Source organism: Paenibacillus glycanilyticus, from assembly GCF_051200795.1.
GTDB lineage: Bacteria > Bacillota > Bacilli > Paenibacillales > Paenibacillaceae > Pristimantibacillus > Pristimantibacillus glycanilyticus.
In genome coordinates, this window is record NZ_CP195155.1 from 6,338,014 (window position 1) to 6,395,684 (window position 57,671).

Below are 57,671 nucleotides of genomic sequence, written 5' to 3' on the forward strand. Positions count from 1 at the left end.
TGCTCGTGAATCCGCCCTTCGAACCGGTGGGCAGGGTCATTCCGGAACATCCGAAGCACGGGATGGATCGTCGAGCCTTGATCATGGTCCGGCCCAACCTGGTTTCTGATCTGGAGAAGCAGGGCGGACAGTTCCCCATGGCCGGCATACTCGAGCAGCTGGGATTTTGTTGCCGCATCCAGCTGTTCATCCGCGTCAAGGAACAGAATCCATTCCCCGCTGGCCCGCTCCACCCCTATGTTCCGCGCTTTGGCAAAATCATGCTCCCACCCGCTCCGGATTACCTGCGCTCCGTACCGCTCCGCTATCGCAATGGTCTCATCGGTCGAACCGGTATCGACGATAATGATCTCGTCAGCTATGCCAAGCACGCTGTCGAGACAGCCGGGCAAATGCTTCTCCTCGTTCTTAACGATCATGCATAAGGAAATCCGCTTCCGCTGTTCCGCCATTCACGCGCCTCCTTTGCCGTCCGTTCCAGCTGGTCTGCCAGCCCATCCACTCCACTCGGAGCAATGCTTCCTGCAGCTTCACCCGGTCCGGCTCTGACCAGCTGCCATCCCAATTGCGGGTCCCGCTGTACTCATCCGGCTGGAGAGCTTCAATAGCAAGCTGCAGGCATGCGGCAGCGGCTCCCAATCGCGCTCTTTGCGCGTAAACGCCGCTTTTGTCGCTTTCCACCGAACTATCGAACAAGGATAAGCCTTCGTTGTACAGCTTTTTCAAATACAGCAGTTCCCCCAGACGGAAGGCTTGCTCCCCGGTCAAACGGCCCTCCTTCTCGAAACGGTCCAGCATTTGTTCCGCGGCGGCATCCACGTAACCGTGGTCATAGAGGAGGGTTTCGAAGTATGGCTTCAGTCCGTAAAAGCCGCCTGCCAGCCGGTGCGCAAGACGCAGCATTCCCCGGCTCACCGCCGTATCCAGCCAGCGGACAGCCGCAGCGAGCTCCTGCTCCTTCGCGATTTTGTTCCGCGGCCCTTGCCCCGCAGGAAGCCAGCCGTTCAGCTGCTCCGCCTCGCGGGCAACGCTTCCTCCTCCAAGCACAGCCGCCAGCTCCTCCCGGCTGATCTGCACCCCGTCATTCCAGCGGCATAAAGCCCAGTCCATGCCTAACTGAAGGGTCTCATTGGAAGGCTCTTCTTCTGCGTACGGATGAACCGCCTGAAGCCAAGCCCGAATTTGCGAGGCCGCCTCCGCATATTGACCGGTCCCGATCAGACAGTCAGCAAACCCCCGTATATCGGACAAAGTAAGCTTTATTGCTATCGGGCCGTCAACCGCTGACGCGGATTTCGACTGGAGCGCTTCCCTCCATAGAGGCAACGCCATACTGTTGGCGCCGATACGGCTTAAGACGCGAGCCATCAGCTTATTCGGTTCTGCACCTTCATTACCGGTAAAACCGCTTAACTTCTGACGGATCTCCTGGTCGGACACGCCAAGCTGCTGAAGGTAATCCGCCCAGGCTGACAAAGCCTCTTCCCATCCCGGCTTGGCGCCAAGCAAGGCTTCGTATGCCAGCAGGGCTGCATCAGCCTCCCCTGTCCGCTGCAATACGGATGCCAGGCGAAGCTGTGCCAGGTAGCTGCCCGCTCCATTTTCGGAAATATAGGAATGAGGTTTTGCGCCTGCTTCGAGAGCAGTCTCATAAGCCTCCTTTGCCTCCAACAGCATTCCTGATGCCGACAAGCTGTTGCCCTGCAGCATATACAGGTCCGGGTAATCGGGATACCGGAGCGTCTCCCCCCGAAGCAGCTCGGCAGCCTCCCCATTCCGGGATAGAGCAAGTAGCGCGGTTGCGTAATCTCTAACCAGCGTCGGCCGGTAGGGAGCGGTCAGAGGCGTGTAGACAAGCGCTTTGTCGAAGGCCGCCGCCGCTTCTTCGGCATTTCCAAGCTGGCATAACGTAACCCCGTAATTGTATAGGCAAAAAGGGTCATTCGGCCGCTTGGTCAGCTGCCTGGAAATGACCCGTAAATTCCGTTCCGCTTTGGATTTGCGCCGCAGCACATCTGGCATGTACCCGATATGGGCAATGTGCGGAGTCCCGGCGCATAGCGGACCGTCCACATCCATCATGATGCTGCCGCCCTCCGTCTCCCGGACACGGACGAGCTGCTCGTGAATTTCTCCATAATAGGAGTAGCCACGGTCCGCACGGAACAGACGCACGGCTTCGCTCGTCATGCTGCGTCCCGTATTGGAGGCATCGAGCAGATGCTCCATTCGCAGCCGGTATGCGGACGAATCGGCTTTTCGCAGCCCCTGCCTCAGCGACTGCAAATCCCCCCTCAGTCGTTCATCCGCATCCAGAACCAGAACCCATATGGTGCGCGCGTGCTCCAATGCCAGATTGCGGGCGGAGGAGAAGTTATCCTCCCACTCCGCCTTAATCACTCTTGCTCCATACCGCAGGGCAATGTCCACCGTTCCGTCCGTCGAACCCGTGTCGACAACGATGAGCTCATCGGCTATGCCGCGAATGCTGTCCAGGCATTCCGGAAGCATATCCTCTTCATTGCGTACGATGATGTGAACACCGAGCAGCATTTTTAACCCTCCTAAAAAGAATTAACGCGGTTTTTGCGGTAATTCTTACTTCGTAAGCATACGCCAAGAATTAGCGCGGTTTTTGCGGTAATTCTTACTCGTAAGCCTGCGCTTACGTGCCTTGGCCATTGAAATATACGTCGACGGTGGTTGGGCTTCCGGTCGTTGTCGAACGGTAGGCCAGTCTCGTATATTTCAGGAAACGCTGCGGAACCAGCACGTCAACCGAGCCTACCGCGATTCCCGTTACGCTCTCCACGTCGGTATACCAGTTCGTTCCGTTGGCGCTGATCTCAACACGTGCAGTCGCTGCATTCGTTCCCGGGCCTTTGTTGTAGACAAAGTAAGAATAAGTGCCGAATACGCTGGTCGTAATGGCCGGCACAGCCGTATATGCATCTGCTGTTAGGTTATTCAGGTTCGCTACTTCTTGGAAGCTCTTTTGAGAAATTGAAGTGACGCTGCTTAAAGTTCCCGCCGTAATCGTTGCTCCCAGCAACGCAGTCACGGTACCGGCTGTAATCGTCGTGCCAAGTACGGCATTTAACGTGCCTCCGGTTATCGTTGCTGCAGACACCGCCACTGTACCTGCGGTAATTGTTGTTCCAAGTACCGCCGTCAACGTTCCGGCCGTGATCGTTGCTCCTAGCAACGCATCCAGCGTGCCCGCTGTGATTGTCGCGCCAGACACTGCAACCGTACCGGCTGTAATCGTGGTGCCGAGCACGGCGTTTAACGTGCCTCCGGTTATCGTTGCTGCAGACACCGCCACTGTACCTGCCGTGATGGTTGTTCCAAGTACCGCCGTCAACGTTCCGGCCGTGATCGTTGCTCCTAGCAACGCATCCAGCGTTCCCGCTGTAATCGTAGCGCCGGACACTGCAACCGTACCGCCCGACAGCGCAACGGTTCCTCCGGAAATCGCAACAGTACCGGCTGTAATCGTCGTGCCGAGCACGGCGTTTAATGTACCTCCAGTTATCGTTGCTGCAGACACTGCCACTGTACCTGCGGTGATTGTTGTTCCAAGTACCGCCGTCAACGTTCCGGCCGTGATCGTTGCTCCTAGCAACGCATCTATCGTGCCCGCTGTGATTGTTGCGCCAGACACCGCCACCGTGCCACCCGACAGTGCAACGGTTCCTCCGGAAATCGCAACAGTACCGGCTGTAATCGTCGTGCCGAGCACGGCGTTTAATGTGCCTCCGGTTATCGTTGCTCCAGACACTGCCACTGTACCTGCGGTGATTGTTGTTCCAAGTACCGCCGTCAACGTTCCGGCCGTGATCGTTGCTCCTAGCAACGCATCCAGCGTTCCCGCTGTAATCGTCGCACCGGACACTGCAACCGTACCGCCCGACAGCGCAACGGTTCCTCCGGAGACTGCTACTGTACCCGCCGTGATCGTGGTGCCGAGCACGGCTGTAATCGTTCCGGCTGTAATGGTCGCGCCTAACACGGCATCCAACGTTCCTGCCGTAATCGTCGCGCCTAACACGGCATCCAGTGTTCCCGCCGTAATGGTTGCCCCCAGCAACGCATCCAATGTGCCCGCCGTAATTGTCGCACCGGACACTGCCACCGTTCCTCCGGCTATTTCGAACGTGCCGCCCGATACCGCGACTGTACCGCCTGAGATCGCTACCGTACCCGCCGTGATCGTGGTGCCAAGCACGGCGTTAATGGTTCCGCCTGTGATCGTCGCGCCAAGTAACGCGTTCAATGTTCCTGCAGTAATCGTCGCGCCTAGCACGGCATCCAGCGTGCCGCTCGTTACGGTTGCACCGGATACCGCCACCGTTCCACCAGCTATTTCAAAGGTGCCGCCCGATACCGCGACTGTACCGCCTGAAATCGCTACCGTACCGGCCGTAATCGTGGTGCCAAGCACGGCGTTGATGGTTCCTGCGGTAATGGTGGCGCCAAGCACGGCATCTATCGTCCCGCCCGTAACCGTTGCGCCGGATACGGCTACTGTTCCGCCAGACACGGCGACTGTGCCGCCCGATACCGCGACTGTACCTCCTGAGATCGCCACCGTACCGGCCGTAATCGTGGTGCCAAGTACGGCGCTGATCGTGCCGCCCGTAATTGTAGCGTCGACCGTTCCTCCGGACACGGCCACCGTTCCGGTCACCCCAACCGTGCCGCCGGAGATAGCCACTGTCCCTGCCGTAATCGTTACACCCAGAATACTGCTGATCGTACCGTCAAGCATTACGGTAACCAGATTACCGCTTGTGTCCACTGCCAGCGGCCGCGCCGTATCCGTACTGTCTTTTCCAAAGATTAAAGTGCGTAAATTATCCGGATTCGGATTAAATGTCGAAAAATTGGGCATTCCTTCCCATCACCTATTTTCTCTTAGAAAATGAAATTCATGAACCGGAGTCATCCGGGCCCGCTGCGCCTGATAATACACCTGGATTAAAGTTGGAGCCCCTGGCTGCTGCGACCTTATCGAGAGTCTTGTAAAATGCATAAATCTCGACGGAGTCATAATAGCCATGCCACCCGGCTCAACAACACTCTCGTAGTCGCTTGCGAAATCCACTCCGTTCGGGCCAACCTCCAGGCGTACAACGGCTGCATTTTTCCCCCGATTCAGTACTGCGTAAGAAAATACCAAGTCCAAAGCCGTGTCTTGTTTGGGCATTGGGACGAATTCATCCGAGGTCGCAGCTTCTTCATACTCAATGGATCGGAAACTTTGACAACAGCTGCCGTCTTTGCCCTTGCGGCAAACACGTCTCCGGGGAATATGACGTTTTCTGGGCTTTAAAGGCTTTTTGCGGCAACGGCGTGGTCTTCTATGTTTGCATCCTGCTGCTTTTCCCATTTCTCCTCTTCTCCTCGATGTCCATGCTTCCATTACTTTATGTGTAAATGAATTTGTCCGCGGCGGCGATTGACGCCTGTAGATTCACCTAACTTCCGTCTCATCGGTAAATCCCCATACGAATCCGGCTTTTCCACCATATAATGTGGCAAGCATTTCGATACAAGAGGTGGGGACAATTGACGAATTATTCCGTATTCAACAGCGAGAACAATCCGCTTTATATTTTGCTGAATAACCGCTACAGCAGTCCTGCCATCGTGGCTCCTCCTGAAGAAGACGCTGCTGCGAACGGCCGCTTTTTTATGGTTACTTCGGCTAGCACGGCCGTAGGGGCGGGCTCCAACTTATTGATTCAGATATCCAATCCAAACGGCAGCGGAAGGTCGCTGTATGTTTCAAAAATTAGCGGTGGGGTGAGTGCGGCGGCAACGGTGAACCTTTATTCGGGAGGTACGGTCACGGGCGGTACAACGCCAACTCCGTTTAACATGCAGCTTGGGAATGCGACAACAAGCGTGGCTACCTCACGGGTAGCAACCGGCAGCGTATCGGGCACGCCAACGCTGTTCTATACCACTCTGCTGGCGGCGGGGATGTTTGAGGTTGCTTTTGCAGGAGGACTTATTGTAGCGCCTAACCGTTCAGTCACCATTTCCGTTGGTACCGGTGCCATTACGGCGGCGGCCAATATTTCGTGGTGGGAGTTTTAATGCCGAATAACCCGATATTCGATGGCTCCAATGGGCCCTTGTACGGAGCGGCAGCCAACTCCTACACGCAGCCCGGATCCGAAATTCCGGCTCAGTCCGGCACTTCCGTGCAAGCCGGCGGGGCCTTCACCATTAACGCTTCTAACAGCTTGTCCTTAGGGGTATTAGGAGGTAGCGTCAATAGCTCGGTCCGCATCGCCAATCCTTCGGGCAGCGGCAAAACCGTATACCTTGGACAGATCATCGGATATACCAACATTTCGTTAAGCCTGCTCTCGAGCTTTTCCGCGCAAGTGACGATCTACAGCGGCGGAACCATCGCTTCTCCAACGACCGTAACGCCGGTCAATCTTAACTTGGGAAGCGGGACGGCCAGCGTTGCTTCCGTTACCACCTCCATTAACGCCGTAACGGGCGGGACGGCTTTTATTCTTTATCCGCTGCAGCCGGGGCCGTTCTCCTTTTCCGTTGGCGGAGGCGTCGCCGTACCGCCGGGACAGACTTTAACCATTAACGTGGTAGGCACTTTGACCGTACTTGGCCTGTTGGGGGTCGGCGTGGAGGTCATCTGGTGGGAGGTTTGAGCTGCACAGCAAAAAAAGCCCATGCGGCCTTATCGCGGGCAGCATGAGCTTTTCATTAACACCGTATGGGATTACAGCAGTTTTTGAATATCTTCGACCATATTCAGCGGCTCGTCCGTCGATTCGAACCGTTTGATTACATTGCCCTGGCGGTCAATGAGAAACTTCGTGAAGTTCCATTTCACATCGTTTCCTTCCAGGTAATGAGGCAGCTTCTCCGACAGGAAAGCATGAAGCATTTTGCCGCTTGGCTCCGAGGTGTCAAAGCCGTGGAAAGGAGCTTGCTCCGTCAAATATTTGAACAAAGGATGAGCCGATTCCTCGCGGACATCCGTTTTCGCAAACAGCGGGAAGGATACGCCATAGTTGATCTGGCAAAATTCCTGCACATCCGAATTCGATCCCGGCTCCTGTTCGCCGAACTGATTGCTCGGGAAGCCCAGAATTTCTAGTCCTTGATCCTTATATTGCTCGTATACCTTCTGCAGATCGGAATACTGAGGCGTAAAGCCGCATTTGCTTGCTGTATTTACGATGACCAGCACCTTGCCCTTGTAATCCTCGAGGCTAACTTGCTGCCCTCTAATTGTATCCGCTTCAAATGAATAAACGCTCATGATGAATCCTCCTCTGAATAAAAATGATTTGATCAAAATTAAATTGTATACAATTTATATCACATTCCGATACCCTGTGTCAAACATTGTGCTGACCATTACGGATACAAATTTAAGAGGAAGTTTACCTCTTGCAGCTACCGCTCCACATCAACGCACCAGGCACAAAGCCAATAAGTCGTCTTGATTGCGGTCAAAAAAAGAGCGTGCACGCGGCACGCCCCACTCCTTACATTTCTGCCTTTTGCAATCGCATATAATCGCCAACCATGGCGAAACGCCACGGGAGAATCATCCCAAACGCGAGCAGGTAGAACAAAGCGCCGGTCTGCGGGATCGACATATATTGCTCGACTACGCTGTGCAGCGCCAGCCGGATGGCCAGCAAGGTCAGCATGATAAAAATAAACGCCTTGGAACGGCGAACGAATATATCGGATTCGACTCTCTCGAGACGTGTCGTGACGATAAGCGGGAACGAGAAGATTAAGAGCCCCGTGCCGAAAGCCGATAACCCCCACAGCCAGTGGATATGGGTAACCGGAAAAGCAAACATGATAAAGCCCGTCGACATGCCAAGCGGCGGTGCGATGATTTTACGCAGGTTCGTCGGCTGTTTGCCCGCCCGCATGCGAAGAATGATAAGCGTCAGACCGGCACATACCGAAAAAACGATGGACGCCACTTGAATGAGATGTGTATTTGCAGATAGCATCGTTATCTATCCTCATTTCAAAATAGGTTAGCTAGATCCATCGTACTGCAAAATTTTCAACAGTGCAAACGTTCCGCGCCCGCAAGTTATTGCTTGCCGGACGATCCAATCAGTACGATCCGCGGATAAACGGATGGACCTGTTCGTTATAGAATGCCGCCAGACGCTCGCGCTCTTCCGCCGTAAACGAAGGCACGTCCAGAGCCGCAAGATTGTCTTCCACCTGACGGACGTTCCGGAAGCCCGGGATCACGCAGGTGACGGCTTCATGATCAAGCAGCCAGCGCAGCGAAGCGCGCGTCATATTGCCGCGGCCCTCCTCAATCCAGCGCAGCTGGTCGGCCAGCTCGACGCCTTTGGCAAAGCCTAGTCCGGCGAATGTCTCCCCCACGTTAAACGCTTCGCCGTTCTCGTTAAAGCGGCGGTGGTCATCCGCTTCGAAAGTGGACGAAGCCGTGAACTTACCGGTCAGCAGACCGCTCGCAAGCGGCAGGCGAACCAAGATTCCCACTCCGCGCCGACGCGCTTCATTGAGCAGCTCAAGCGGCTTCTGGCGGAAAATATTATAAATAACCTGAAGCGCGCGCACATTCGGCTGCTCCAGGCAGAAGAGACCTTCCTCCACCGATTCCACGCTTACGCCGTAATGACGGATTTTGCCTTCCTGCTGCAGCTTGTCCAGCACCTCGAACACGCTTCCATCCTTCAAGATCGACATTGGCGGGCAATGGATCTGGTACAGGTCAATCCGCTCGCGCGCGAGACGCTTCAGACTGGCTTCGCAATAAGCGCGTACCGAAGCCTCCGAGTAAGTCGCAGGATCATGAATATCTCCAGCGCGGCAAAATTTCGTCGCAATGTAAATCTGATCTTCGCGGCCTTTGGTCGCCTGCGCGAGCAGCTGCTCGCTGTGGCCGTCGCCGTACACGTCGGCCGTATCAAAAAAGTTGACGCCTTTATCGATGGCAGCCTCAAGCGCCAAGAGCGATTCCTTATCGTTGACGTTGCCCCAGGCACCGCCAATCGCCCATGTTCCGAAGCTGATCTCGCTAACTTTCAATTCCGATGAACCTAACCCGCGATATTGCATCCTCTCACCTCACTATGTAATCGGTTACGAGGATAGTGTAACAAAAATAACGGCCGAAGCTCAATCGTCAATCGATCGGCTTCGGCCGCTTAACTTTTCTATGATTAACGCTGGTGCTGCATATATGCGCTGATATCTACGTCAAGCCCTTTCGAAAGGCGGATACCGAATTCCACGTTAGCGCGGAAGAAGTTGCATACGGCACGCAGCTGGATATTTTCGCTTGTTTGCTTCAGGTCGTTTACCAGATTGCTGACCAGATGATCCCGCTGCTCCGGCGGCAGCGACAAGTAACGCTCCCCTGCCTGCGTGAAATCGTCGGTCTTGTCGATCTTCTGACGTCCGGCATAGCCATGCAACGGGGTGCTGCTGTCCTTGTACTCTTGAGCTTCCCGCGGGCTGTCGGAAGAGCTGCTTGGCTCATAGTTAACGGTTGAAGGATCGGCTTTCATCGTCATCGCGCCATCACGCTGATGGTTGCGAACCGGCGCGTAAGGGCAGTTGACCGGAATATGAAGATAGTTGGCGCCAAGACGGTAGCGCTGCGCATCCGGGTACGAGAACAGACGGCCTTGGAGAAGCTTGTCTTCCGAAGGCTCAATGCCCGGGACTACGGCGCTAGGCGAAAAAGCGGACTGCTCGACTTCGGCAAAATAATTGTCCGGATTGCGGTTCAGCTGCATAGTGCCGACAAGCAGCAGCGGGTACATATCCTCCGGCCAAATCTTCGTTGGATCAAGCGGATCGAACGAGTAACGGTCCAGATGCTCGACCGGCATCAGCTGCACATGCAAATCCCATTCGGGGTAGCGGCCTAGTTCAATGGAATCGTACAAATCCCGTGTCGCATGGTTGAAATCCTTGCCTTGCATCTCGCCGGCTTCGGCAGCCGTGAAGTTGCGGACTCCCTGCTTCGACTTCCAATGGTATTTCACATACGTTATTTTGCCATCCTCATTAATCCACTTGAACGCGTGAACGCCAAAGCCATCCATTTCGCGGTAGGAAGCTGGGGTACCATCATCGGAGAATAACCAAGTGAGCATATGGGTCGATTCCGGCGACAGCGTCATGAAATCCCAATAGCGCTCCGGCTCTTGAATATTCGTGCGCGGAGACGGCTTAAGCGAATGCACCATGTCCGGGAATTTAATCGCATCGCGGATGAAGAAGACCGGCAGGTGGTTGCCGACGATATCCAGGTTGCCTTCCTCCGTATAGAACTTTACCGCAAAACCGCGAGGATCGCGTGCCGTCTCCGGCGAACCCGTTCCGTGGATAACGGTGGAGAACCGGACAAATACATCCGTTTCTTTTCCCGCTTCCCGCAGGAAAGCTGCTTTCGTATAGGCACTCATGCTGTTTCCGGTCCGGAATACGCCATGTGCGCCAGCTCCGCGAGCATGCACGACGCGCTCCGGAATACGCTCGCGGTCAAAATGGGCAATCTTCTCGATCAGATGGTAATCCTCCAAAAGTGCCGGGCCGCGTTGTCCCGCTGTCCTGGAGTTTTGGTTATCGCCAACTGGCGTGCCTTGATTAGTCGTTAAACGGTTGATCATATCGGTACCTCCGGATTATTTATACTTAGACTTGATCTAAATCTTATAATCCTATTGTACGTTTACGGATCAACGCTGTCATGAACGTTGGATGAAAACCTAATGAAGAACAGATGAAGAAGGTCCCTGCACTCCCTCTTAATTGCCCCGCTCTTCTACCAGCCGATAGCCGACTCCGCGAACGGTCGCGATATAATGAGGCGCTACCGCGCTGTCCTTCAGCTTGCGGCGGAGCGTCTTGATATGCACATCCACGACATTGCTGCCCCCGAAATACTGGCTTCCCCATACCGCGTCAAACATCGCTTCGCGCGTGAGCACCGCTCCGCCCGAGGTTAGAAACATAAGGAGAAGATCGTATTCCGTCTTGGTCAGCTCAATCCGCTCGCCGCCGCGGAACACCTTCATTTTCTTCAGGTCAACGGTCAGGTCCTTGAACCGGTAGCTGGACAGGTCGGGAGCCTTCCACTCGCCGAGCATCCGGTTAATCTGGTTAAGGGCTTCCTGCGGATTCGAGGGCCATACAAGCAGCTCGGCGTGTTTCGGAATAGCCGCTGCCATAACCCGGGCATCCTCGTGAACCAGATACAGAAGGGATGCGCCGTTGATGGGAGAAGTCTGCGTCATCGCCGCATGAAGGGCATCTACGGCATTGGGAATAAGCGGGTGCGGTGTGGCATCGTAAATAATCAGCTCCGGCTGCAGGCTGCTGACGAAAGCCTTGTTCAAATCGTGGAGCGAGAACAGATCGAAGCATTCCGCCGTAAGTAGATGCAGAAGGCTGCTCATCCGTTCGGGAAAAGGACTAACCGTCATAATCCGCTTGGTCAGGGAACAGGCCTTCCCCGCTATCGACTCGCCGGATGGCGGCCCCTCCATACGGTTATCCTCTACTTGCTGGCGCATAATTCGCATACCCCCTCTAATACAACGTGTGCGTCCTGAACTTTAAAATTGGTTTCCGCGGCGATTTTCTTCAGCCATTCCTCGGGCAGCTCGGTCAACACTTCCTCTACGCGCCCGCACTCTTTGCACATAATATGATGGTGATCGTCCATTCTGGCATCATAGCGGCTGACGGCCTCGCCTAGCTTAAGCTCGCGAATAAGTCCGGCGTCGGTCAAATAACGGAGCGAATTGTATACCGTCCCGTAGGCAAAGCTGACGCCCTTGTCGCGTAGTCTTTCAATAATATCCGCCGCTGTCGGGTGATCATGAGACTCCTGAATCGCCTCGAGAATCGTTTTGCGCTGTACGGTTAAATTTAGCTTGGTCATCATCATTCATTCCTTTAATACAAGTTAATTTAGACTAAGTATAAATCTAAGAGTTAGGAAGATCAACCGGAACTCACTGCCTATATGCGCTATTCTCCCTCCTTAGAAGGAGTAGCCAAACTTTACGAAAAATAATTATCAGAATATTTACAAAATTAAAATAATAGTTTATGATAGACCTACACCACACGAGAGGGGATAGACCATTGAAGTAAGTTAGCGATGCATGTCCTCACTATTTCCGGAAAGGAGATCGCAAGGTAAACCGGACATGCGGGAACTCAAATTCGTCTCTTGTCACTTAGGTCCGATTAATACTTATTCGTTAGCAAGATTAAGGCAACGCAAGTTGTAGAATGGAGCGTTACGGAATTGAATAATTGCGATTCAGAAAGGTAAAGGGATTCCGGTTATCATTGATAAGCGGAATCCCTTTTTGCGTGCGCATTTTATAGAATAGGCGATAACAGCCGGGCAATGGACTCTTTGAACTTGTTCATAAGAGGCCGCTTCAAATAATCCTCGAAGGTTAATTCATGACAATCCTGCAGGTCAAGGTCGAATAATCTCTCCAGTTCGCCTGCCGTTGCGCTGTCATAGATAAAGGCGTTCATCTCGAAGTTCAGCTTAAAGCTCCGGTTGTCGATATTGGCGGTACCGACGGAAGCAAGCTGACCGTCAATGACAAGCGTCTTCGCGTGCAGGAAGCCCCGTTCGTAAATGTAGCATTTGCCTCCCGCAGCGAGCAGCTCGTTTAAATACGAATGGGTTGCCCAATACACGAAGAAATGATCGGGCTTGCCCGGCAGCATGACCTTCACTTCAATCCCCGACATAGCCGCCGTCTTGAGCGCCGTCATCAGACTCTCGTCCGGGACGAAATAAGGCGTCTGCAGACAGATGCTCTTTTTCGCGAAATAGATCATCTTGATGTAAGCATCCTTAATCTGCTGGGATTCCGAATCCGGTCCGCTCGCCACGACCTGCATGCCGATCGTCCCCACAGCTTGGAAGTGGCGCGGGAAGTAATGATAATCAAGCTCCACCATTCCCGAGGAAGCCAGATTCCAGTCCATCAGGAACTGTGCCTGCATTTGCAGAACAGCTCTTCCCTCGAGACGCAGATGCGTATCCCGCCATTCGCCGAAATACTTGTCGCGCCCCATATACTCATCCCCGATATTGAAGCCCCCGATATAGCCGATCCGCCCGTCCACAATAACAAGCTTGCGATGATTCCGGAAATTGATCTTGAGATTCAAGTATGGAATCCGGGAAGGGAAAAAGGCTGCCGCCTGCCCGCCTGCTTCGCGCAGCTCCTTAAAAAACTTCCGCGGAAGACCCTTGCTGCCGATATGGTCGTACAGGAACCGAACCTGCACCCCCTGCTTCGCTTTCTCCACCAGCGCCTGGATCAGGCGGTTGCCAAGCTTATCGTCACGCACAATGTAATAGACAAGGTGAATATGATGTTGTGCGGACTCGATATCGCGCAGCAGCGCATCGAACTTGCTTTTCCCCGTCGTGAAGATCTGTACCGCATTGTTCTGCGTATACAAGGAATAGCTGCCTACCAGATTCATATGAATCATGCTCTGATAATTAATGGTAGCGGGATCGTTAAAAATAATGTGCCGCTCCTCTAATTGAAGCTTCTGAGCTTCAATCGAATCTTCAATAATACGCTGGCTTTCGAGCAACATCTTGTTCAGCTTCCGCTTGCGCAGCCGCTGCCCGAGAATAAGATAAAGCACGAATCCGACCCCCGGCAGGAAATACAGCACCATCAGCCAGGCCCACGTCGATCTCGCATCCTTCCGCTCGAGGAAAATAACGGTCAATGCCAGCAATATATTCAAGACGATAAAGACCGTGGAAACATCCTGTAAGACATTCATAGCTAGACGAGCCCCTCAATATATGGATAAAAACATTAACTAGAGCATACCTCAAGCAGGAAAGATGTTCAAACCTTACACAAACATTCTTATTATGAAACAAATATGTTACAATTTTCAGAAAAAAAAGTGCGGGCGGCATAGGAGGAAAAACCATGGACTTACGCAAATTTCGATTAGACGAACCAGCGCTCGGCACATTCAGCGAAGAACGCGACGAATACGAACGGGATTACGCCAGACTTATTCAATCTCCCGCTTTCCGGCGGCTGCAAGGCAAATCCCAAGTGTTTGGTGCCGGATCGGGCGACTATTACCGGACGAGATTAACCCATTCCCTGGAGGTATCGCAGATTGCGCGCGAAGTGGCGAGACGCCTGGGGAAGCAGTACCCTTTTCTGAGCAAAAAAGAGCATCCCGGCCTCATCATGGATCCGTCCGTCGTGGAAATCGCAGCGCTTGCCCATGATCTCGGGCATCCGCCGTTTGGCCATAAAGGCGAAGAGGTGCTGAACCGCCTATTGCTCGAGGAGCATGGCCTTGCCTACGAGGGCAACGCGCAAAACTTCCGCATCCTTATGTTTCTGGAGAAACGCGCCGGCAGCGGCAGCGGCCTGGATCTGACGGCAGCCGTGCTGCTTGCGGTCAATAAATACCCTTATTCCCTGGACGAACCGGGCAGGCTGAAGGGGTTGTACAGCTCCGAATGGCATGCCATTCATCATATCCGCCAGCAATGGGCAATGCCCGCGGGCTGCTCCACCTTGGAAGCTCAACTGATGGACCTATGCGATGACATCGCTTATTCCACCCATGATATTGAAGACGGCATCCGCGCCGGCAAAATCCAAATGAACCGCACCTTCTTTGAGGATCAGCGTCTGATCGACAATCTGGTGCAGGAAATCGTCGAAGATCAAGGCAACATGGACGTGGGCTGGGATCAGGTGGATATTCCGGCGATGGTCAAGCGGGTGCTTGCCGCTTATTTGCAGCAATGGGAAGAGCTTTATGCCCTGTACGATCATGAATCGTCCAGAACGCGCAGGGAGATGAAAGCGCGGTGGGTCAGCGTATTTGCCGGGCGCGTCGGTATTATCGAGGATCCGGTAAAAGGCTGGAAGAAGGTAACGTTCGTGCTGGATGGCCAGCAGGATATCGACCTGCTGCGCACGATGGAAATATTGAAGAAGCTTGCGTGGGTAACGCTGATTAAGGATTTCCGCGTACAGCGGCTGCAAATGCGCAGCGAAATCATGATCCGCCGTCTGTGGGACAGCTTCAAAAGGCCCGAGCAAGGCCGCTTGATTCTGCCGCCGGACTGGGTGGCAAGCTTCGAGCAGCACAAGCACAGTTGGACCTGGGCCCGCTTTATCGCAGACTATATTTCCGGCATGACCGATGCGTATGCGGAGAAGGTCTATGCCGAGCTGTACGCGAGCAAATCCGGTTCGATTTATGAAATGGACTAACTATTCCGCCGGATTCAGCACAGCGTTCTGCGACAGCGAAGTAATGTAATCGAAGAACCGTTCCGGCTCCACGTCGTATACAAGGCTTACTGGCCGTCCATCCGCCGTCTCGACTGTTCGCCCTTGACTAGGGCCGTCAGCGATAACGGCGCTGTGGACGGTCTTCATTTCGACTAGGCTAGGATCACCTACGACCGCAGTTGTCAGAACATCCCACAAGTAGTAAGTGGAGTTGGTTTCCATAAAGACAAGCGGCGGACATGCGGCATAACATTGCCCCACGAAATCCAGCCCGGCATGCCTCCGAAGCGAGGCCCAACGGTTGCGCACCGGCACGGTAAGCGGCACTTTATTGGTGCTTTCCAGCGCTACGAGCTCGATCTTGATCCCGCTGTTCCATACGCGATCCATAGCTTCCGGATCCCAGAACGCGTTCCACTCCGCCGTACCGTCATGCTCCGGCTCTTGAACGTTTCCTTTTTCGTTAAAGGTACCGCCCATCCATACCAGCTTGTCGATCTTCTCCTCAATCTCCGGCGCTTCGTCAAGCGCTCTCGCCAAGTCCGTCAGCGGACCGGTGAACAGCAGAGTCACGGGCTCATCGGACGCCAGCAGCTGCTGGATCATATGCTTATGGGCAGGCAACCCCGCCTCGCGCGTATGGATAACGCCAGGTTCGTTCAGAATCGGCAGCGCATCCACGAAAAACGTATGCATCCGCCATTCCGCCGGAAACGGATTGCGTCCTCTCGAATTCGAGCGGGCCACTTCCACTGTGCCGCTTGCTCCCGGCGCTCCGAAACGGTCGATGATTTTGCGGCTTGCCGCCATCCCCGGCTCCAAATATCCGTCTGCCGGAATAACCGATACTCCGATCAATTCGACATCCTTCATCTGCAGAACGAGAAACAGCGATACAAGATCGTCAACCCCCGCGTCATGATTAAAATAAAGCTTTTTTCCCATTGTTGTTCCATCCCTTCATAAGTATAAAACGGCTTTGCGTTTGTCCATCCTAAGTATGAGCCCGTATCCGGCCCTATATGGCCACTGGGCAATACGAGTTAAGGATGGTGATTTTTCATGGCTAAAGATGTACTGTGCGAAGTAAACTCCTGCAAGTATTGGGCTGCAGGCAATCATTGCGCTGCTTCCTCCATTTATGTAGTGAACAACCGTTCCAAACAAGCTAGCAACTCGGAAGAAACCGACTGCAAAACGTTTGAGCCAAAGATCTAAAAGAACGGGTAACGGCGCACAGCCCTTTGCCGTGTATGAATTACACGCATTGGATACTGAGCGCCGTCCCATTCGGCTTTATTATTTTGATACCGGAACCGCGTTATAATACTCCTCCAGAGTCAAGTCCTTCTCGTCAATCTCCTTCGCTAATTCCTTCCCTACATAACGAATATGCCATGGCTCGTATTTGTAGCCCGTAATTGCATCCTTGCCCTCTGGATAGCGGATAATAAATCCGTACTCCGGCGCATGATCAGCCAGCCACTCGGCTTCTGGCGTACCGCCGAAGCAATCCTCGGCCGCGCATTTGCCATCACTGCCGGATACGTCAATCGCAAGACCGGTCTGATGCTCGCTTGTACCGGGGAATGCGCTGTAAGTCAACGCCTTCTCCAGGCCGTCTTTCTTCACATAGCGGTTAAAGAGCGTCTTCTGCGTTGCCTGCGAACGGTAAGCCGAGACGCCGGCCAGGTAAATGCCATCTTTCTCTGCGCCGGCAAACAGATCTTCCAGGGCGCCCGCCGCTTCCTTGCGCATTTTGCGTTTGTCGATCTTCTCGCTGAACGTAAAGCGGACATCCGGATAAACCAGATCCTTAGGCTCGTAATTGTCCGGCAGCTTGTATTGCTTGTCCACCAGCACGGCTATGCTTGCAGGCTGAGCGACAACCGCGTAGCCATCCTCTTCCCCTGCCGTAGCAATTGCAGGCTTGTCAGCCGGCGTATCGGAAGGCTTGTCCGACGGTTTCTCAGACGGGGTATCGGTAGGCGTGTCCGATGGTTCGTCGGACGGCGTATCCGTTGGTGTATCCGTTGGCTCGTCCGAAACCGCAGGTTCATCCGATGCCGCGGGAGAAGGTTGTTCTGAAGTCTGGCTATTAGCCGCTGTCTCTTCCGGAGCCTCGGCCGTCAAATTTTCGTAGCGGATAAACAGAATGACTGCTATAGCAACCACGCATACCGCCAGAAAAGCTAATCCGCGTCTTTTTCGTCTTTGTACGTTTCTTCTCATGCTGCTCTCCTTATTGTTGCTTGTTTTGTTTAGGAACGCGTACGTTCTTTCCTCTCTACTATAAACGAATAGACTCGATAATGTCTTAAAAAGTTGCAACATTTGTTTACGTCATTTTGCCATCCCTGACAGACTGGCATGACTTTGACATTCCTCTTCCAGCCAAGCATAATGATTACAATAGAGATATAAGACATTATGGGACAGGCTGCTTAGTGAGAAGCCTGTTTTATTGTGAAGGGCGGCGAAAACGTGTCAAATCTAGCACCAAAAAGGCTTTTCAGCAAACGACCCATTCTCGCATTCTCACTGATTGTTCTGCTTAAGAGCTTTCTAACCTGGATGGTCGTCTTTGGTGGTCCTAACTGGACAACTCTGCTCAAGGAAGTCCCGTTTGCGTTAATCGTGTTCTGTCTGATTGAATGGTTCGCTACCAAACGAAAGCTCGTCTATTATTTAAGCGCCAACCTGCTCATGACCGGCATCCTGTTCGCGGTCCTTATGTATTACAAATATTACGGCGTTATCGTTACCTACTCAGCTCTTAATCAGGTCAACCAAGTTACGGCCGTCAGCAACAGCGTCTTCTCTCTGATGGACCCTTACTATCTGCTCGTCTTTATTGATATCGTTGTCATGGGTTATTATTTGATCCGGCGCCGAAAGGGACAGTACTGGAAGGCGGCCAGCCAAAAACGCGTCAGCAGAAGCGTGCTTGCTACCTTGTTTGGCGTTTCCCTTGCGCTTTGCCTGTTTAACATTTTACCGAACCGCGCAAGCATGAACGAGATCGTCAAAGCGGAGCAGATGGGCATTCTTAATTACGAGGCTTATACGATTTTATCCAATAAAAAGCAGGAGCTCGTCAATCCGTCCGAAATTACGCAGGCTAAGATCGATGATATTAAGCAGATTCAAAAGCCGGCTTCCCCGAAGCTGTGGAATGCGGCCTCCGGCAAAAATCTGATCATTATCCAGATGGAATCGTTCCAAAACTTCCTTATCAATCTGAAGATCGACGGCCAGGAAATTACGCCTAACATGAATAAGCTGGCCAATGAAAGCTACTACTTCAACAACTTCTATCAAGGCGTTGGGCAGGGCAATACGTCGGATGCCGAGTTTGTTGTTAATACCTCTTATTATATACCGCCAAACGGCGCGGCTACTCAGGTCTACCCGAAGAAAGAGCTGCCCAGCCTTCCGAGATTGATGCAGCAGCATGGTTATGATACGGCGACCTTCCATACTAACGTCGTGGAGTTCTGGAACCGCAGCGAGCTGTACAAAGCGCTTGGCTTCAACCGTTACTATGACAAAGAGTTTTTCGGCGACGAGGATTCCGTTTTCTTCGCGGCCTCCGACGAAGTGCTGTACGCCAAAACCGCAGCCGAGCTGGAGAAAATGGATCAAGGCGACAAGCCGTTTTATGCGCAGGTCATCTCCATGTCTTCCCATCATCCGTTCACCATTCCGGAGCGAAAATATAAGATGGAGCTTCCGAAGCGGTACGAGAATACCTTCGTGGGCGATTATATCCGCGCCCAGAACTATGCGGATTACGCGCTTGGCTTGTTCATAGACGATCTGAAGCAGCGCGGCATTTGGGATAACAGCGTGATCGTGCTGTACGGCGATCATCTTGGCTTGCCGATTTACTCGCTCGACCGGGATGACAAGGAATTAATGAAAGAAATTTACGGGCATGACTACGGCTCTGCCGACATGATTAACATACCACTTATTATTTCGGCCTCCGGCATCACCGAGCCGAAAGTTTACAGCCAGCTGGGCGGCCAGGTCGATATTCTGCCTACGGTTGCGAACCTGTTAGGCTTCCCGTTGGACGACCAGATTCATTTCGGTCAGGATATTCTGAACAACACGTCGGTTAACCTGCTGCCGCAGCGTTATTATCTGCCGACCGGTTCATTCGTCAGCAGCGATGAGCTGTTCCTCTCCGGCAGCGGATACGAGGACGGCACGCATCTTCCGCTCTCGGGTGCCAGCACCGTGTCTCTTGACTCGGCGGACGAATTTAACCGCGCGCTGGAGCTGCTGAAGCTGTCCGACAGCTATGTGAGCCAGCTTCCCAATTGGAAATGATTCGACAGAAAAAACCGATCCTTAGTTATTAAGGATCGGTTTTTTTGCGCACTGGTTCCAAGGATTTATTTTAGCTATTTCCGGCTTAATCTACTAATTTTCTCTAGTACAATCCTCTCGCATCTGATAGTATCAGTAAGGGTCTATTTCCAAAATTCTTACATAAGAGAGGAATACGAAATGAAAACTTTTTCCCGTAGTTTTATTGTTTTCCTGGCGGCCTTTGTGCTGCTCGCGCTTCCGTTCCAGGCTTCCACAGTAAGTGCTGCATCGGCGGAAGAAACGCTGAGCACATACTACCCTGGTGATATCGAAGATCACTGGGCATATGACGAGCTCGACAACTTCGTTAATGCCGATTTGCTCAAGGGCTCCCTTGATTCGGAAGGCAATACGATGATTAAACCGGATCTGTCCGTTAGCCGTGCGGAGTTCGTAGCCATTTTGGTTCGCGCGCTTGGCCTGACTACAACGGAAACCGGCAAAACCTTCGCTGACGTTCCTGCTGGCAAATGGTTCTCCGAGCCGATTCGGATTGCAAGCTCCCTCGGCATCGTTAACGGCCTGACCGAGACAACCTTTGGTCCTAACGAACTGATCAAACGCGGCGAGATCGCTACCATGGTCGTTCGCGCGTTCGAATCCTCCGTTAAGTTCGAAGGCGAAGCGAAGACTTTCTCCGACGTACCGGAATACTTCGCAACTCCGTTTATTGCGAAAGCAAGCCAGGCGGGCATCGTTCGCGGCGCAACCGCGACAACGTTTAAGCCGTACGCTAACGCAACCCGCGCGGAAGCAGTCGTTATGGTTCAACGCGCGCTTGATCTGCAAGCGAGCAATCTGCCTGAAGACGCGGCACTTACCGCTCTGATTGATGAATTCGAGGCAAAAGAAGCCGAGGTTGTTAACTCGCAGGACTTCGCTAAGCTAAGCGGCGTGCTGGATAGCTATATGACGGGTTACGCTAAGGCTGAGAACGCCTTTGAATACCAGGATTACTCGGAGCTGGCCAAGGAAGGCTACACGCTTACTTTGGAAATGCTGACTCCGCAAAAGTATGATATCGAATTGAAGACAGACCGTTTCGCAACCATTCATGCAACAGGCAGCACGTACAAAGTAACGGTTAAAGGCAAAACCGATGCCGATACGCAAACGCAGACCATTCCACGAGATGGCTATTATCTGCTGAAGAAAATGGAAGACAACAGCTGGAAAATCTATCTGTTCGCTTCGGATGCTGACGCATCCGGCACGGACGAAATCACGGAATAACAACGAAGAAGGCTTGCGGATACCCGCAAGCCTTCTTTTTTGTATGCCAATTATTTTCTCTAGTACTAAAACCTCTCATCTGGTAGTATCAGTATGGGTCATTTTTACAATATCTTTACATAAGAGAGGAATATGAAATGAAAGCTTTTACCCGCAGTCTTATTGTTTTTCTGGCAGCAGTACTTCTGCTCGCACTCCCGTTTCAAGCATCCAAAGCTAGCGCTGCTTCCGCGGAAGACACCCTGTATGCTTATATCCCGATGGATATCGACGAGCATTGGGCTTACGAAGCGCTGGACAACTTCGTGTCGGCGGATCTGCTCAAGGGCTATACGGACTCCTACGGCGATACTTATCTGAAGCCCGACTTATCCATCAGCCGCGCGGAGTTCGTATCCATTCTGGTACGGGCGCTTGGTCTGGCAACCGAGGAAGCAGGCAAATCCTTTGCCGACGTTCCTGCCGGCAAGTGGTACTCCGAGCCGATTCGGATCGCAAGCTCCCTTGGCGTTGTGAACGGTCTGACCGACACGACTTTTGGGCCTGATGAACTCGTTAAACGCGGCGAGATCGCAACGATGGTGGTCCGTGCTTTCGAATCTTCCGTCAAATTTGAAGGCGAAGCGAAGTCCTTCTCCGACGTACCGGATTACTTCGCAACACCTTTCATTGCAAAAGCTAGCCAAGCCGGCATTGTCCGCGGAGCTAGCGCAACAACCTTTAAGCCTTACGCCAACGCGACTCGCGCGGAAGCCGTTGTTATGATTCAGCGCGCGCTTGATTTGCAGAAGAGCGATCTTCCCGAAGATGCCGTGCTTACCGCCGTTATTAGCGAGGAAAACGCTAAAGAAACGGAAGCTGTCAATGCGGAGGAATACGGCAAGCTTGGCGAAATCCAGGCGCAATATTATACCGGTTATCAACTGGCGGCCAGCTTCTGGGACGGCGAGGACCTCGCGGCTATGAAAGAGCAGGGCTATAAAATGGCATTTGAGCTGACTGCGCCCGCAAGTTATGAGGTCGTCTCCAAATCGAACCGTTTTGCCGTTATTCATACGACAGGCGGCAAAATCAACATGAAGCTGGAAGGCCCGGACATGACGCACACTGAGGTCATCCCTACGGACGCGACTTACTATCTGAAAAAAATGCCGGACAACAGCTGGAAAATCTATTACATGTATGAAGATGACCCCGAATATAGCGAAGATGAATTCGGATTATAATAAGGAACAAGAGGCTTGCGGGTATCCGCAAGCCTCTTGTTTTATATGACGTATGACGAGTCCGGCTCAAACAAACGGCTGATCTGCTCATAATCCTCGCGGGTCAGCTTCCAGCGGGAAGCGGCGGCATTTTCCTGTACCTGCAGAGCCGTCTTGGCGCCGGCGATAACCGTTGTAACCGCCTTGTTGTAGAGCAGCCAATTGATCGCAACCTGGCTAAGCGGCTTGCCAATGGACCTCGCGATTCCTTGCAGCAGCTCCACCTTCAGCACATTCCCCTCGAACTGGCCGCGTTTGTAGAGCGGATTGCCATAGGAGCGGATATCGTCATCCCGGAACTTCGTAACCGCGCTGAATTTGCCGGTGAGCAGCCCTTGCGCCAAAGGACTATAAGGGATAAAGCCCAGCTGCTGCTTCTCGGAATAAGGAAGCTCGGCGTACTCGACCTGCCTTTGCAGCAGGTTGTACGGGGACTGAAGCGAGACGATGGGGGCAACGGACTGCGCCGCCACAAGCTGATGAACGGAGAAATTCGATACGCCGATGCTGCGGATTTTGCCTGCCTGGACAAGCTCGTTCAGAACCGAAAACGTCTCCTCGATGGGCACTTTGCCTTTAGGATCCGGCCAATGCACCTGATAAAGATCGATATAATCGGTATCCAGCCGAAGAAGACTGTCATCCACCTCGCGGATAAGGCTTGCTCCGGACAGATCGATATCGACCTGGTAACGGTCATCCCAGACAAGACCGCATTTGGTGGCGATAATCACCTTATCCCGTACGGCCTTAAGCGCTTTTCCCAGCACTCTCTCCGATTCCCCGAATCCGTATACCGGAGCCGTATCGAAAAAAGTAATCCCCAGATCAATGGCTTTATCTATCGCCTGCCGGATCTCCTTCTCCTCTACAACTCCCCAGCCGTTTCGGCCTGCAGCCCACGCTCCAAAACCAATAACCGACGGGTACAGCTCACTTGCGCCTAGCCTTCTTGTCTCCACTCCTCTGCCTCCTTTTATCCGTTGCCCTTTTATCATATAATACCTATTTACTTACTTGGAATTATTTCTCATTATACTCTCCCCTTCGTTGCTTGACAACGAAAGAATGAATGCCTATGATGGGGTCAACCTAGAGGAGAAGGAGCAATGCAAATGGCACGCAAACGCGTCGATCACGTTGGAATCATGGTAAGGGATATGGAGGCAACCATCCGCTTCTACGAGGAGTTTGTAGGACTGACCCTGAAAGGCCGTCTGACTCATACGAATGGCGTTATTGAACTGGCTTTCCTTGGCTTCGGGGATTCCGACGAGACGGAGATTGAATTAGTTCAGCATTATAACGGCGAGCTGCCCGTTGAAGGCCGCGTTCACCACTTCGCGATTCATGTGGACGATGTGGATGCGGAATTCGCGCGTTTGAAAGAGACAAGCGTAACGTTTATCGACGAGGACATTACAACGCTGCCTAACGGTTACCGTTACTTCTTCATCAGCGGTCCGGAAGGCGAACGAATCGAATTTTTCCAGCGTTAATACATAAGAAGAAGCCTCCATTTCCACCGTTTGCGGATTTGGAGGCTTTTTTCATCTTTGCTTATTTTACCGCTTCGAGCACTTCAAGAACGTGGCCGTCTACCGATACGCTGCGCCATTCGCGCGCCAGTACGCCGTTCTCGTCGATCAGGAACGTCGAGCGCTCAATCCCCATGAACGTTTCGCCGTTCCAGGAGCGCTCCTTCCATACGCCAAACAGCTCGGATACTTCATGCTCCGTATCGGCTAGCAGCGGGAAAGGGAGTTGAAAATCGTTAATAAAGGTGTCATGCGACGCCAGATCGTCCGGACTGATGCCGATAACCTCCGTATTATACGATTTGAACTGCCCGTTGTAATCGCGGAAATCGCAGGATTCCACCGTACAGCCCGGCGTATTGTCCTTCGGATAGAAATAAATGACCAGCTTTTTGCCCTTGTAGTCGGACAGCGAGATATTGCCGCCCGTAGAAGCCGGCAGGGTGAAATCCGGTACAACTTGTCCTACTTGCGCTTGCGTCATGAATGAACACCTCTCCTCAAACGTTTTATACGCCCAGTTTACCACGATTAGCCACAAATTCGTAGAACAGCGGCTGCTCCATAACGAAGGCTTGAATCTCTTCTTTGCCAAGCGGCAGGGAGTAGGCCAAAGTCAGCTTCATAAGCGCGGCTTCGACGGACATGTTCTCGATAAAGACCGCTCCCGCTTCCTTCAGAAGAATAGACGAAGCATACATCGCTTCGCTGCTGTCCTTGAGCGGACATAGATACAGGTCCACCCCTTGCTCCGCGCAATATTTGGCAAACTGCAGGAGAGAATAGGAATCCGCCCCGCTTGCATTCGCCGTTCCGGAGTGGAACAGGTCATGCAGCACGGCTTTTGGCTTATGCACGGAGAAATCATAATACGAATAATTCAGCCCCGGAAAAGGACGGATATACAGCATGCCGGACTGGATGCCTTCGCCGTCTTCCAGCCACGGACTGCTCTCCGGCTGACGCGTGCGGAGCTCATCGTGAGCGGGGTTAAACGGATGGTCGTAACGGACCAGTCTTCCGCCTGTCATGGTGCCGTAAGGCACGCTGTAAGGGCTGTCGAACTGGTCGGTGAACGACTCGCATTGCGTAATGCGGCTGCCGAGATAAACGACCGATTCCCCTTTATCATTGCGGTAAATGACGAATACGCCCGGCGCCGCATCCTCCGAAATAAAGTCCACTGCTGCCGCAAAGTTGCTCAGACCGTTCGCCCGCTTGTCGCCAAGCGGATAATTGCTGGCTACAAGAACCAGCGGGATCGTCAGGTCGCATAAAACAAAGCTGAGAAGCGCCGCCGAGAAGGCCAGCGTATCCGAGCCATGCGTCACAATAATACCGTCGTACTTGGATTGATCAACAGCTCGGATGGCCGCAATCAATGTATTCCAGTCCGACGGCACGATATTTTCGCTCAATATATTCATCGGTTGAACCGTTTCAAGATCTGCATCCCGCTTCAGCGCGCTCGCCATGTAAGCATCAATCAAATGGTAGGAGCCTGCTTCATTCACCGAAATCGCACCGTTATCGTTCTTGCTGCCGATTGTTCCTCCGGTGAACATCACAAGTATTTGGCTCATCTGTAACTCCCTCTCCGTTTCAGCAATTGGCATATGGTTCTTGTACTCATTCGTCTCCATATGCACCCTAAATCATACTAAACCGGACTTGAAGCTTGCAAGCAAACGATTAGCGAACCCCGCTCCGCAGCGGCGATAGACCGTTGATCCGGCATTCGACGACATCGCCGCCCCGAATGACGGCCGCACCCGGCGTACCGGTCAGGATAACGTCTCCCGGCAGCAGCGTCATCACCTGCGAGTGGAAGGCAATCAGATAAGCAGGCGGAAAAATCATATTCGCCAGCTTGGCGGCATGCGCCAGCCCGCCGTTATGCCACGTCTCCACCTGAAGCTCCTTCAGCTCTCCCGCTTCATCCGGCGTGATTAGCTCGGAGCCAAAGGTGAAGAACGTATCAAAGCTTTTCGCCCGGGTCAAATACCGCATATGCCGGGCGTGAATATCCGCCGCCGTCGTATCGATCGCCGAAGCTATACCAGCAATGGCATGCAGCGCTTCGTCTTCCGATACGTTCCGGCATGTCCGGCCGATAACAATCGCCAGCTCCGCTTCGGCGGTTACCCGCTCGGATTGGGCAGGCAGCACAATAGCCTCGCCGTCGCCGATTATGGACGTATCCGGCTTCATGAAGCTGACGGGCTCTTCTTCGCGAAGGACAGCAAGCTGACTCGCATCCGCGGTGTAATTCATGCCGATTCCCCATATTTTGCGGGGATGGCGGTACAGCGGCGCGGCGCTTACTTCCAGTGCCGGAATGAACGGCAATGAAGCTAACTTCTCTTGACCGCCTTCGTTATACCAGGCCGTTAGCTCCGCCAGCTGGCCGCTTGTGATCAAGCTAAATACATCCGGCTGCCAATCTGAACCTGTGACGCGATTCAACTCCGCCAGCGTTACATATCCATCGGGCACAGCTATGCTGCCCTGCTCTAATCCGTCATGCACAATCGTTGCCAGCTTCATCGTCCTACCGCCCCTTCTCGAATCGTTCCACCCAGCGCAGCAGCTTAAGGTCCTGCTTCGCGCCAGCTATAACCGACAACGCGATTGGCGCGCCGTCAACCTCGCCCGCCGGAATCGTTACCTGCGGAAGCCCCGACAGCCCCGCAATGCAAGACAGCTGCATCGTGCGGAACCGTCGTTCTTCAACGGCAGGCCCATGAATGGTCCGGCTTGGCGCCGTACCCGGAATGGTTGGAATGATGAGTAGTCCATCGTCGCCAAGCAGCTCGCGCAGCCGTTTCCGGATTATCTCCCGCAACGCTCCGTCCCTCTCGGCTTCCGCTCCCGTTATCGCGCTTGCCGAAGCAAATCTCGCGCCAATGCTTTCGCCAAACACCGGCTTCTCCTTCACAATCCATTCGCCATGCGTCTGCCAGATTTCCCTACCTTGCGTCGTGCGGAACGCATGGCTCCAGGCTTCCAGACCTTCCGGCGCGACCGATCGCCACTCCTGCGTCATGCCTTCTGTCTGTACAAGCTGTATGCAGACGCTCTCCAGCGCCTTGCGGCAGGAAGGCTCCGCCTTCTCCCACGCTTCCTCGGCAAAGATCAGTCTGCGCAAATCCTGCCGAGGCGTTTCCTCATCGGCAGCCCCGGCTAACAAGACCTCGCCTACTTGGCGCAGCAGAGAGATGTCTCTTGCCATCCAGCCGACGGTATCGTAGCTTGGAGCGAGCGGAATAACTCCGTCTATGGAAACAAAGTCATGCGTCGGCCGGAATCCGTAAATCCCGCAATAAGCGGCGGGCACGCGGACCGAGCCGCCCGTATCCGTGCCAAGCGCAAAGTCGACTGCACCCGCCGCCACCGCTACCGCCGAGCCGCTGGACGAGCCGCCCGGAATCCGGTCCGGCGCCTTCGGATTAACCGGCGTACCGTAATGTTCGTTTTGACCGTTAATGCTGTACATCAATTCATCCGTATGGGTTGTGCCGGTGAGGCGCGCGCCCGATGCCAGCAGCTTGCTGATCGAGGAGGCCGTCTTCTCCCAAGGCGAATGCGTACGCAGCCAATCCGGATTGCCGGCCCCGCTCGTGTACCCTTTTATCGCAAATACATCCTTTACCGCAAATGTCAGGCCGCCAAGCGGCCCTTCTCCAACCGGCGGCAGCTCTAGCTCCGGCTGTACAAACGCTTTGTACGTATCGATCATGGAATAATCCCTCCCTCTCTATCCATCCGTCTACCAGCCGATGGCCGAACCGTCGCAGCGCGGGTCCGCGCCTCCGCTCAGCAGGCCGTCCTTATTTATCGCAATGGCATGAGCATGCCCCATTATCCCATCGAAATCCGGCAGCCTGCGGACAAGATGTCCTGCCTTCTCCAGCTTCTCGGCCGTCTCTTCCGAAATACGTCCTTCCAGCTTCAGCTCCTGCGTAGGCGCTCCCCAGGTGCGTCCCCATACAAAACGCGGCTCGCTGACCGCCTGCTGGGGATTCATGCCAAAATCGATCATGCGCGTCAGCATCAGCGTCTGGGTCTGCGGCTGTCCTTCCCCGCCTTGCGTACCGTACAAGAAGCCCGGCTTGCCGTTCAGGCAAGCCATTGCCGGCATCAGCGTATGGAAGGTCCGCTTGCGCGGCTCCAGCCTGTTAATATGGTTCGGGTCAAGCGAGAAGAACGAACCGCGGTTTTGCAGCAGCACTCCTGTATTACCAGCGACAACACCGGAGCCAAATTCAAAGTATAAGCTTTGGATAAAAGAAACTGCGTTGCCGTCCTCATCCACAACGGCCGCATAAGCGGTATCGCTGCCGACCGGTTGGCTGTTGATGTCTGCGGCAGCATCCTTTTTAATCGAAGCCGCAAGCTCTGCCGCGTATTCCTTGCTGAGCAGCCGGTCAAGCGGAACGGCCGAGAAGGCGGGATCCGTCAAATACCGGTTGCGGTCGCGGAAGCTCTGCTTCAGCGCCTCCGTCAGCACGTGATAATACTCATAAGAACCATGCCCCATGGCGGCCAGGTCAAACTGTTCCAGGATTTGCAAAGCCATTATGCCGGTGAACCCCTGCGAATTCGGCGGCACCTGATAAATATCGTAACCGCGGTAGGAGCCGCGGATGGGCTCCACCCATTCGCCGCCATGCGCGGCGAAATCCTCCTCCGTCAGCAGCCCGCCTTCGGCCTGCAGGAAACGGGCAATCTCTTCAGCCACATCTCCGCGGTAGAAGCCGTCCCTTCCTTTTTCCGCAATGGTGCTTAAGGTTGCCGCAAGCTTCGACTGGACAAACCTTTCTCCAGCCGGAATGGCGCGCCCGCCGGGCATATAGATCTCAGCCGTAGTTGGCTGCTCCCCCAGCATGGCGGCATGCTGCTTGGTATGTTCATATTGATCGGGCGACATCGGGAAGCCTTCCGACGCATACGATATTGCCGGCTCCAGCACTTCCGCAAACGTTAAGCGGCCGTACCGGTTCTGCACCGCATACCAGCCGTCAACCATGCCGGGCACCGTAATGGCGCTGCGCGGTCCTCTTGTCGGAATGGATTCCACATCGGCAAAAGCTTCAATGGTTGCCTCAGCTCCCGACCGGCCGCTTGCATTGTAAGCCCGCACTTCCCCGTCCGAAGCGTGATAAGAGAGGAAAAAGGCATCTCCACCAACGCCCGTCATATGAGGATAAACAACCGCCAGACAAGCGCTGACCGCAACCGCCGCGTCAAACGCATTGCCTCCCCGCTCCAACATGCGCGCGCCTGCCGCCGTTGCCAAGTGATGCGGACTAACAACCATTGCTTTTGTACCCGTAACCGGCTTCTTCATCCCCATGCCACCTCGTAAGTCAGGTTTACTATCCTTATAGATTCAACATAACACGCCCCCATGCCTCCGGCAACGAAAAAGAAAGCCATTCCCACGATTTTTGTTGATGATGAACAAAAAACGCTATATATTTATGCATATAGTAATGAATCTTTCGATTTTACATACCTTTTGCATATACAGAAGCAATAGAAAGGAGATAGACTAAGCATGCAGCACCGCACTTCAAGTCCAATCGAGAACGTACAGATCGACGAAATCGATCGCAAAATCATTTCTGCCCTGCATCAAAACGGCAGAATTTCTTACACCGACCTGGCTAAAGATATCGGCTTATCCCGCGTCGCCGTGCAGGCCCGCATCAATACGTTAATGGAAGAGGGCGTCATCGAGCGGTTCACCGCCGTTATTAATCCGGAGAAAATCGGCATTACGGTCAGCGCTTTTTTTAACGTGGAGGTAGAGCCCAAATATCTTCATGAAGCCGCGGACCGCTTAGCCGACGAACCGGTTGTGACCAGCCTGTATCATATGACCGGCCCAAGCAAGCTGCATATGCACGGACTGTTTACGAGCAATCAGGAAATGGAGACCTTTATGCGGGAGAAGCTGTACCCGCTGCCCGGCATTATGGGCGTTGACTGCCAGGTGCTGATTAACCGATACAAAAGTCGGATGGGAATGAGGCTGTAGCATGCAAACAACAACGTCTTTGGAGCCGGGCAAGAGCCCGCCTCAAACCGGAAGACCTTCCGGCTTAACCGATTACGGCCACATCGTGTGGGCCATGGTCAAAACCGGTGTATTAGGCTATGGCGGCGGACCGTCGGTTATTCCGCTTATCCGCTATGAAGCCGTTACCCGCTATCATTGGATCGACGATGATGAATTCGCCGAAATTTTGGCGCTGGCTAACGCTCTCCCGGGACCGATCGCCACCAAAATGGCCGCCTATCTCGGCTACCGCCGCAAGGGCTGGCTTGGCGCTGTCGTCTCCGTTCTTGCCCACATCCTGCCTTCGGCCATCGCCATGATCGCGTTGCTGTCGGTGGTCCAATATTTGAGCGGTTCGGCCGTCATTCAAGGGATGATCTCCGCCGTTATTCCGGTCATTGCCGTTATGCTTGGCGTTATGGCTTACGAATTCGCGAACCGTGCCGTCAAAGGACTAGGCAAATGGATGGGCTTCGCCATGTTTGCGGTCGCCTTTCTCCTTCTTCAAATTATTAATATTGAGGATGCGATCGTTATCGTCGCCTTTCTTGCGTACGGAGCGGTCCATTTCAAGGCGGCAGGCTGGGTTGCCAAGTGGAAAAGCAAACGGCGCGTACGCTCTGAGGGAGGCGGCGAATAATGGACTGGCTTGACCTTATTATCGGCTTCTTCGTTGCCAACGTCCTTGGGTATGGCGGCGGTCCTGCTTCCATCCCGCTGATGTACAACCAGATCGTTACGCACTACGGCTGGACGAACGATGCCGAATTCTCGAATATTCTTGCGCTGGGCAACGCCTTGCCGGGACCGATCGCGACCAAGATCGCCGCGTTTATCGGCTATGACGTTGCCGGCTGGCCCGGCCTCGTCCTTGCGCTTGCGGCTACGATCATCCCTTCCGCCGTAGCGCTGATTTTCCTGCTTAAGCTGCTGCAGAAGCACCGCCAGTCCCCGATTGTGAAAGGAATGACGCTGCTTGTTCAGCCGGTTGTCGCCATCATGATGGTGCTGCTCACCTGGCAGATGGTCGATACGTCGATCCATTCCACCAACCTGTGGCAGACGCTTGGCATTGCGGCCGTGGCTTACTGGCTGATGGAGCGCAAAAAGATCCATCCCGCCATCGTCATCTGTATCGCCTTTGTTTACGGCGGTACGGTGCTGGCGCATATCTAATCAAACGAAGCAAGCCAATAGAAAAAGCGGCTGTGCCAGGGTTATCCCAGGCGCAGCCGCTTTTTTTACATATCTTTAGAATGCGTATGGACCTCTTGCCCTCTCAGAGGAACATTACGTTCACCATCCTCTTTCATAAACGGCCAGTAATTCGCTTTGCCGAACATCCGCACCATAACCGGAATGAACAGAGGCAGCATCACCAGCGCGTACAGGAACAAGCCGCAAAGCACGATTGTGGCGATCTGAAGGAGCGACATAACCCCCGAAGGAAGCATCGCCGCAAAGGTACCGCCCAGAATAACGGCTGCCGACATAATGACGGTGCCCATGTTTTTCATCGCCGCCAGAATCGCTTCGGTTGGAGACAGCTGATCGCGGTACTCCTTGAAGCGGTCCATCAGGAAGATGCTGTAGTCGATACCCAGCGCCACGAGCATTACGAAGCCAAAGAACGGAACCGCCCAGCTGATGCCGGTATGCCCCAGTATGCGGACGAAGATGACTTCGGTGATTGCCATCGACGTGTAGAACGTCACGAGCAGCGAAGCGATCATATACAGCGGCATGATGACGGAACGGAACAAGATAATGAGAATAATCGCGATGCCGATAATCATGAGCATAACCGTACGGGAATAGTCCGCGTTCGAAATATTGCTCAGATCGTTGTTCATGCTGGAGACGCCGCCAACCGCGTAAGTAACGTGGCCGTCATAAGGAGTTCCCTGCACGCCGCGTCCTACGGCCGCTTCCAGATCATCAATCCGCGACATCGTTTCCTCTTCGTACGGGTTGCCGCTGAAGACGACGTCAAACTTCGCCGATTTGCGGTCTTCGGACAAATAAACGTTCAGCGCTTGTTGGAAGTCGTCATTCTTAATTGCTTCATCCGGAATGAACCAGCCGGTCATCTGCTTGTTCGGCGAGGAAGACAGCTCATTCAAATACCCTTTCGCCGAAGACAGTCCGTCCGTCACTTGCGTCAAGCCGTCGACGCTTTGATCCAGTCCATCCGTCAGTTGACCAAGCTGGCTGTTCAGCTCCGTAAAGCCGGATTGCAGCTCCTTCTGCCCATTCGACAGCTGATCCAGACCTTGCGTAACGCCAGGCAGCTTCGAGACGATCCGGCCTTGGCCGTTCGCCGCCTGCTCAATGCCTTTTTGCAGATCGGAAATGCCGTTTGCCAGCTTGGCGAGTCCCGCCGCAAGCGCCGCTTGCCCGTCAGCGGCTTGCTTGTAGCCGGCATTTGCTTTGTCCAGCCCGCCGCTCACGCCGGTAAGCTGGGCATTAAGCTGGGACATCTGCCCGCTTAGACCGGAAGCTTGCTGCCCAAGCTGCTTCACCGAGCTTAACGCTTGCTGGTAAGCCGCATCTTCCGCCAGCTCCGGGTGGGTTGCGCTAAGTCCCGAAATGCCTTGCTCCAGACTCGACAATCCGTCCGCAAGCTTCGCCTGCTCGGATGCAACCGACTGATAAGCCTGCGTAAGCTGCGTTAATCCGCCGCCCGCCTGCTGGTAGCCCTTCAGCAGATCCCGGCTTGCAGCCGCTAGCTGATCGGCGCTTGCCCGGGCCTGCTTCAGCCCGGCCGTTAATTCCTTGGCTCCCGCCGAACCGTCCTGCAGACCGCGTTCAATCTGCTTTAGCCCGGTACCCAGCTGGTCGATGCCGCTCTTCAGCGCATTGGTGCCATCCACCAGCTTGCCGGCGCCGGCCGCCGCATCGTTCAGCTTTGGCCCGTTTTTGCTCAGCTCGGAGCTGGCGTCGGAGAGCCCGGAGCCGATTTTGCCAAGCCCGTCATTGCTTTGCCCAAGTCCGTCCTCCAGCGTACCGACCTGGTCCGACACGAGGAAATCGTCCATTGCATCGCCGGTCGGGCGCGTTGCGCTGCGGACCGCTTTTACGCCGTCAACCTTGCCAAGCTCGCGGCTGATCTGCTCAAGCGCCGCAAGTCCGTCAGAGGTATCCAGCGGTTTATCGGATTTCATGACAACCGTCGTTGGCAGCGATTCGCCTGGACCAAAGCTGTCCGCAATGATGTTAAAGGCCTTGACCGAATCATATTTATCGCCAATTTCGTCGAGCGAGTTAAATGACAAGGAGCCTTTGTATGCGGTAAGGAAAGGCACAACCAGCACCGCCAAAATAACGAGCGCCCAGATCGGGCGTTTCAGCGAGAAGCTGCCAACCGCTCCCCACAAGCCGCTCGGCTTATGCTCCAGCGAGCCTTTCGAAGGCCAGAAGAGCTTAGGCCCAAGCGTCGCCATGAAGAACGGCACGATCGTAAACAAAGCCAGCAGCAGCACGGCGATCCCGACGGCTACCGCCACCGCGGAGCGGTATAGAATAAAGGTCGAGAAGCCAATGGAGGCAAAGCCGACCAGTACGGCCAAGCCGGAGAAAAGCACCGTTCTGCCTGCTGTTTTGTAAGTAGCGACAATCGATTCCGGAATATGGCCGCCGCGGTGCGACAGCTCTTCCTTAAACCGGCTGATCAACAAAATGCAGTAGTCGGTCCCGATCCCGAACAATACGGCAACGAGGAAAATCTGCGTAAAGTTGGAGAGCGGGAAGTCCATGTATTTGACGAGAAAAGCAACGATGGACTGCGTCACCATGTAAGTAAAACCAACCGTCAGAAGCGGCACAATCGGCGCCACCGCCGAACGGAATACCACGAACAGAATGATAAGAATAAAGCCGACGGTAATAAATTCGGTTTTCTTCAGCCCTTCCTGCGAGCTTGTGACAACGTCCTCCGAAATAAGCCAGTTGCCCGTGTAATAGTGCTCAATCTTGACGTCTTTAAGCGCGTCGTACAAATGATCGCGAACCTCGGCAAGTTCCGCTCCGTCCAGATTCACGTTGACGAGCGCCAGCACGGTGGAGCCGTCTTCCGCCACCATTTGCTTAGCCAGCTCCGGCGTATCGAAATGCGTGGTCAGCGAAGTGATGCGCAGCTCGTCTTTTTCCTCCTTCAGCTTGTTGATGCCGCCTTGTATGCTGGCCAGATCATCATCCGATAATCCGCCGTCCTTATGGAAAACGAGTACCGTAGAGGCACCGCCGCCACCGGCGTCCTTCGTGCCGATTGCCTTCTCCATGTCAGCAGCGATTGTGGAGGAATAGCCGTCGGGCACATTCACCTGCCCTTTCTCGCGGACAAGGTCCTGCATATTGGGTGCGCTTAGCATAAGCCCAACCATTACCGCGATCCAGACAACAAGCAGAATCCATCTTGCTTTGATTACCGTCTTCATTTTTTCTCTAGCTCCTCTCCATCTCCCAGCGGCTGTGACATAACCATGGCCAGCTTCTCATAAGTCTCAATAAACGCAAGTGCTTCCTGCTGGTCAAAATGCTGCAAATACTTCGCGATCAGCTCCTGAATCTTGCGTTCCACCGCATCGGCCATCCGTATGCCTTCGTCGGTCAGCCGAAGCAGCGTGACGCGGCGGTCCTTCTCGTCCGGCATTCTTTCCAGCAGCTGTTTATCGAATAAGCGCGTAATGATGGCGGTAATCGAGCTTTTGCCTACGCAAAAGGCATCCGCAAGCTCGGTAGACGTACACACCCCCATAGTGCGCAAATAACGCAGCGTCGAGGATTGATCAAAAGTCAGATCCTCCGGCATCAAATCGCGGAACATGGCCGTCAGCCTGCGTTCAACGGTAAAATGCGCCCCTTCGTATCGGCGGATGATCTGCCCCAGCATTTCGTTGTCTATAACCATAGGTGTATTCCTCTCGTCTTAATTATTTAGTTTCATTGTTGAACTATTCGATAGTTGAACTATATCAAAAGGATTAGTCTTCGGTCAACCAAAATACAGCCATTAATTTGAAAATTTTATGAAAAAGCTGGAGCGATTGCTTGTCCCCATCGGCCGGACTTATAATATTGGTGAAACTTACTAATGTTACGTAGGAGGCTGGAATGATGTACGATATCATCGTTATTGGCGCCGGTCCTGCCGGTGCAAGCGCAGCAATCTTTACGGCAAAAGCGGGCAAACAAACGTTATTGCTCGAGAACAACAAAGGCATGACCAAACGGGCATGGTTCGAGAATTATTACGGCATTACCGAGATCGGCGGCCCCGATCTAGTGGATACAGGCAAGAAGCAAGCCGTCCGGCTTGGCGCAGAGTTAAAAGAAGAGACCGTTACGGGCGTATCGCCAATCGAAGGCGGCTTGTCCGTTGTAACGGACCAGGGAACGTACGAGGCGAAGCATGTGCTGCTGGCAACCGGCGCTTTGGTTGATCTGGCGCAGCATATTGGCGTAGCGACAAAACCGGGCACGGAGCCGCGCATCAAAACCGTGGCGGATGTGGATCCGGCGGGCCGCACCAATATCCCTGGGGTATGGGCAGCAGGTACGGTTGCAGGCGTCAGCGTTCATGCGGTTATCACTGCAGGCGACGGCGCCAAAGTGGCAATCAACATCATCAGCGAGCTGAACGGCGAGCGCTACGTCGACCACGACGTATTGAAAGCCTGAATAAGCGAAAAAAAGGACGGAGCAGCTTCTGCTCCGTCCTTTCTTGTGCGATTATCGCTTGCCGCAGTTGATCGCCTTCCCTCTATTAGATGCCTTAAACGCGGCTTATTTCCCGTATTCGGCCACTTCTAGCCAGTCTTTAACCGCTAGACGCATATACGAAACAATTGCTATTCATTATATTGACGTAACGACCGCTACTCGTCATAATAGGCTTATCGATTAAGTGTGATCACATATCACATATCTAAGGTGGAGAACCCTAATGAAAGAAACCATTGAAGTATCTTCCGTGAACTATGAAGTGTACGACCGTTTAAGGCAGCGCATCGCGCTTGGCGTCATTCCTCCAGGAAAAAAAATCTCGATCCGCACATTGGCCGATTCCTTCGGCGTAAGCACCATGCCCGTACGGGAAGCGCTGCGTAAATTGCAGGCGGAAGGTTTTGTTACGTTCGAACGACGCAGCGTGACCGTTAACGAGCTGTCCGTAGAGGAGGTTCAGCGGGTATTTACGATCCGGCTGCGATTGGAGCTGCTCGCTGCAGAGTGGTCCCTCTCGCGCGCCACACCTGACGATATCGGCGTTCTGGAGGACATATTGGACACGATGGCTAATCCGAAGATCGACGTGAAGGAATGGCGTACGCTGAACAAACTGTTCCATATGCGGTTTTATCAATGCTCGGAATCCTCGCATTTGCTCGAGCTGATCAGGAACGTGTGGGATAAGGTAGAGCCTTACATGACCATTTACTCGTCCTCGGTCGAGGACTTCCAGGAAGCGCAGGTCCAGCACGGCGAGATTTTGGATCTTATCCGCAATCGCAATCTGCCGGTATTGTTGGAGAAAATTTCGGAACATTTGAATTATACCTGCGAGGTCGTAACCAAGGCTCTTGCAAATAAACCGTAAATGACGTTAAGGGGGTGGTTGAGCATGACATAAAAGCGGTGCTTTACGGAAGCAAAATAAAAGTAGTTATTAAACGGAGGTGTAGAGGGAATGACGCAATCAACGGTCGACCAGGAGCTCTTTGAAAGCGAGTATGAACATTCGGCGGTACCCCTGAATAAACGGAAGTCGCTGTTGTCCGTCACGTCGATCTGGGTAGGCTTTCCGATGATCATTACGGGAGCGGTAACCGGAGCGACGCTCGTTCACGGGTTAGGATTTAAACGCGGCATCCTCGCCATGCTGCTTGGCAACGTGCTGTTATTCGCTTACGTAGGCTTGCTGAGCATGCTTGGCGCAAAGGACGGCAACAACTTTTCGCTGCAAGCCTCAAGGACGTTCGGTCGCAAAGGATACATGGTTTCATCCGCGCTTCTGTCCACGCTTGTCATTGGCTGGTTCGCCGTACAGACGGGATTAACCGGCGTCAGCATGAGCGGCGCCTTCGACGTCAGTACGGTGCTCATCGTAGTGCTCGCCGGCATTTTCTATGTGGCGCTTACGCTGCTTGGCATTAAGGCTTTGTCCATCATTGGCATGATATCGGCACCGCTTTTCCTCATTCTCGGCATTTATTCCGTCTCGGAGGCCGCTAAGAACGGGCATGCGGTCGCAAGCTATGCCGGCAACGCGGAATCTCCGATTGCATTCTGGGTAGCCGTTACGCTGGTATTCGCCTTGTTCGCGGATTCCGGGACCATGACGGCGGATTTTACCCGATGGGCGAAAAACCGCAAGCACGCGGCCATCGCAACCTTCGCGGCGTTCCCGGTTGCGAACCTGATCGCGATGGTGATTGGGGGGATCATTGCGGCTGCTACGCTTACCGGTTCCGGCGACGTATTTGGGGTCATCGTCGGCAAGGGCGGCGCCGTGACGTGGATCGCGGTTATTTTCTTATTCGTTAATCTCGGTTCGGTCTGTTCCCACTGCCTCTATAACGGTGCCGTGGGCTGGTCGCATATCACGGGTACCAAGATGCGCACGATGACGATCATCCTCGGCATTATCGGGATTGTCGCAGCCGCGCTTGGCATCTGGAACTATTTCGTGGATTGGTTGAATCTCCTCGGCGTTATCGTGCCGCCGATCGGCACCATTATCCTGATGGATCAGCTGGTTACGCGACGTACGTCGACTGCCATCGACACCGACATTCGTTACCAGCCTTTCCTTGCCTGGGGTATCGGCTCCGCAGCCGCGTTGATCGTCAATTATCAATTCCCAAGTCAGTCTACCGCCATTACCGGGATGCTCGTATCGGCCGCTGCTTATTGGCTTATTTCCAAAAAGTCGTCCGTCGTCGCATCGCCATCGGTTACCGCGAGAAGATAAGGGGCGTAAGCGGCACGAGGCGCGTCTGCCAACGCGTCTCCTGCCAAGGAGATTCATTATTGTCATTGTAGCATACGAGTATCGTACTTACACCATTATCGGAGTTGATCATATGAGCGCTTTTACGTTTAAGGAAGCAACGGTTTCTTCGTTCCATGACGCCTTGAAGACCAATACGGTTACCGGCTCCCAATTAGTGGAGTGGTACCTGGATCGAATCGAAGCATACAACAAGCAAGGACCAAGCATTCAAGCCATCGTCACCGTGAATCCGCGGGCGGTTGAGGAAGCGAAGCAGCTTGACGCGTATTTCGCGGAGACCGGAATGATGAAGGGACCGCTGCACGGCGTGCCCGTGCTGGTGAAGGATCAAGCCGAGACGGCGGGCATCGTAACAACGTTTGGCTCCAAGGCTTTCGAAGCCTATGTGCCGGAGCATGACGCAACAATTATCAAGCAGCTTCGGGAAGCCGGCGCGGTCATTCTGGCAAAGACCAGCATGTGCGATTTCGCGGCAGGCTGGTTCTCCTTCTCCTCGGTGACGGACCACACGAAAAATCCGTACGATTTCGACCGCGAGTCCGGCGGTTCCAGCGCCGGAACAAGCGCCGGCATTGCGTCCAATTTCGGATTAATCGGCGTAGGCGAGGATACGGGAGGCTCCATTCGGCTGCCCTCCTCCTTCAATAACTTATTCGGCCTTCGCCCTACGACGGGATTGATCAGCCGGAACGGGTTTTCCCCGCTTGTCCATTTCCAGGATACGCCGGGTCCCATTACCCGTACGGTCAAGGATGCGGCGAAGCTGATGGACGTGCTGGTCGACTTCGACGAGAACGACGCGTTTACCTCAGCGGTTGCCTACACGTCAGATAAAGGCCGATACGAAGCCGCGCTTGAAGGAGCGTCCATGCAGCAATATCGGGTCGGGGTACTCTCGGACGCGTTTGGGCCCGATAGCGATCCGGACTGCGCGCCGGTAAACGAGCAGGTCAGAGCCGCCGTTTCCTGGTTGAAAGCCAGCGGCGTCGAGGTTATCGAAGGCTTAACCATTCCCGGAATGGAGGAGTGGATCGCCGACACCTCGCTGTACACTACGCAGTCGAAGAAGGATATCAACGCCTTCCTGTCCAAGCGTCCCCATGCACCGGTGAAGAGCTTCAAGGAAATCTATGATGCGGAGCTTTTCCATCCGATGAACGATTTATTCCACGACATTAACGGCGGTCCGGAAGAGCCGGAGGGCGACGGATCCTATTACCGCAAACGGATTCGGCAGGAAGAGTTCCGCCGCGCGATCGTCCATCTGATGATGGAGCAAGGCGTGGATTTCCTGATCTACCCGACCGTTCGCGTACTGCCTCCGACACGCGAAGAGCTGTATGCCCAAAAATGGACCTGCCTGACGTTTCCGACGAATACGGTCATTGCCTCGCAGTCCGGACTTCCGTCAATGTCCGTTCCGGCAGGCTTCGCCGCCCATCTTCCCGTAGGCTTCGAGTTGGTCGGCAAGCCGTTCGCGGAGAGCGATCTTCTTCGTTTCGCTTACGCCTACGAGCAGCAGGCATCCCCAAGACGGGAACCGGTATTGTGAGACCAGTCGATTTAAACTGCGATATGGGCGAGAGCTTCGGCATCTACAAATACGGGGCCGACCAAGAAATGATGCCGCTTATTAGCTCGGCCAATATCGCCTGCGGCTTCCACGCCGGCGACGCCAGCATCATGCGCGAGACCGTAGCCCTCGCCAAAGCCTGCGGCGTTCGCGTCGGGGCTCATATCGGACTGCCCGACAAGAGCGGTTTCGGACGCAGATACATGGAAATGTCGCCGAAGGAAGTCTATGACATATCGCTTTATCAACTTGGCGCGCTTGAAGCGTTCCTCCGAGCGGAGGACATGGAGATGGCACACGTGAAGCTGCACGGCGCGCTCTATATGATGGCAGCGGAGGACAAAAAGCTTTCCGATGCCTTCGTTCAGGCGGTTCACGCCTTTCAGCCTTCCCTTCAAGTGTACACTCTGCCGGGCAGTCAAACGGCGGCTAGCGCGGCAAGGACGGGACTGCGCGTCGTAAACGAATATTTTGCGGACCGTCCTTATCCGTCAGGCAAAGTTAAGATGTTCGGCTGGACGCTCGGCGAGATAGGATCGCCCGCGGCTATCTCGGCACGCGTAGCCGCAATGCTGGAAAATCCAGCCTACGCTGATATTGGCACGGTCTGCGTGCACAGCGACACACCAGGTGCTCCGGCCATAATGGGCGCGATTCGGGACCAAGTCACGTAGCATGCATAAATAAAGGGACAGCCCCGTTACGACGGGGCTGTCCCTTTATCTCTTCTACACGTGGCGATTCTATTAAGCCATGGTCGAGCTTGAAGCCGCCGGCGCTGCCTGTTTGCCGGCTTCGCCTTGCAGCTTGCCGCCGTGACCGCCGCCGAAGTGGGCGCCGCCCCCAAAACCGCCGCGTACGCCTTTAGGCGCTTCCCACTCGCCGTTTACTTGCTTCGTCACCTCATCCGTGACCGCTTTCAGCTTTGCATCGTACTCCTCCTGCGTAAGCTTGCCGCTCGCGAACGCCTCCTCAAGCTTGGCCTTCACGGCGTTTACCCCTAGGTCGATCACGCTTTGCACGCTTACGCCTTGCTTGTCCGCAATAGCGGCAAGTGTCTGACCGTCTTTCAGTGCCGTTTTAAGCTCCGCCGACGTTAATCCGAGCAGCTTGGCGAGCGCTTCCTTATCGCCAAATGCGCTAGCGCCGCCATGCCCATGCCCTTTGCCCGCAAAGCCTTTCCCGGCTGCCGCAAACCCTTTCGAATCCAGCAGCTTATCGGCAATAGCCGAGCTATCCGGCTTTTTGACCGCATCTCCTGCTGCCGCCGTATCATCCTTCTTCGGCGCGGCCGCTGCCGCAGCGTCGATCCATTCCACCAGCTTCGCTTTCAAATCCTCGCGGCTAATGCCTTGCGCCGCTCCAACCTCAGCCAAGGTAGACGTCTCAAGCTTAGTCTTAAGCTCTTCCGCTGACAGCTTCAAATAATCCGCCAGCTTGCTCTCCAGACCCGCCAGCTGGGCAAATCCGCTGCGCTTGCCGGCAAATTTTCCGTGCTTATCCTGCTGCACTCCGGACGACGATGCCTGATCCGATGCCACAGAAGAGGAAGCCGATGCAGACGAGTCGGAGCCGGCCGCGTACGCCAATCCTCCTCCAAGCGCCAGGGTAAGGGCCATCAGGCTTGCCGCAATCGCTTTGCTTCTACGCATAACATTCCGCCTTTCCATCCAGGATTTACAATTACGCTTCCATTGTATCTCTCTTCTATGAACAGATTTTGAACATCGCTATTAATTAGCAGATTGCCAAAGATTAGAATTGTCTCAGAACTAAACTCCGGGTCCCCATTCGCCGAAAAAAAGAGTAAGTACCGATGCCAAATACTTTTCTAACATGGCCTCGCGAACTTACCTAATATATGGCTGTTATAGTTGATTATAAGATGAAGACATCTTTGCTCAGGCAGCCGATCAACTACATAAAGAACGAGGGATAATGAATGTTCAAGAAGAGAAAAACCAGTTTAGCGCTCGTCCTTTCCGTTGTGCTCGCCCTTCTGTTTCTGGCCACTATCGGGGCAATGGTATCGATGACGACAAACAATCAGAAAGATGCCTATTTCGATGAAATGTCCCGTACGGTCAACACCCTTGGCAATATTACCAGCGCCAAAATCGACCTGATTACCTCTGCGCAGGAGCAGCTGAATAAAGGAAAAACGCAGGGCTCCACGGAATTTTACAATCTATCGCTATTTTTGGAAGCCATGAACTCCAACGACCAAGTCTCCAACGTCTATGTTCTGCAACCGGATAAGCTTGAAAAAGACGGCAAAACTTATCTCACCACGCTGCAGGGTACCGGAGCTCTTACGCAGGCTGGACTTACGCCGGGCACTCCCTACGAGCTGTCACCGGCATTTGCGAAGGGCTACGATAAAGCGATGAAAGACGGCTTTGCCCGAGTAGCTACCTACAAAGACGAAATGGGAACTTGGGTCAGCTATCTGATGGCCATCAAAGACAACTCCAATAAAACGGTTGCGATATTTGGAGCCGATTTCGACTATGACAACGTGCAAGCGGAGCTCGACCGCAGAATGTGGCAGGTCCTTAACGTCGGGATTACTTGCGATGCGATCGCCATTATCCTCATCGTATTGATCGTGCGATATGCCATAAGGCCTTTGAAGCGTCTCAGCCAAGTAGCCGCCCTTGCCGCAAAAGGCGATCTGACCGTCACGGTACCGGTCACTACGGGCAACGAGATCGGCCAGGCTTCCCATGCCTTTAATGAAATGATCGCGAGCCTTCGTCAGCTGGCCAGCCATATTCGGTCTACCGCGGGCGAGGTTGCAGGCTCATCCTCCATCATGCAGGAAAGCGCCGAGCAGACCTCGCGTGCTACCGAAGAAGTCGCTCACGCCATTCAAGAGGTTGCCGCCGGAGCGGATACGCAGCTGCAAAGCTTCCAGGAATGCCAGCGCGCGATGAACGAGATGACCGTTGGCATCCAGCGGATTGCGGAATCCTCCGCTTCCGTATCCGAGCTGGCTACCGACGCTTCCGAGCTTGCCAATGCCGGCGATACGGTTATTAACCGGACAGTCAACCAAATGCAGGTGATTGAGCAAAATGTCGGCGAAACGGTAACCGTCATGCAGGAGCTGCAGCAAATGAACAGCCAGATCGGTTCCATTCTCGAGATGATTGGCGAAGTATCGAAGCAGACGAACCTGCTCGCTCTTAACGCATCGATTGAAGCAGCCCGGGCAGGCGAGCATGGCAAAGGCTTTGCCGTTGTTGCCCAGGAGATCCGCAAGCTGGCCGAACGCTCGAAGGAGTCATCGGATCAAATCAGCGAAATCCTGAGCGGCATCAGCAGCCGGACAAGCGAAGCCGTTGTCTCGATGGAAAAAGCGGCCGAAGGCGCCCGCGAAGGCAGCTCCGTCTCCCATCAGGCAGGCGAATCGTTCCGTTCCATCCATGAGGCTATCCGCCAGGTATCCGCGCAAATTCAGGAAGTGTCCGCGGCCTCCGAGCAAATGTCGGCAGGCAGCGAGGAGATCGCGGCTTCGCTTGACCAGCTGGAGCATATAGCCGAAGCATCCTCCATCCAGTCCCAGCGCGTAGCCGCGGCTTCCGAGGAGCAGCTCGCTTCCATGCAGGAGGTGGCAAGCTCGTCCGCGCAGCTTCGCAACCTCGCATCCGAACTGAACAAAGCGATCGATACGTTCAAGACGGAATAAAAGCCAAAACCAAAAGCCAAGCAAAAAGCACCTCCAGCAAGCCAACCGGCTGCATGGAGGTGCTTTTTTCATAACCGGAATCGGGGAGAACCCTTCCCCTATCCCGTCTTCGATTAAGATGCGGTAACAGCCGAGCCTTGCTGCAGCTGGTACATCGCGAAATATTTGCCGCGGTGGTCCATCAGCTCATCGTGGTTGCCGCGTTCGACGATGCGGCCGCGGTCCAGCACCAGAATCTGATTCGCCTGGCGGATGGTTGATAGACGGTGGGCAATAACAAACGTCGTACGGCCTTTTTTCAGCACATCCAGCGCTTCTTGAATGATGGCCTCTGTCTCTGTATCGATGCTTGCGGTTGCTTCGTCTAGAATCAGAATCGCGGGATCGTAAGCGAGCGCCCGCGCGAACGAAATCAGCTGGCGTTGGCCGGCGGACAGCGTACTGCCCTTCTCGATCACTTCCGCATCGATGCCGCCCGGAAGCTGCGCGAACATGTCGTAGGCGCCAACGTCGCGGAGCGCCTGCTCCACCCGCTCCCGGCTGATCGCCGGATTGTTCAAGCTGATGTTCGAGGCAATGGTGCCGGTGAACAGGAACGGATCCTGCAGAACGATGCCCATATGCTGGCGCAGATGCTGCTTCGGAATATCCAGCACATCCTTGCCGTCGATAATGATGCTGCCCTCATTGGAATCGTAGAACCGGAACAGCAGGTTCATAATCGAGCTTTTGCCGGAGCCCGTATGGCCAACGAGTGCCACCGTATCGCCTTGACGGGCGGTGAAGGAGATGTTTTTCAATACATACTCATCCTTCTTGTAGGCAAACGAAACGTTATCGAATTTCACTTCGCCCTTGTAACGCTCCATCATGCCCGGTTCAACCTCAACGCCCGGCTGATCCATCAGGGTAAACACCCGCTCCGCGGATACCCTTGCCGTCTCCAGATTGGACAGCTGGTTTACTACACCAACGATTGGCTGGAACATCCGGTTCATCAGATCGACGAACGCGTACAGTACGCCTACCCCGATGGCAGCACCAAACCAGTCGCCCCAGAAGAACCAGATCACGATAAGGAAGATGATGTTGCGGACGACGTTGACCAGGTTATGCGACGTAATCGAGTTCAAGCTCAGCAGCTTGTTCTGATACGTAAAATAATGCTCGTTCAGCTCGTCGAATTCTTTAAAGGTCTCTTTCTGACGGCGGAACGCCTGGATAATCGCCATCCCTTGGATGGACTCGTTGATCATCGCGTTAATCTCGCTCAGCTTCGTCCGGATAATCCGGTTGTAACGGGCCGCAAAGCGGCGGTACAGATTAATCCAGACGAGCAGGATCGGCACAAGCGGCAGCGCAAACAGCGCAAGTCTTGGATCCAGCAGGAACAACGCTCCGTAGATCGCCGTCATGTACACGATCGCGGAGAAGAAATTCGCGAGCACCGCGACATACAGCTCACGGATCGCCTCCGTATCATTCGTAATCCGGGAGACGACCTGGCCTGCGGCCAGCGTATCGAAGTAATTCACCGGAAGCCGCTGCGTATGGGCGAATACGTCATTGCGCATGCGCCGGACAATCCGGTTCGCGGACGTCTGCAGCAGGAGCCGCTGTCCGTAAGTGAATACCGCGCCGAGCACAAGAAGTCCGACATAGAGTCCGGCAAGCTTCATCAGGCTTGGAATTTCCGGCTTGTAGAACTGATACAGCTCCTTAGCCGAAATCAGGGCAACCGGGAATGCGGCATTCTCTCCGGTTGTTTTGTCAGTGACGGTCATCTGGCCGTCCGTTACCTTGCGCACGCCTTCCACAGCGGGAAGGGTGCCTTCATACCAGTAAAATTTTCTGCCGGCCTGAAGCAGATGCACCTCGGCGCCTCTGGCCTCGCCGGCCGCGAAGTGGTCTTCGCGCTTATACCATTTATCTTTATAAGAAACTGCGTACGGCTCATTCGCCGCAACCTCGTACCAGCTCTTCTCGATGCCGAGAATATTCTGATCGATCATCCGCTTTGCGATAAACGGCCCCGCCAGCTCCGCGCATACGGCCAGCAGGAGCAGAACTAACGCTCCAATGATCGGTTTTTTATAAAGCATGGCGTATTGAAACAATCGTTTACCTGTTTGACCCATTGTTCGTAAACGCCTCTCTTTCCTATGATTCAATCAGCGACTCCAGCTGCTGCCGCTCGTACTGCTCTCTGTACCAGCCATCCTGCTTCACAAGATGATCATGGGTACCCTGCTGAACAATACGTCCTTCATCCAACACGATAATGTGGTCGGCATGCTGCACCGCGGACAGCCGGTGAGTCGTAATGAGTGTCGTTTTGCCGGCGCGTTCCGTCCGAATGCCTTCGATAATCTCGGCCTCGGTCCGTCCGTCTACCGCGGACAACGCGTCGTCCAGCATCAAGATTTCCGGATCGGCGATAAGCGCGCGGGCGATGCTGACCCGCTGCTTCTGACCGCCGGAGAGCGCAACGCCCTTCTCGCCGACCATGGTTTCCAGCCCGTCAGGCAGGAATTGAATATCCTTGGCGAAGGAGGCCCTTGCAAGCGCGCGCTGCATATCCTCTTCCGTCGTTTCGCCTTTCTTGCCGAACATAATATTCTCGCGAATCGTCTTCGAGAACAGGATTGGCTGCTGCGGCACGTAGCCGATCCAGCCAAGGAGCCGTTCCATCGGCAGCTTCTCAAGCCGCTGCCCGGTAATCTTGATCTCGCCGGCGCCAACCGGATATTCGCGCAGCAGCTGCTTGAGCAGCGTTGTTTTGCCGCTGCCCGTACGGCCGACGATACCTAGCGTCTGCCCTTGGCGCAGACTGATGTTTACATCGCTCAAATTGTCTACCACCGACGACGGATAACGGAACGTTACATCGTCAAAAGCTATCGTTGCCGGGGTGGTCACATCAATGGTGTTCTCCGCATCCTGCACATCCGGCTTGTAGCCAAGCGTTTCTTCTACCCGGTCAAGCGAAGCGTTGCCCCGCTGCATAATGTTGATCAGCTCGCCGATCGCAAACATCGGCCAGATCAGCATCCCGAGATAGACGTTGAAGGAGACCAGCTCGCCGAGCGTAATCTCACTGTGGAATACGAGGTAACCGCCATAACATAAGCCGATCAGATAACTGAGGCCGACCAGAATTTTGATCGTTGGCTCGAAAAGCGCATCGATCTTGGCCACCTCGATATTTTTCTGAAAGACCTCGTCGGTTTTCTTGCGGAATTGATCCTGGCTTGCTTCCTCCTGCACGAAGGCTCGGATAACCCGTACCCCCGATACCGATTCCAGCACCTGGTCATTTAATTCACCGAAAGCGTCCTGCGACTGCATAAAGCGCTCATGGATTTTACCTCCGAAATGCTTCATCGCAAGCGCGATGAACGGCAGCGGCAGAAGCGCCGCCAGCGTCAGCTTAACGCTGATCATCGCCGCCATAATGCCGAGAATCGTCAGCATGAAGAAAGTGGAGTCAATCAGCGTCAGAATGCCAAATCCGGCCGTTGTGGCAACCGCATTCAGGTCATTCGTGGAACGGGCCATCAGGTCGCCCGTCCGGTTCCGTTCATAAAAGGTTGGCGACATCTTGAGGAAATGACGCATCAGTCTCGAGCGGAGCAGCCGCTCCAGTACGAAGGCACCGCCAAACAGCTTATAGTGCCACACGTAAGTGATCGCGTAGCCGACCACCGTTACGGCGACCCAGCCCGCCACGACCTGCATAAAGCCCGTAGCGTCCAGCCTGCCCTGATGAATCCCGTCAATCGTATGGCCGATCAGCCAAGGCGGAATGACGTCGAGAAAGCCCGTGATGATGAGCAGCACGCAGGCTAGCGTATATCTTTTCCAATTCATTGCGAAAAACCATCGAAGCTTCTTAAGTACGATAAACATAGTTTCCGTTAGACACCTCCCGTTTCCATCCAAGCATCTTCCCCCACAAAACCACAAAAAAAGGAAGCGCACCGTAAGATAACGATACGCTTCCTTTGGCAGCAATTGGGCGCAAGTTGGCCCGCTGCATCAAAAAAGGCGCACGGTTACGGTTACGTAACCATGCGCCTTTGATTCTAATGGGATACCCTAAAGATCAAAGAGATTCGACGCGCGGATGGATTACGCTCATAAATTTAGTATGCATTTGGTTAAATTGTTGATGAACGCCTACAATTGGATTCATGCCGTAATCCTCCTTTCGATTTGTTTAAGATATTTGTCACTTTACCATCCGAAGAAATAACTGTCAATCCGTTTTTTTGTAAAACCCCGCCTATTTTGGAGGATGATCACATAACCCAGGCTTCCGCCTGCCGCTCCGCCAGCAGAAGCTGCTCGCGAACCCTGACCACTTCGCCCACAATGATCAGCGCCGGGTTCACCACTTTAAAAGACACCGCCAGCTTATGAATGTCGGCAAGCGTTCCCGTAATTACCCGCTGCTTGCTTGTTGTGCCGCGCTCGATAATCGCAACCGGCGTAGCTGCTGCCTTGCCGTGCTTCAATAGCTCCTCCCGGATGACGGCGAGCTGGCTGACGCCCATGTAGATCGCCAGCGTATCCACGCTATGCGCAAGCAAATCCCAGCGCACCGGCTCCTGGTCGCCGTGGCAGCGATTGCCGGTCACGCAGGCGAAGGACGCCGCCTTTCCGCGATGCGTCAGCGGAATCGCCGCCGAGGCCGCCGCGCCTATGGCCGACGTGACGCCCGGCACGATCTCCCATTCGATGCCGTGCTCCGCCAGCTCCAGCGCTTCCTCCCCGCCGCGCCCAAAGACGAAGGGGTCGCCCCCTTTCAGGCGGACGACCGTCTTCCCTTGCTTGGCGTATGCGACAAGCGCTGCGTTAATCTCCTCCTGCGGCATCGCATGTGCATTAGGCGCTTTGCCGCAGTATACGAGCTCCGCATCCGCGCGGGCGTAAGCGAGAAGCTCTTCATTCACGAGCCGGTCGTACAGGATTACGTCCGCCAGCCCGATTCGCCGCATCGCCTTCACCGTGATCAGCTCCGGATCGCCAGGGCCCGCTCCAACAATGTATACCTTACCCGCTGCCGCCGCCCGCATTACAGGCCGCTTTTCTCGGCAGCAAGCGCCGGCTTGGCAGGAAGACCCGGCTTTGCAGAAGAGGAGGAGGAAGAGCTTTCGGAGTCCTTTGCCTTCTTGTTATGCGACCAGTAGAACATAAAGCCGGTAAACAAAGCGCCGCCAACAAAGTTGCCGAGCAGCACCGGAATTTGGTTCCACAGCCACCAGTCCGCTACCGATACGTCCGCGCCAAGCATCATGCCGGCAGGGATGACGAACATATTAACGACCGCATGCTCGAAGCCTTGCTCGAAGAACATGAGAATCGGCAGCCACATCGCAACGATTTTGCCCAAAGTCGATTTGGAGGTCATCGCCATGACGACGCCCAGCGTTACCATCCAGTTGCACAAAATCGCCTTAATGAACACGAGAACGAGCCCGTCGAAGCCCATTTTTTGATAACCCAACGTCTTGGTCTCGCTGACTTGAATGAGCATTTGGGCAAGCGGATTCGTCATATCCGTCCCCATCTTCGTAACCGCCATGCCGTATAAAGCCGCGTATACCGCGCAGCCGATCAGGTGGCCGATAATGACAAGCCCGTAGTTGGCCAGCATCCGGGAGAGGGAGGTTTTCCGTTTGAAGACCGATAGAGGAATAAGCGCAAAGCTGCCGGTCACAAGCTCAAGCCCCAGAAGAACGATGATGACAAAGCCGATCGGGAAAATAATTGCTCCGGTTAGAGCCAGTGAAGTTTGCGTTGTGGCCGTATAGGCGAGCGTTGTTGCGAATGCCAGAATGCCTCCCCCCAAAAACCCCCTCATCAGCATTTGCGAGGCGCTCATTTCCGCCTTTGCCGTCCCTGCCTCTACCATCGATTCCAGTACTTCAGCCGGTTTCACGTAGTCCATGTTCCATTCCTCCTGAAATAACCCGCGTGCGGGCTATCGTGATGATGATTCATACTTCGCAAGCGTCGGGCTTGTTGTCTCTATTCCGCTTTACAAGGTGATATAGATCTCGCCGCTGCCCGGGTCTATCTCCGTCTCGAACGTCTTGATGCAGCCGTCATCCGGCTCATGCACGCGTCCGCTCTTCAGGTCAATTCTCCAATCATGCAGCGGGCAGTGTACGGCCTTGCCGCACACCATTCCTTCCGAAAGCCTGCCGCCCTTATGCGGGCATTTGTTCTCGACTGCCTTCACGCTGCCGTCTGCCAAGCGGAAAATAGCAACGTCCGTGTTGTCGATCTGCACCGTTCGAGAGCCCAATACGTCGATATCCGTCAATTTCGCCACAAGCACCTTTGTCACCATTTAGTAGCTCCCCCTATCCTTGCGCCGGCTGCGGAGCGGATAATTGCTCGAAGTTTTTGCGCAGCTCTTTGTTCTCTATAATTTCTTTCCAAGGGTCCGTTGTATAGCTGAGCGTCTTCTCCAGACGCTCCACCAAGGCCAGGCGGTCTTCCCGCTTCTCGAGCGCTTTCTTGACATGGTCCAGGCCAACGCGTTCAATCCATTGCGCTGTACGTTCGTTCCAAGTCGCATTCTCGCGGTAATATTGCAGGTAAGCCGAGGACCATTCCATTACTTCATCCTCCGTCTTCACGGTACAGAGCAGCTCGGTCGCACGGACATGGATACCGCCGTTGCCGCCTACGTGAAGCTCCCAAGCACCGTCGATTGCAACAATGCCAAGATCCTTAATCGTTGCTTCCGCGCAGTTACGCGGACAGCCGGATACGGCTAGCTTTACTTTCGCCGGAGCCGTCATTCGCTCGTAGGCTTTCTCCATCCGGATCCCCATGGCGATCGAGTCCTGCGTACCGAAACGGCAGAAGGTGTTGCCGACGCAGGTTTTTACCGTGCGGAGCGTCTTGCCGTAAGCATGGCCGGAAGGCATATCAAGCTCCTCCCAAATCTTCGGCAGATCTTCTTTCTTCACGCCCAGCAGGTCAAGCCGCTGCCCGCCGGTGAACTTCACCATCGGAACCTCGTACTTCTCGGCGACGGTAGCGATTTTGATCAGATCGGACGGCGTGGTTACGCCGCCGTATACGCGAGGCACAACTGAATAGGTGCCGTCCTTCTGAATGTTCGCGTGGTAGCGCTCGTTCGTGAAGCGCGATTCCTTCTGATCCTCGTATTCTCCCGGCCATAGCATGCCAAGGTAGTAGTTCAGCGACGGACGGCATTTCGTGCAGCCCCCTTCGTTCTTCCATCCCAGCACGTTCATGACTTCCTTAACCGTCATGAGGCGCATTTCCTTGATAGCCGCAACGATCTCGTCACGGGAATGCTCCGTACAGCCGCAGATGCCTTCCTTCACCGGCACGCCCGCCGCATCGCCGGCGTACAGCTTCAGCAAGCCCTCCACTTGAGGCTTGCAGCCTCCGCAGGAAGCGGAAGCTTTCGTGCAGCCTTTGAGACTGGCCATCGTATTGCAGCCTTTATTTTGAACGGCATCGGCAATGGCGCCCTTCGATACGCCGTTGCAGCCGCAGACGATTTCATCGTCTGGCATCGCAGCCAGCCGGTCCGCCGCGGAGGAAGTACCCCCGCCTGCAGGCGAGAAGCCAAGCAGCAGCTCCTTCTCCTTGCCTTCGATCGATTCGCCCTTCTTCATAATCGAGAACAGCTCGGCACCGTCGGTTGTATCGCCAAACAGTACGGCTCCTACAAGCTTGCCGTTCTTGATTACGATCTTCTTGTACGTACCCGCTACGTCGTCCTGAATGCGCAGGGCTCTCGTGCCCGGCCCTTCGTTGAATTGGCCAGCCGAGAATACGTCAACGCCGGATACCTTCAGCTTGGTTGAAGTAACGGAGCCCTGGTAGCCTTCCGTCTCTACGCCGGCCAGCAGCTTTGCCAGAACGGCGCCTTGCTCATACAGCGGAGCAACAAGGCCGTAAGCGATTCCCCGGTGCTCGGCGCATTCGCCAACCGCGTACACATCCGGAATATTCGTCCGCATGAAGTCGTCAACGATAATCCCGCGGCCGACTTCGATACCGGAAGCTTTCGCTAATTCAACGTTCGGTCGGATCCCCACCGCCATTACGATAAGATCCGCTTCCACCTCGCTGCCGTCCGCGAATTGCAAAGCCTTCACCCGGCGTCTGCCCGTAATGGAGGCCGATTGCTTGCTGAGCAGGAATTTCATCCCTTGCGCTTCGAGCTCGCGCTGCAGCATCCGTGCCGCCGGCTCATCCAGCTCGCGGTTCATCAGAATGCCGTTGATATGGACAACGTGTACGTCCATCCCCAGATTCAGCAGCCCCCGCGCCGCCTCAAGCCCAAGCAGGCCACCACCGATGACGGCTGCTTTTTTGTATTTTTGGGAAGTCTCCTGCATAATCTCGGTATCGCGAATATCCCGGAAGCCGATTACGCCCTCTTTGTTCGCGCCAGGCAAAGGCAGCATGAACGGATTCGAGCCCGTTGCCATAAACAGCACGTCATAGTCCGCTTCTACCCCTTGCTGGGAGTACACTTTTTTCCGTTTCGTATCAATCTTCGTGACCGTATGCCCGGCATGCAGCTGAATATGATTTTCCGCGTACCAATCCCAGTCGTTAATGATGATATCCTTCATGTCCGTTCCGCCCGCAAGCACCGAGGATAACATAATCCGGTTGTAGTTCGGGTACGGCTCCGCGCCAAAAATCGTAATGCTATATGCTTCCGGAGCGAGCTTGATCAGATGCTCGATTGCCCGTACCCCCGCCATTCCGTTGCCAACCAGCACCAATTTCTTCCGATCCGCCATTGTCATTCTCCTCTCCACTCTCTCTATTGCCTTTATGAAAATAAAAAAAGCCTGCTTCGGATTCCGCGAGGACGCACTAGTGCATTCCCGCAAAAGACGAAGACAGGCTTCATTGCCGCTTCAAATGAATACGCCATTGTATTCATGAAAGTTTAAATTGTAGTACCGCAAAGCCGGAAGCTTTGTCGGTGTGTTACCGCTACTATACAATGCCGAAACATTCATGTCAACATACTTAACATAAAAAATGAACATTTGTGCGTATCGACAGTTTTGCATGATACATGTTATATATAATAACAAATGAGATTCGTTCGTAGGGAAGAGGAGGATGACATGCGTTCTCTGTTAGTGATCGACAATCCCGGAGGAAAAGCGGAAGCGTTGCCGCTGGAACAAATGCTGGAGTCATACGGTTATTCCTTATTGTATGCAAGCTCGGATGAGACAGCCAAAAACCATCTAACGAAAGCCGATGCGGTCATTTTTCATCTACCGTTAGGCGAAGTGAAGGCATGGGGTAACCGGCTCCTGCAGCGCAAGAGGCTTCCTATGCTCTGGTGGTGCAGCGCGGATACGGCAACGATGTCCGCCGCCTTTTGCGAGGATGATCTGCCGATCGACGGCATGCTCACGCCTTCAATGAGCGAGCAAGAGCTGCACTGGGCGCTTCACTTCGGCTCGAAGGCCTGCTTCGAGCGGCAGCAGTGGCTGAACGAGCGAAAGCAGCTGGAGGCGCGGCTGGAAGAGCGGAAGTGGATTGACATGGCGAAGGGTATCCTATGTAAAATAAAGCAGGTATCCGAAGCGGAAGCCTACGACCTGCTGCGCAAGCAAGCGATGAATGAGCGGAAGCGGATCGTGGATGTGGCGACATCCATCGTGAAAGTCTATCAGCTGCTGCAAGAGCAGAAATAAAGGGGTGCTGACGATGTTTACTACACTATTAAAAGAAGTCGGCCGCGGAAAAAGAGGCGCCAGGGACTTAACCTATGAAGAGGCGCTGGAAGCGGCCGACTGGATCATGAGCCGGAAAGCGACCCCTGCCCAGATGGGCGCCTTTTTTATTGCCGAACGGATTAAGATGGAAAGCGTAGAGGAGCTGGAAGCGTTCGTAACCGTATGCCGGAACAGCGCCTACCGCGCTCCCATTCAGGAAGGATTGGACTGCGCGGGACCTTACGACGGGCGGGTAAAAACCTTCTTCGCTTCCTTCGCTACAGCCTTCCTGCTCGCTTCGGCCGGTCTTCCCGTTACGCTGCACGGCGCCAAGTCGCTGCCGCCGAAATGGGGCGTAACCCTGCTGGATATGCTCGCCGAGCTGGGCATCGGCAAATCCCAGCTTACGCGGGACCGCGTTGTGCAGGCTGCAAAAGCAACCGGCGTGCTGTTTGTGGACACCGAGGAATGGTGCCCACCGCTGGGCGAGCTTCGGGGCATCCGCGAGGAGCTTGGGATGCGTACGGTGCTGAACACCGCGGAGAAGCTGATCGACTTCTCCCACTCGCCGTACCTTGTCTTTGGCGTTTTCCATAATACCGTCTTTGACCGGATGAGCAAGCTGCTCACCGATTTGAAATACCGCCGCGCCCTTATCGTGCAAGGTTCGGAGGGCTCCGAGGATCTGTTCGTCGAGCGCCCTACCCGCACCTATATCGTTGAGGATGGCGAGGCGCGGTTGCACGTCATTGATCCGGAGGAATTCGGCTTGGAGGCGACGTTGCCGGAGAAAACGCAATGGAGCGCTGCCGAGCAGATCGAGACCGTCGAGGCCGTCCTGCAAGGCAAAGCCCACATCGGCTACGTGAACCAGGTTCTGCTGAATGCGGCGGTTCGGCTCCGTCTGGCTGAACGCGCCGAATCCGTCGAGGAAGCGTTGTACCAATGCAAAGCGCTGCTCGAGAGCGGGGCTGCGTGGGAACGTTACGCGGCTTGGCGCAGCAGCCTGCTCGGCGAAGGAACACCCTCCCCGATCGGCAGTGTGAAGTAAGGTAACATGCGCGCTGGCGCTGCAGTTGGGCAGTTGGGCAGCCCCCACCTCCCTCTTAACCTAAGATGAACATAATTAAGAGCTTCTGACGGCCCAAACGGCCGGTCGGAAGCTCTTTTTCTATATCATTAGCTACGTCCAACGCAGCCGGAAGCTAACGCTAATGGTAGGTTAAGTCTCTAAGGACTTTAGCCTACTAGAAAAGTCGCAAGAGGCGGCGGATTGCTGCAGTTAGAGGCGGCTTAAGGTCCCTAGGGGACTTTAACGTCCAGAAGAAGTAGCTAGTTTTCATGGTTAAGGTCCCCAAAGGGCCTTAACGCAACGATTAGCATCCCCGTAGCGGCATAAACTGCCACAGGCGAGAAGATAAGGCCCTGCGAGGGAGTTAAACGCCAGCACCAGGGCAAAAAAAAGCGGCGATAAGACCCCGACAGGGTCCTATCGCCGCCCAACAATGGCGCCACGCCTCAACCCGCGCAGTCCTAGCGCGAGCGCGCCCGCCGTACGAGCAGCGCATAGCTGAGCACGGCCGCGGTCTCCGCCGCGGCGATAACCATCCCCATCGGCAGAGCGGCTTCGCTGCCGCCAAGCCCCACAAGCGGCGCCATGCAGGCGCCGAAAACAAAGGACAGCAAGCCAAGCAGCGCCGATGCGCTGCCTGCCGCCTGCTGCTGGTTCTGCATCGCAAGCGAGAAGCTTGCCGTCTGCACAATCCCGACGCTTGCGACGACGAAGAATAAAGGCACCAGCACGGCGAACAGCCCCCAGCCGGCTATAATCGAGATCAGCAGCGCCAGCCCGCCCGCAAACGCGAGGCTAAGCCCGGCAACAAGCAGCTTTGGTGCGCTCACCTTGCCGGCAAGCCGCCCGGCGATCTGGCTGGCCGCGATAATACCAAGCCCGTTAATGGCAAAGCATAGGCTGTAGCCCTGCGGCGAGACGCCAAACAGGTTCTGGATCACAAACGGCGACCCCGAGATGTAGGCGAACATCGCCGCTACCACAAAGCCCTGCGTCAGCGCGTAGCCCATAAAGACGCGGTCCGTCAGCAATCCGCGGAATTTCGCCAGCATATTGCGGACTCCGCCCTGCGAGCGGTTCCTCTCCTGAAGTGATTCCTTCATCCCGAACCATACCGCCGCAAACATCACCGTGCCAATCACGGTCAGAACAATAAACACGCCGCGCCATTCCGTCCATTTCAGAATTTGTCCTCCGGCAATCGGAGCCGCGATTGGGGCTACCCCGTTCACCAGCATCAGCATCGAGAAGAACCTTGTCATTCCCGCTCCCTCGAACAAATCCCGGACAACCGCACGCGAAATAACGATTCCCGCCGCGCCGCCAAAGCCCTGCACGAAACGCAGCAGGACAAAGGTCTCAATGGACGGCGCCGCCACGCATAGAATCGAAGCCGCAATATAAACAATGAGTCCAATTAATAAAGGCTTGCGCCTACCCCTGACATCGCTGATCGGGCCAATAAACAGCTGTCCCAGCGATATGCCCAGCAGGCAGGCCGTTAAGCTAAGCTGGGACATCGACGTCCCCGCGCCGAAATCACCCGCAAGCTCCGGCAAAGCCGGTAAATACATATCGATCGATAGAGGAGCAAACGCAGACAACGAGCCAAGCAGCAACGCCATCCCTAACACCGCTCTCGGTGCCTGCGCCTGCGCCGAATCCTTATCTTTCCCCATTTAGACAACCACTCCAGGACCGTTTTATCGCAACCATTCTAATGACGATTCCGGGCCCTGTCAAGGAAACAAAAAAGAGGATGCCCCTATAGGCATCCTCCCGAGCGATCCAGCTATTCGGCCGTATTGACGACAGCGCTCAGCTTCACGGAATCATTCAGATTCACGATCAGAGGAAGCATCCGCTCCCCGCTGATCATTGGGGATTGGCACAACACGCAGGTCGGCGTTTGGTCAAAAGAGAAGTTGGCCCGCATCCAGCCATTGCAGTCCTCGCTTGCGCATGACCAAATTTTCGTGATGACCTCCGGAATATCTTCCTGAATTTTTTTTCTGTTATACATAGGTATGTATGCCTCCTTTTGCACATTAATCTGGTACGGACTCCATAAACCCCGTCACTTTAGAGTGCCTATAACCGCCAATTTCATACATAAAATTTCTAAGCGGAAGAGCAGACGCAAAAAAAGCTCTCCCGCCTCCGTCAGGAAGCGAAAGAGCTTGAACTATGTAAGATTATACGTCGTTTTTCCATGGTACTTCATTTATAGCTTATAGCCGAATTCATTCGGAATATATTCAATGCAGGATACCGCAATAAACGTCAGCTTCTCCCCGGCTGCATCGTAATTGACCGTATCCGCCGCAACCGAATACCAGATCTTCAGCGTCGGGCGACCGTCGTCGTATGTCCGGAAAATAAACACGTTCAGCTCCTGCTTCCACTTCAGAATCTCTTCTATTCCGGCATGCTTTGGCGTATGCACGTCGAATTGCCACTGCCCCGCTTCATGCGTCACCTCGTAAGCCACCGATTGCTTGGATGAATCCACAAAAGTCCTGCCGCCTACGGCGTGTTTGATAAGTAACTGTTCTTTCATGGTTGAACCCTCCTAAAAAGCATATAGCTCTCTTTCAGCCGCATTTCGCAAGCATGCCTTACGGCAGATCAATCAGCATTACAAAGGCGGATTCTTCGGCGGACAGCACGAAATCGGGCTCGAATTCCGCGCGGATCGAATCTTTGGGTCCCATCGCAATGCCATTCACGTTCAGATTTCCTTCCAGCACCATAACAAAGGCGCGGCGTCCGGTTTTCTGATTAAAAAAGATCCTTCTGCCCGGCTGCAGCCGGCCCAAATAGATCGTCATATCCTGATTAATGCTTGCCGTATCTCCCGCGCCATCCGGCGTCACAACCGGCAGCAGCGCATTCTGCAGCTTCGCTTCATCGTAGCTGACCATTTCGTAGGAGGGAGCGAGCCCCCGTTCTTTCGGCATAAACCACAATTGCAGGAAGGTGCCTTCCTCTGTATCTGAATCGTTGTATTCCGCGTGAATAATTCCCGTTCCCGCCGACATGCGCTGAACTTCGCCTGCCGATGTTACTTCGATATTGCCAAGGTTGTCTTCATGCTTCAGTCTTCCCGTCAGCGGAATCGTCACGATCTCCATCTCGCTGTGCGGATGAGCGCCAAAGCCGCGCCCCGGTGCGATCGTATCATCGTTTAATACCCGCATGACGCCAAAGCTCGAGTTATCGGGATCGAAGTACTCCCCAAACGAGAAGCTCATCGCGCTGCGGAGCCATCCCAAATCGACAGAATGGCGGGCACTTGCCGGAAAATGTTTCATCATCGAAAAAAACGCCTCCTTTTTCAATCAATATTCCGAGCCATATCCTCCTTTTATTGTAACCTCGGGCAGACAGGTATACCAAAAAAAATATACCGGACAGGCTCGTACAAACACCTTATGTAATCGTAATGGTAAGTGAAAATATAGGGCAATCTAACGACAGGAGCTGAAAAATAGGGAGTGTGAACGGGCGATGGACAACAAGGATGATCTCGTTACGGAGAGAGATATCGATCCGAAATTCGGCTTATTTACAGAGGAGATGCCGCAAATCGTCTTGCCGGATGCAACAAGTAAACTGATCGATAGGTATCCGAAAAAGGGCGCAGCAGCGCCGCCTCCCAGCGGACCGGCTGACGGCTCGCGGTAAGGAGCTATAACAAGTATAGCACTTACGGAGTGAGGTATACAGCCCCTTACGGCGAAATATCGCCAAA

Annotated in this window: 52 protein-coding genes (1 of these 52 running past the window's edge); 20 read left to right on the top strand and 32 right to left on the bottom strand. The window is 54.3% G+C overall.

Annotation, left to right across the window (positions count from 1 at the left end; genetic code table 11):
- The 4 genes from ACR9FF_RS28590 to ACR9FF_RS28605 all read right to left on the bottom strand — a co-directional run.
- Window positions 1–452: the 5' end (the start) of a tetratricopeptide repeat-containing glycosyltransferase family 2 protein gene (locus tag ACR9FF_RS28590; RefSeq protein WP_435167288.1), read on the bottom strand. The gene continues 1,057 nt to the left of window position 1, outside the view; 452 of the gene's 1,509 nt are visible here — the first part of the coding sequence; its start codon is at window positions 450–452; its stop codon lies off the left edge, out of view.
- Window positions 409–2,553, bottom strand: coding sequence for a glycosyltransferase (locus tag ACR9FF_RS28595; RefSeq protein WP_435167291.1), 2,145 nt, complete (start codon window positions 2,551–2,553; stop codon window positions 409–411). Before ACR9FF_RS28595 ends, ACR9FF_RS28590 begins: the two co-directional genes overlap by 44 nt.
- A 112-nt stretch (window positions 2,554–2,665) precedes the next feature.
- Window positions 2,666–4,894, bottom strand: a complete 2,229-nt coding sequence (locus ACR9FF_RS28600) for a beta strand repeat-containing protein (protein ID WP_435167294.1) — start codon at window positions 4,892–4,894, stop codon at window positions 2,666–2,668.
- 9 nt (window positions 4,895–4,903) lie between these two features.
- The gene (locus tag ACR9FF_RS28605; RefSeq protein WP_435167297.1) at window positions 4,904–5,209 is read right to left on the bottom strand and encodes a DUF6385 domain-containing protein; all 306 of its coding nucleotides are present in this window, start codon (window positions 5,207–5,209) and stop codon (window positions 4,904–4,906) included.
- 362 nt (window positions 5,210–5,571) lie between these two features.
- Between ACR9FF_RS28605 and ACR9FF_RS28610 the strand changes: the two genes are divergently transcribed.
- Window positions 5,572–6,105 carry a hypothetical protein gene (locus ACR9FF_RS28610; RefSeq protein WP_127499437.1) on the top strand — a complete coding sequence of 178 codons (534 nt, stop codon included), beginning with the start codon at window positions 5,572–5,574 and terminating at the stop codon, window positions 6,103–6,105.
- Window positions 6,105–6,689, top strand: coding sequence for a hypothetical protein (locus ACR9FF_RS28615; protein WP_435167300.1), 585 nt, complete (start codon window positions 6,105–6,107; stop codon window positions 6,687–6,689). The genes ACR9FF_RS28610 and ACR9FF_RS28615 overlap by 1 nt, the downstream gene beginning before the upstream one ends.
- Before the next feature lie 71 nt (window positions 6,690–6,760).
- Here the strand turns inward: ACR9FF_RS28615 and ACR9FF_RS28620 are convergent, their stop codons facing one another.
- From ACR9FF_RS28620 to cls, 7 genes are all read right to left on the bottom strand, one after another.
- Window positions 6,761–7,306, bottom strand: coding sequence for a glutathione peroxidase (locus ACR9FF_RS28620; protein WP_127499441.1), 546 nt, complete (start codon window positions 7,304–7,306; stop codon window positions 6,761–6,763).
- A gap of 229 nt (window positions 7,307–7,535) precedes the next feature.
- Complete coding sequence (locus ACR9FF_RS28625; RefSeq protein WP_248756680.1) at window positions 7,536–8,021, bottom strand: CcdC family protein; 486 nt, start codon at window positions 8,019–8,021, stop codon at window positions 7,536–7,538.
- 109 nt (window positions 8,022–8,130) lie between these two features.
- On the bottom strand, window positions 8,131–9,111 hold the full coding sequence (locus ACR9FF_RS28630) for an aldo/keto reductase (protein ID WP_435167304.1): 981 nt from the start codon (window positions 9,109–9,111) through the stop codon (window positions 8,131–8,133).
- Between the two features lie 104 nt (window positions 9,112–9,215).
- Window positions 9,216–10,673: a catalase gene (locus ACR9FF_RS28635; protein WP_435167307.1), complete on the bottom strand. Its 1,458-nt coding sequence runs from the start codon at window positions 10,671–10,673 to the stop codon at window positions 9,216–9,218.
- A gap of 138 nt (window positions 10,674–10,811) precedes the next feature.
- Window positions 10,812–11,579, bottom strand: a complete 768-nt coding sequence (locus tag ACR9FF_RS28640; protein WP_435167310.1) for a winged helix-turn-helix domain-containing protein — start codon at window positions 11,577–11,579, stop codon at window positions 10,812–10,814.
- The gene (locus tag ACR9FF_RS28645) at window positions 11,564–11,950 is read right to left on the bottom strand and encodes a Fur family transcriptional regulator (RefSeq protein WP_127496122.1); all 387 of its coding nucleotides are present in this window, start codon (window positions 11,948–11,950) and stop codon (window positions 11,564–11,566) included. The genes ACR9FF_RS28640 and ACR9FF_RS28645 overlap by 16 nt, the downstream gene beginning before the upstream one ends.
- A gap of 449 nt (window positions 11,951–12,399) precedes the next feature.
- A complete protein-coding gene (cls, locus tag ACR9FF_RS28650; RefSeq protein WP_127496123.1) occupies window positions 12,400–13,848 on the bottom strand; it encodes a cardiolipin synthase in 1,449 nt (482 codons plus the stop codon).
- Between the two features lie 155 nt (window positions 13,849–14,003).
- On the opposite strand from cls, the gene ACR9FF_RS28655 reads away from it, so the two are divergent.
- Entirely contained in the window at window positions 14,004–15,320 is a 1,317-nt protein-coding gene (locus tag ACR9FF_RS28655; protein WP_435167314.1) for a deoxyguanosinetriphosphate triphosphohydrolase family protein, read from the top strand.
- Here ACR9FF_RS28655 and ACR9FF_RS28660 read toward each other — a convergent pair whose 3' ends face one another.
- Window positions 15,321–16,286 (bottom strand): nucleoside hydrolase, encoded by a 966-nt coding sequence (locus tag ACR9FF_RS28660; protein WP_435167317.1) that lies wholly within the window; start codon window positions 16,284–16,286, stop codon window positions 15,321–15,323.
- A gap of 117 nt (window positions 16,287–16,403) precedes the next feature.
- Between ACR9FF_RS28660 and ACR9FF_RS28665 the strand changes: the two genes are divergently transcribed.
- Window positions 16,404–16,559 (top strand): DUF1540 domain-containing protein, encoded by a 156-nt coding sequence (locus tag ACR9FF_RS28665; protein WP_132308684.1) that lies wholly within the window; start codon window positions 16,404–16,406, stop codon window positions 16,557–16,559.
- An 81-nt stretch (window positions 16,560–16,640) separates the two neighbouring features.
- Here ACR9FF_RS28665 and ACR9FF_RS28670 read toward each other — a convergent pair whose 3' ends face one another.
- A complete protein-coding gene (locus tag ACR9FF_RS28670; protein ID WP_127496127.1) occupies window positions 16,641–17,573 on the bottom strand; it encodes a D-alanyl-D-alanine carboxypeptidase family protein in 933 nt (310 codons plus the stop codon).
- Between the two features lie 252 nt (window positions 17,574–17,825).
- Here ACR9FF_RS28670 and ACR9FF_RS28675 point away from each other — a divergent pair, with 252 nt between their 5' ends.
- From ACR9FF_RS28675 to ACR9FF_RS28685, 3 genes are all read left to right on the top strand, one after another.
- The gene (locus ACR9FF_RS28675) at window positions 17,826–19,679 is read left to right on the top strand and encodes an LTA synthase family protein (RefSeq protein WP_435167321.1); all 1,854 of its coding nucleotides are present in this window, start codon (window positions 17,826–17,828) and stop codon (window positions 19,677–19,679) included.
- Window positions 19,680–19,859: 180 nt separating this feature from the next.
- Entirely contained in the window at window positions 19,860–20,954 is a 1,095-nt protein-coding gene (locus ACR9FF_RS28680; protein WP_317978738.1) for an S-layer homology domain-containing protein, read from the top strand.
- 137 nt (window positions 20,955–21,091) lie between these two features.
- The gene (locus tag ACR9FF_RS28685; protein WP_435167325.1) at window positions 21,092–22,180 is read left to right on the top strand and encodes an S-layer homology domain-containing protein; all 1,089 of its coding nucleotides are present in this window, start codon (window positions 21,092–21,094) and stop codon (window positions 22,178–22,180) included.
- A gap of 41 nt (window positions 22,181–22,221) precedes the next feature.
- Here ACR9FF_RS28685 and ACR9FF_RS28690 read toward each other — a convergent pair whose 3' ends face one another.
- The gene (locus ACR9FF_RS28690; protein ID WP_435167328.1) at window positions 22,222–23,181 is read right to left on the bottom strand and encodes an aldo/keto reductase; all 960 of its coding nucleotides are present in this window, start codon (window positions 23,179–23,181) and stop codon (window positions 22,222–22,224) included.
- Window positions 23,182–23,334: 153 nt separating this feature from the next.
- Here ACR9FF_RS28690 and ACR9FF_RS28695 point away from each other — a divergent pair, with 153 nt between their 5' ends.
- Window positions 23,335–23,718: a VOC family protein gene (locus ACR9FF_RS28695; RefSeq protein ID WP_164775512.1), complete on the top strand. Its 384-nt coding sequence runs from the start codon at window positions 23,335–23,337 to the stop codon at window positions 23,716–23,718.
- A 61-nt stretch (window positions 23,719–23,779) separates the two neighbouring features.
- Here the strand turns inward: ACR9FF_RS28695 and bcp are convergent, their stop codons facing one another.
- From bcp to ggt, 5 genes are all read right to left on the bottom strand, one after another.
- On the bottom strand, window positions 23,780–24,241 hold the full coding sequence (gene bcp, locus ACR9FF_RS28700; protein ID WP_435167331.1) for a thioredoxin-dependent thiol peroxidase: 462 nt from the start codon (window positions 24,239–24,241) through the stop codon (window positions 23,780–23,782).
- Window positions 24,242–24,266: 25 nt separating this feature from the next.
- Window positions 24,267–25,340 carry an asparaginase gene (locus tag ACR9FF_RS28705; protein WP_435167334.1) on the bottom strand — a complete coding sequence of 358 codons (1,074 nt, stop codon included), beginning with the start codon at window positions 25,338–25,340 and terminating at the stop codon, window positions 24,267–24,269.
- Between the two features lie 109 nt (window positions 25,341–25,449).
- On the bottom strand, window positions 25,450–26,304 hold the full coding sequence (locus ACR9FF_RS28710; RefSeq protein WP_435167337.1) for a fumarylacetoacetate hydrolase family protein: 855 nt from the start codon (window positions 26,302–26,304) through the stop codon (window positions 25,450–25,452).
- Between the two features lie 4 nt (window positions 26,305–26,308).
- Window positions 26,309–27,496, bottom strand: coding sequence for an amidase (locus ACR9FF_RS28715; RefSeq protein WP_435167340.1), 1,188 nt, complete (start codon window positions 27,494–27,496; stop codon window positions 26,309–26,311).
- Between the two features lie 30 nt (window positions 27,497–27,526).
- Complete coding sequence (gene ggt, locus ACR9FF_RS28720) at window positions 27,527–29,107, bottom strand: gamma-glutamyltransferase (protein ID WP_435167343.1); 1,581 nt, start codon at window positions 29,105–29,107, stop codon at window positions 27,527–27,529.
- Between the two features lie 210 nt (window positions 29,108–29,317).
- Here ggt and ACR9FF_RS28725 point away from each other — a divergent pair, with 210 nt between their 5' ends.
- The 3 genes from ACR9FF_RS28725 to ACR9FF_RS28735 all read left to right on the top strand — a co-directional run bounded on the left by ACR9FF_RS28725 (window position 29,318) and on the right by ACR9FF_RS28735 (window position 30,997).
- Window positions 29,318–29,800, top strand: a complete 483-nt coding sequence (locus ACR9FF_RS28725; protein ID WP_127496138.1) for an Lrp/AsnC family transcriptional regulator — start codon at window positions 29,318–29,320, stop codon at window positions 29,798–29,800.
- Between the two features lie 94 nt (window positions 29,801–29,894).
- Window positions 29,895–30,461 (top strand): chromate transporter, encoded by a 567-nt coding sequence (locus ACR9FF_RS28730; protein WP_435172238.1) that lies wholly within the window; start codon window positions 29,895–29,897, stop codon window positions 30,459–30,461.
- Complete coding sequence (locus ACR9FF_RS28735) at window positions 30,461–30,997, top strand: chromate transporter (RefSeq protein ID WP_127496139.1); 537 nt, start codon at window positions 30,461–30,463, stop codon at window positions 30,995–30,997. Before ACR9FF_RS28730 ends, ACR9FF_RS28735 begins: the two co-directional genes overlap by 1 nt.
- 65 nt (window positions 30,998–31,062) lie before the next feature.
- Here ACR9FF_RS28735 and ACR9FF_RS28740 read toward each other — a convergent pair whose 3' ends face one another.
- Both ACR9FF_RS28740 and ACR9FF_RS28745 read right to left on the bottom strand, forming a co-directional pair.
- Complete coding sequence (locus ACR9FF_RS28740) at window positions 31,063–34,257, bottom strand: efflux RND transporter permease subunit (protein ID WP_435167347.1); 3,195 nt, start codon at window positions 34,255–34,257, stop codon at window positions 31,063–31,065.
- Window positions 34,254–34,730, bottom strand: a complete 477-nt coding sequence (locus ACR9FF_RS28745) for a MarR family winged helix-turn-helix transcriptional regulator (RefSeq protein WP_174806578.1) — start codon at window positions 34,728–34,730, stop codon at window positions 34,254–34,256. Before ACR9FF_RS28745 ends, ACR9FF_RS28740 begins: the two co-directional genes overlap by 4 nt.
- 206 nt (window positions 34,731–34,936) lie before the next feature.
- Here ACR9FF_RS28745 and ACR9FF_RS28750 point away from each other — a divergent pair, with 206 nt between their 5' ends.
- The 5 genes from ACR9FF_RS28750 (at window position 34,937) to ACR9FF_RS28770 (ending at window position 40,079) form a co-directional block, all read left to right on the top strand.
- The gene (locus tag ACR9FF_RS28750; RefSeq protein WP_201002565.1) at window positions 34,937–35,500 is read left to right on the top strand and encodes an FAD-dependent oxidoreductase; all 564 of its coding nucleotides are present in this window, start codon (window positions 34,937–34,939) and stop codon (window positions 35,498–35,500) included.
- 265 nt (window positions 35,501–35,765) lie between these two features.
- The gene (locus ACR9FF_RS28755; RefSeq protein ID WP_201002567.1) at window positions 35,766–36,416 is read left to right on the top strand and encodes a GntR family transcriptional regulator; all 651 of its coding nucleotides are present in this window, start codon (window positions 35,766–35,768) and stop codon (window positions 36,414–36,416) included.
- A 90-nt stretch (window positions 36,417–36,506) separates the two neighbouring features.
- Window positions 36,507–37,790 carry a cytosine permease gene (locus ACR9FF_RS28760; protein WP_435167352.1) on the top strand — a complete coding sequence of 428 codons (1,284 nt, stop codon included), beginning with the start codon at window positions 36,507–36,509 and terminating at the stop codon, window positions 37,788–37,790.
- Between the two features lie 112 nt (window positions 37,791–37,902).
- Entirely contained in the window at window positions 37,903–39,384 is a 1,482-nt protein-coding gene (locus ACR9FF_RS28765) for an amidase (RefSeq protein ID WP_435167355.1), read from the top strand.
- The gene (locus tag ACR9FF_RS28770; RefSeq protein WP_435167358.1) at window positions 39,381–40,079 is read left to right on the top strand and encodes a 5-oxoprolinase subunit PxpA; all 699 of its coding nucleotides are present in this window, start codon (window positions 39,381–39,383) and stop codon (window positions 40,077–40,079) included. Before ACR9FF_RS28765 ends, ACR9FF_RS28770 begins: the two co-directional genes overlap by 4 nt.
- 72 nt (window positions 40,080–40,151) lie before the next feature.
- On the opposite strand, the gene ACR9FF_RS28775 is transcribed toward ACR9FF_RS28770, so the two are convergent.
- Window positions 40,152–41,057, bottom strand: a complete 906-nt coding sequence (locus ACR9FF_RS28775; RefSeq protein WP_435167361.1) for a hypothetical protein — start codon at window positions 41,055–41,057, stop codon at window positions 40,152–40,154.
- 290 nt (window positions 41,058–41,347) lie between these two features.
- Between ACR9FF_RS28775 and ACR9FF_RS28780 the strand changes: the two genes are divergently transcribed.
- Window positions 41,348–43,096, top strand: coding sequence for a methyl-accepting chemotaxis protein (locus ACR9FF_RS28780; RefSeq protein ID WP_435167364.1), 1,749 nt, complete (start codon window positions 41,348–41,350; stop codon window positions 43,094–43,096).
- Window positions 43,097–43,209: 113 nt separating this feature from the next.
- On the opposite strand, the gene ACR9FF_RS28785 is transcribed toward ACR9FF_RS28780, so the two are convergent.
- From ACR9FF_RS28785 to nirB, 6 genes are all read right to left on the bottom strand, one after another.
- On the bottom strand, window positions 43,210–45,234 hold the full coding sequence (locus ACR9FF_RS28785; protein WP_201002579.1) for an ABC transporter ATP-binding protein: 2,025 nt from the start codon (window positions 45,232–45,234) through the stop codon (window positions 43,210–43,212).
- A gap of 22 nt (window positions 45,235–45,256) precedes the next feature.
- Window positions 45,257–47,005, bottom strand: a complete 1,749-nt coding sequence (locus ACR9FF_RS28790; protein WP_201002581.1) for an ABC transporter ATP-binding protein — start codon at window positions 47,003–47,005, stop codon at window positions 45,257–45,259.
- A 392-nt stretch (window positions 47,006–47,397) separates the two neighbouring features.
- Window positions 47,398–48,174, bottom strand: coding sequence for a uroporphyrinogen-III C-methyltransferase (gene cobA / locus ACR9FF_RS28795; RefSeq protein ID WP_201002583.1), 777 nt, complete (start codon window positions 48,172–48,174; stop codon window positions 47,398–47,400).
- Complete coding sequence (locus ACR9FF_RS28800; protein ID WP_435167369.1) at window positions 48,174–49,049, bottom strand: formate/nitrite transporter family protein; 876 nt, start codon at window positions 49,047–49,049, stop codon at window positions 48,174–48,176. Before ACR9FF_RS28800 ends, cobA begins: the two co-directional genes overlap by 1 nt.
- A 90-nt stretch (window positions 49,050–49,139) precedes the next feature.
- On the bottom strand, window positions 49,140–49,454 hold the full coding sequence (gene nirD, locus ACR9FF_RS28805) for a nitrite reductase small subunit NirD (RefSeq protein ID WP_435167372.1): 315 nt from the start codon (window positions 49,452–49,454) through the stop codon (window positions 49,140–49,142).
- Window positions 49,455–49,467: 13 nt separating this feature from the next.
- On the bottom strand, window positions 49,468–51,906 hold the full coding sequence (gene nirB / locus ACR9FF_RS28810; protein ID WP_435167375.1) for a nitrite reductase large subunit NirB: 2,439 nt from the start codon (window positions 51,904–51,906) through the stop codon (window positions 49,468–49,470).
- A 336-nt stretch (window positions 51,907–52,242) separates the two neighbouring features.
- On the opposite strand from nirB, the gene ACR9FF_RS28815 reads away from it, so the two are divergent.
- On the top strand, window positions 52,243–52,824 hold the full coding sequence (locus ACR9FF_RS28815) for an ANTAR domain-containing response regulator (protein ID WP_435167378.1): 582 nt from the start codon (window positions 52,243–52,245) through the stop codon (window positions 52,822–52,824).
- A gap of 13 nt (window positions 52,825–52,837) precedes the next feature.
- Window positions 52,838–53,896, top strand: coding sequence for an anthranilate phosphoribosyltransferase (locus ACR9FF_RS28820; RefSeq protein WP_435167381.1), 1,059 nt, complete (start codon window positions 52,838–52,840; stop codon window positions 53,894–53,896).
- Window positions 53,897–54,378: 482 nt separating this feature from the next.
- On the opposite strand, the gene ACR9FF_RS28825 is transcribed toward ACR9FF_RS28820, so the two are convergent.
- From ACR9FF_RS28825 to ACR9FF_RS28840, 4 genes are all read right to left on the bottom strand, one after another.
- Window positions 54,379–55,596 (bottom strand): multidrug effflux MFS transporter, encoded by a 1,218-nt coding sequence (locus tag ACR9FF_RS28825; RefSeq protein WP_435167386.1) that lies wholly within the window; start codon window positions 55,594–55,596, stop codon window positions 54,379–54,381.
- Between the two features lie 113 nt (window positions 55,597–55,709).
- On the bottom strand, window positions 55,710–55,940 hold the full coding sequence (locus ACR9FF_RS28830; RefSeq protein WP_127496152.1) for a cold-shock protein: 231 nt from the start codon (window positions 55,938–55,940) through the stop codon (window positions 55,710–55,712).
- Window positions 55,941–56,141: 201 nt separating this feature from the next.
- On the bottom strand, window positions 56,142–56,477 hold the full coding sequence (locus tag ACR9FF_RS28835) for a hypothetical protein (protein ID WP_435167390.1): 336 nt from the start codon (window positions 56,475–56,477) through the stop codon (window positions 56,142–56,144).
- 58 nt (window positions 56,478–56,535) lie between these two features.
- On the bottom strand, window positions 56,536–57,234 hold the full coding sequence (locus ACR9FF_RS28840; RefSeq protein WP_435167393.1) for a pirin family protein: 699 nt from the start codon (window positions 57,232–57,234) through the stop codon (window positions 56,536–56,538).
- A gap of 193 nt (window positions 57,235–57,427) precedes the next feature.
- Between ACR9FF_RS28840 and ACR9FF_RS28845 the strand changes: the two genes are divergently transcribed.
- Entirely contained in the window at window positions 57,428–57,604 is a 177-nt protein-coding gene (locus ACR9FF_RS28845) for a hypothetical protein (RefSeq protein WP_164775514.1), read from the top strand.
- Window positions 57,605–57,671 lie beyond the last annotated feature (67 nt).

Bases quoted from the DNA above. Each gene is read 5' to 3' on its own strand.
- ACR9FF_RS28595 (WP_435167291.1), bottom strand. From the start codon at position 2,553: ATGCTGCTCGGTGTTCACATCATCGTACGCAATGAAGAGGATATGCTT.
- ACR9FF_RS28600 (WP_435167294.1), bottom strand. From the start codon at position 4,894: ATGCCCAATTTTTCGACATTTAATCCGAATCCGGATAATTTACGCACT.
- ACR9FF_RS28605 (WP_435167297.1), bottom strand. From the start codon at position 5,209: ATGCCCAAACAAGACACGGCTTTGGACTTGGTATTTTCTTACGCAGTA.
- ACR9FF_RS28615 (WP_435167300.1), top strand. From the start codon at position 6,105: ATGCCGAATAACCCGATATTCGATGGCTCCAATGGGCCCTTGTACGGA.
- ACR9FF_RS28620 (WP_127499441.1), bottom strand. From the start codon at position 7,306: ATGAGCGTTTATTCATTTGAAGCGGATACAATTAGAGGGCAGCAAGTT.
- ACR9FF_RS28625 (WP_248756680.1), bottom strand. From the start codon at position 8,021: ATGCTATCTGCAAATACACATCTCATTCAAGTGGCGTCCATCGTTTTT.
- ACR9FF_RS28630 (WP_435167304.1), bottom strand. From the start codon at position 9,111: ATGCAATATCGCGGGTTAGGTTCATCGGAATTGAAAGTTAGCGAGATC.
- ACR9FF_RS28635 (WP_435167307.1), bottom strand. From the start codon at position 10,673: ATGATCAACCGTTTAACGACTAATCAAGGCACGCCAGTTGGCGATAAC.
- ACR9FF_RS28640 (WP_435167310.1), bottom strand. From the start codon at position 11,579: ATGCGCCAGCAAGTAGAGGATAACCGTATGGAGGGGCCGCCATCCGGC.
- ACR9FF_RS28645 (WP_127496122.1), bottom strand. From the start codon at position 11,950: ATGACCAAGCTAAATTTAACCGTACAGCGCAAAACGATTCTCGAGGCG.
- cls (WP_127496123.1), bottom strand. From the start codon at position 13,848: ATGAATGTCTTACAGGATGTTTCCACGGTCTTTATCGTCTTGAATATA.
- ACR9FF_RS28655 (WP_435167314.1), top strand. From the start codon at position 14,004: ATGGACTTACGCAAATTTCGATTAGACGAACCAGCGCTCGGCACATTC.
- ACR9FF_RS28660 (WP_435167317.1), bottom strand. From the start codon at position 16,286: ATGGGAAAAAAGCTTTATTTTAATCATGACGCGGGGGTTGACGATCTT.
- ACR9FF_RS28665 (WP_132308684.1), top strand. From the start codon at position 16,404: ATGGCTAAAGATGTACTGTGCGAAGTAAACTCCTGCAAGTATTGGGCT.
- ACR9FF_RS28670 (WP_127496127.1), bottom strand. From the start codon at position 17,573: ATGAGAAGAAACGTACAAAGACGAAAAAGACGCGGATTAGCTTTTCTG.
- ACR9FF_RS28680 (WP_317978738.1), top strand. From the start codon at position 19,860: ATGAAAACTTTTTCCCGTAGTTTTATTGTTTTCCTGGCGGCCTTTGTG.
- ACR9FF_RS28685 (WP_435167325.1), top strand. From the start codon at position 21,092: ATGAAAGCTTTTACCCGCAGTCTTATTGTTTTTCTGGCAGCAGTACTT.
- ACR9FF_RS28695 (WP_164775512.1), top strand. From the start codon at position 23,335: ATGGCACGCAAACGCGTCGATCACGTTGGAATCATGGTAAGGGATATG.
- bcp (WP_435167331.1), bottom strand. From the start codon at position 24,241: ATGACGCAAGCGCAAGTAGGACAAGTTGTACCGGATTTCACCCTGCCG.
- ACR9FF_RS28705 (WP_435167334.1), bottom strand. From the start codon at position 25,340: ATGAGCCAAATACTTGTGATGTTCACCGGAGGAACAATCGGCAGCAAG.
- ACR9FF_RS28710 (WP_435167337.1), bottom strand. From the start codon at position 26,304: ATGAAGCTGGCAACGATTGTGCATGACGGATTAGAGCAGGGCAGCATA.
- ACR9FF_RS28715 (WP_435167340.1), bottom strand. From the start codon at position 27,496: ATGATCGATACGTACAAAGCGTTTGTACAGCCGGAGCTAGAGCTGCCG.
- ggt (WP_435167343.1), bottom strand. From the start codon at position 29,107: ATGAAGAAGCCGGTTACGGGTACAAAAGCAATGGTTGTTAGTCCGCAT.
- ACR9FF_RS28725 (WP_127496138.1), top strand. From the start codon at position 29,318: ATGCAGCACCGCACTTCAAGTCCAATCGAGAACGTACAGATCGACGAA.
- ACR9FF_RS28730 (WP_435172238.1), top strand. From the start codon at position 29,895: ATGGTCAAAACCGGTGTATTAGGCTATGGCGGCGGACCGTCGGTTATT.
- ACR9FF_RS28735 (WP_127496139.1), top strand. From the start codon at position 30,461: ATGGACTGGCTTGACCTTATTATCGGCTTCTTCGTTGCCAACGTCCTT.
- ACR9FF_RS28740 (WP_435167347.1), bottom strand. From the start codon at position 34,257: ATGAAGACGGTAATCAAAGCAAGATGGATTCTGCTTGTTGTCTGGATC.
- ACR9FF_RS28745 (WP_174806578.1), bottom strand. From the start codon at position 34,730: ATGGTTATAGACAACGAAATGCTGGGGCAGATCATCCGCCGATACGAA.
- ACR9FF_RS28750 (WP_201002565.1), top strand. From the start codon at position 34,937: ATGTACGATATCATCGTTATTGGCGCCGGTCCTGCCGGTGCAAGCGCA.
- ACR9FF_RS28755 (WP_201002567.1), top strand. From the start codon at position 35,766: ATGAAAGAAACCATTGAAGTATCTTCCGTGAACTATGAAGTGTACGAC.
- ACR9FF_RS28760 (WP_435167352.1), top strand. From the start codon at position 36,507: ATGACGCAATCAACGGTCGACCAGGAGCTCTTTGAAAGCGAGTATGAA.
- ACR9FF_RS28765 (WP_435167355.1), top strand. From the start codon at position 37,903: ATGAGCGCTTTTACGTTTAAGGAAGCAACGGTTTCTTCGTTCCATGAC.
- ACR9FF_RS28775 (WP_435167361.1), bottom strand. From the start codon at position 41,057: ATGCGTAGAAGCAAAGCGATTGCGGCAAGCCTGATGGCCCTTACCCTG.
- ACR9FF_RS28780 (WP_435167364.1), top strand. From the start codon at position 41,348: ATGTTCAAGAAGAGAAAAACCAGTTTAGCGCTCGTCCTTTCCGTTGTG.
- ACR9FF_RS28785 (WP_201002579.1), bottom strand. From the start codon at position 45,234: ATGGGTCAAACAGGTAAACGATTGTTTCAATACGCCATGCTTTATAAA.
- ACR9FF_RS28790 (WP_201002581.1), bottom strand. From the start codon at position 47,005: ATGTTTATCGTACTTAAGAAGCTTCGATGGTTTTTCGCAATGAATTGG.
- cobA (WP_201002583.1), bottom strand. From the start codon at position 48,174: ATGCGGGCGGCGGCAGCGGGTAAGGTATACATTGTTGGAGCGGGCCCT.
- ACR9FF_RS28800 (WP_435167369.1), bottom strand. From the start codon at position 49,049: ATGGACTACGTGAAACCGGCTGAAGTACTGGAATCGATGGTAGAGGCA.
- nirD (WP_435167372.1), bottom strand. From the start codon at position 49,454: ATGGTGACAAAGGTGCTTGTGGCGAAATTGACGGATATCGACGTATTG.
- nirB (WP_435167375.1), bottom strand. From the start codon at position 51,906: ATGGCGGATCGGAAGAAATTGGTGCTGGTTGGCAACGGAATGGCGGGG.
- ACR9FF_RS28815 (WP_435167378.1), top strand. From the start codon at position 52,243: ATGCGTTCTCTGTTAGTGATCGACAATCCCGGAGGAAAAGCGGAAGCG.
- ACR9FF_RS28820 (WP_435167381.1), top strand. From the start codon at position 52,838: ATGTTTACTACACTATTAAAAGAAGTCGGCCGCGGAAAAAGAGGCGCC.
- ACR9FF_RS28825 (WP_435167386.1), bottom strand. From the start codon at position 55,596: ATGGGGAAAGATAAGGATTCGGCGCAGGCGCAGGCACCGAGAGCGGTG.
- ACR9FF_RS28830 (WP_127496152.1), bottom strand. From the start codon at position 55,940: ATGTATAACAGAAAAAAAATTCAGGAAGATATTCCGGAGGTCATCACG.
- ACR9FF_RS28835 (WP_435167390.1), bottom strand. From the start codon at position 56,477: ATGAAAGAACAGTTACTTATCAAACACGCCGTAGGCGGCAGGACTTTT.
- ACR9FF_RS28840 (WP_435167393.1), bottom strand. From the start codon at position 57,234: ATGATGAAACATTTTCCGGCAAGTGCCCGCCATTCTGTCGATTTGGGA.
- ACR9FF_RS28845 (WP_164775514.1), top strand. From the start codon at position 57,428: ATGGACAACAAGGATGATCTCGTTACGGAGAGAGATATCGATCCGAAA.